Annotated in this window: 39 protein-coding genes; 24 read left to right on the plus strand and 15 right to left on the minus strand. The window is 46.6% G+C overall.

Features of this window, described 5'->3' with window-relative positions; translation table 11 throughout:
• Positions 1 to 377: 377 nt before the first annotated feature.
• Complete coding sequence (locus NDI48_30070; protein ID MEP0835413.1) at positions 378 to 1391, minus strand: hypothetical protein; 1014 nt, start codon at positions 1389 to 1391, stop codon at positions 378 to 380.
• Between the two features lie 338 nt (positions 1392 to 1729).
• Between NDI48_30070 and NDI48_30075 the strand changes: the two genes are divergently transcribed.
• A complete protein-coding gene (locus NDI48_30075; protein MEP0835414.1) occupies positions 1730 to 2344 on the plus strand; it encodes a helix-turn-helix transcriptional regulator in 615 nt (204 codons plus the stop codon).
• A 123-nt stretch (positions 2345 to 2467) separates the two neighbouring features.
• On the opposite strand, the gene NDI48_30080 is transcribed toward NDI48_30075, so the two are convergent.
• Positions 2468 to 2950, minus strand: coding sequence for a ubiquinone biosynthesis protein COQ4 (locus tag NDI48_30080; GenBank protein MEP0835415.1), 483 nt, complete (start codon positions 2948 to 2950; stop codon positions 2468 to 2470).
• Positions 2951 to 3256: 306 nt separating this feature from the next.
• Entirely contained in the window at positions 3257 to 4309 is a 1053-nt protein-coding gene (locus NDI48_30085; protein ID MEP0835416.1) for a hypothetical protein, read from the minus strand.
• Between the two features lie 447 nt (positions 4310 to 4756).
• Here NDI48_30085 and NDI48_30090 point away from each other — a divergent pair, with 447 nt between their 5' ends.
• From NDI48_30090 to NDI48_30105, 4 genes are all read left to right on the plus strand, one after another.
• Positions 4757 to 5407 (plus strand): helix-turn-helix transcriptional regulator, encoded by a 651-nt coding sequence (locus NDI48_30090; protein ID MEP0835417.1) that lies wholly within the window; start codon positions 4757 to 4759, stop codon positions 5405 to 5407.
• A gap of 185 nt (positions 5408 to 5592) precedes the next feature.
• A complete protein-coding gene (cofG, locus tag NDI48_30095; protein ID MEP0835418.1) occupies positions 5593 to 6621 on the plus strand; it encodes a 7,8-didemethyl-8-hydroxy-5-deazariboflavin synthase subunit CofG in 1029 nt (342 codons plus the stop codon).
• Positions 6622 to 6754: 133 nt separating this feature from the next.
• A complete protein-coding gene (locus tag NDI48_30100; GenBank protein ID MEP0835419.1) occupies positions 6755 to 7996 on the plus strand; it encodes an ATP-binding protein in 1242 nt (413 codons plus the stop codon).
• Between the two features lie 263 nt (positions 7997 to 8259).
• Positions 8260 to 10305 carry a tetratricopeptide repeat protein gene (locus tag NDI48_30105; protein ID MEP0835420.1) on the plus strand — a complete coding sequence of 682 codons (2046 nt, stop codon included), beginning with the start codon at positions 8260 to 8262 and terminating at the stop codon, positions 10303 to 10305.
• 145 nt (positions 10306 to 10450) lie between these two features.
• Here the strand turns inward: NDI48_30105 and NDI48_30110 are convergent, their stop codons facing one another.
• Positions 10451 to 10639: a hypothetical protein gene (locus NDI48_30110; protein MEP0835421.1), complete on the minus strand. Its 189-nt coding sequence runs from the start codon at positions 10637 to 10639 to the stop codon at positions 10451 to 10453.
• Between the two features lie 49 nt (positions 10640 to 10688).
• Here NDI48_30110 and gpmI point away from each other — a divergent pair, with 49 nt between their 5' ends.
• From gpmI to NDI48_30125, 3 genes are all read left to right on the plus strand, one after another.
• Positions 10689 to 12287 carry a 2,3-bisphosphoglycerate-independent phosphoglycerate mutase gene (gene gpmI / locus NDI48_30115; GenBank protein ID MEP0835422.1) on the plus strand — a complete coding sequence of 533 codons (1599 nt, stop codon included), beginning with the start codon at positions 10689 to 10691 and terminating at the stop codon, positions 12285 to 12287.
• A gap of 48 nt (positions 12288 to 12335) precedes the next feature.
• Positions 12336 to 12569 (plus strand): preprotein translocase subunit SecG, encoded by a 234-nt coding sequence (gene secG / locus NDI48_30120; GenBank protein MEP0835423.1) that lies wholly within the window; start codon positions 12336 to 12338, stop codon positions 12567 to 12569.
• Between the two features lie 161 nt (positions 12570 to 12730).
• On the plus strand, positions 12731 to 13627 hold the full coding sequence (locus NDI48_30125; protein MEP0835424.1) for a peptidase: 897 nt from the start codon (positions 12731 to 12733) through the stop codon (positions 13625 to 13627).
• Between the two features lie 5 nt (positions 13628 to 13632).
• On the opposite strand, the gene NDI48_30130 is transcribed toward NDI48_30125, so the two are convergent.
• Positions 13633 to 13914 carry a hypothetical protein gene (locus NDI48_30130; protein MEP0835425.1) on the minus strand — a complete coding sequence of 94 codons (282 nt, stop codon included), beginning with the start codon at positions 13912 to 13914 and terminating at the stop codon, positions 13633 to 13635.
• A 296-nt stretch (positions 13915 to 14210) separates the two neighbouring features.
• On the opposite strand from NDI48_30130, the gene NDI48_30135 reads away from it, so the two are divergent.
• Both NDI48_30135 and NDI48_30140 read left to right on the plus strand, forming a co-directional pair.
• Positions 14211 to 14513 carry a hypothetical protein gene (locus NDI48_30135; protein MEP0835426.1) on the plus strand — a complete coding sequence of 101 codons (303 nt, stop codon included), beginning with the start codon at positions 14211 to 14213 and terminating at the stop codon, positions 14511 to 14513.
• 3 nt (positions 14514 to 14516) lie between these two features.
• A complete protein-coding gene (locus tag NDI48_30140; protein ID MEP0835427.1) occupies positions 14517 to 19103 on the plus strand; it encodes a caspase family protein in 4587 nt (1528 codons plus the stop codon).
• Between the two features lie 26 nt (positions 19104 to 19129).
• Here NDI48_30140 and NDI48_30145 read toward each other — a convergent pair whose 3' ends face one another.
• Both NDI48_30145 and NDI48_30150 read right to left on the minus strand, forming a co-directional pair.
• A complete protein-coding gene (locus NDI48_30145) occupies positions 19130 to 20017 on the minus strand; it encodes a metal ABC transporter permease (GenBank protein MEP0835428.1) in 888 nt (295 codons plus the stop codon).
• 56 nt (positions 20018 to 20073) lie between these two features.
• The gene (locus NDI48_30150) at positions 20074 to 20853 is read right to left on the minus strand and encodes a metal ABC transporter ATP-binding protein (protein MEP0835429.1); all 780 of its coding nucleotides are present in this window, start codon (positions 20851 to 20853) and stop codon (positions 20074 to 20076) included.
• A 318-nt stretch (positions 20854 to 21171) separates the two neighbouring features.
• Here NDI48_30150 and NDI48_30155 point away from each other — a divergent pair, with 318 nt between their 5' ends.
• The 5 genes from NDI48_30155 (at position 21172) to NDI48_30175 (ending at position 26817) form a co-directional block, all read left to right on the plus strand.
• Positions 21172 to 22260: a metal ABC transporter substrate-binding protein gene (locus tag NDI48_30155; GenBank protein ID MEP0835430.1), complete on the plus strand. Its 1089-nt coding sequence runs from the start codon at positions 21172 to 21174 to the stop codon at positions 22258 to 22260.
• Positions 22261 to 22364: 104 nt separating this feature from the next.
• Positions 22365 to 23051 carry a deoxyribose-phosphate aldolase gene (gene deoC, locus NDI48_30160; GenBank protein ID MEP0835431.1) on the plus strand — a complete coding sequence of 229 codons (687 nt, stop codon included), beginning with the start codon at positions 22365 to 22367 and terminating at the stop codon, positions 23049 to 23051.
• A 99-nt stretch (positions 23052 to 23150) separates the two neighbouring features.
• Entirely contained in the window at positions 23151 to 24110 is a 960-nt protein-coding gene (gene recO / locus NDI48_30165; GenBank protein MEP0835432.1) for a DNA repair protein RecO, read from the plus strand.
• 63 nt (positions 24111 to 24173) lie between these two features.
• Positions 24174 to 25634 (plus strand): MFS transporter, encoded by a 1461-nt coding sequence (locus tag NDI48_30170; protein ID MEP0835433.1) that lies wholly within the window; start codon positions 24174 to 24176, stop codon positions 25632 to 25634.
• A 25-nt stretch (positions 25635 to 25659) separates the two neighbouring features.
• On the plus strand, positions 25660 to 26817 hold the full coding sequence (locus NDI48_30175; GenBank protein ID MEP0835434.1) for a glycosyltransferase family 4 protein: 1158 nt from the start codon (positions 25660 to 25662) through the stop codon (positions 26815 to 26817).
• 158 nt (positions 26818 to 26975) lie between these two features.
• Here NDI48_30175 and raiA read toward each other — a convergent pair whose 3' ends face one another.
• Positions 26976 to 27626 carry a ribosome-associated translation inhibitor RaiA gene (gene raiA, locus NDI48_30180; GenBank protein ID MEP0835435.1) on the minus strand — a complete coding sequence of 217 codons (651 nt, stop codon included), beginning with the start codon at positions 27624 to 27626 and terminating at the stop codon, positions 26976 to 26978.
• A 558-nt stretch (positions 27627 to 28184) separates the two neighbouring features.
• Between raiA and lipB the strand changes: the two genes are divergently transcribed.
• On the plus strand, positions 28185 to 28898 hold the full coding sequence (gene lipB / locus NDI48_30185; GenBank protein ID MEP0835436.1) for a lipoyl(octanoyl) transferase LipB: 714 nt from the start codon (positions 28185 to 28187) through the stop codon (positions 28896 to 28898).
• Between the two features lie 56 nt (positions 28899 to 28954).
• On the opposite strand, the gene NDI48_30190 is transcribed toward lipB, so the two are convergent.
• On the minus strand, positions 28955 to 29968 hold the full coding sequence (locus NDI48_30190; protein ID MEP0835437.1) for an adenylate/guanylate cyclase domain-containing protein: 1014 nt from the start codon (positions 29966 to 29968) through the stop codon (positions 28955 to 28957).
• Between the two features lie 140 nt (positions 29969 to 30108).
• Complete coding sequence (locus NDI48_30195) at positions 30109 to 30729, minus strand: DUF3120 domain-containing protein (protein ID MEP0835438.1); 621 nt, start codon at positions 30727 to 30729, stop codon at positions 30109 to 30111.
• A 781-nt stretch (positions 30730 to 31510) separates the two neighbouring features.
• On the opposite strand from NDI48_30195, the gene NDI48_30200 reads away from it, so the two are divergent.
• The 6 genes from NDI48_30200 to tkt all read left to right on the plus strand — a co-directional run bounded on the left by NDI48_30200 (position 31511) and on the right by tkt (position 38633).
• The gene (locus tag NDI48_30200) at positions 31511 to 32470 is read left to right on the plus strand and encodes an undecaprenyl-diphosphate phosphatase (protein MEP0835439.1); all 960 of its coding nucleotides are present in this window, start codon (positions 31511 to 31513) and stop codon (positions 32468 to 32470) included.
• A gap of 88 nt (positions 32471 to 32558) precedes the next feature.
• Positions 32559 to 33896: a TIGR03279 family radical SAM protein gene (locus NDI48_30205; GenBank protein MEP0835440.1), complete on the plus strand. Its 1338-nt coding sequence runs from the start codon at positions 32559 to 32561 to the stop codon at positions 33894 to 33896.
• Between the two features lie 413 nt (positions 33897 to 34309).
• The gene (locus NDI48_30210) at positions 34310 to 34537 is read left to right on the plus strand and encodes a hypothetical protein (GenBank protein ID MEP0835441.1); all 228 of its coding nucleotides are present in this window, start codon (positions 34310 to 34312) and stop codon (positions 34535 to 34537) included.
• A gap of 292 nt (positions 34538 to 34829) precedes the next feature.
• Positions 34830 to 35078, plus strand: a complete 249-nt coding sequence (gene acpP / locus NDI48_30215) for an acyl carrier protein (GenBank protein MEP0835442.1) — start codon at positions 34830 to 34832, stop codon at positions 35076 to 35078.
• A gap of 67 nt (positions 35079 to 35145) precedes the next feature.
• Positions 35146 to 36402, plus strand: a complete 1257-nt coding sequence (gene fabF / locus NDI48_30220; GenBank protein MEP0835443.1) for a beta-ketoacyl-ACP synthase II — start codon at positions 35146 to 35148, stop codon at positions 36400 to 36402.
• A gap of 218 nt (positions 36403 to 36620) precedes the next feature.
• A complete protein-coding gene (tkt, locus tag NDI48_30225; protein ID MEP0835444.1) occupies positions 36621 to 38633 on the plus strand; it encodes a transketolase in 2013 nt (670 codons plus the stop codon).
• 124 nt (positions 38634 to 38757) lie between these two features.
• Here the strand turns inward: tkt and NDI48_30230 are convergent, their stop codons facing one another.
• Together NDI48_30230 and NDI48_30235 are read right to left on the minus strand one after the other, a co-directional pair.
• Complete coding sequence (locus tag NDI48_30230) at positions 38758 to 39804, minus strand: hypothetical protein (protein MEP0835445.1); 1047 nt, start codon at positions 39802 to 39804, stop codon at positions 38758 to 38760.
• A 538-nt stretch (positions 39805 to 40342) separates the two neighbouring features.
• Complete coding sequence (locus tag NDI48_30235) at positions 40343 to 41326, minus strand: RNA polymerase sigma factor, RpoD/SigA family (protein ID MEP0835446.1); 984 nt, start codon at positions 41324 to 41326, stop codon at positions 40343 to 40345.
• Between the two features lie 1673 nt (positions 41327 to 42999).
• Between NDI48_30235 and NDI48_30240 the strand changes: the two genes are divergently transcribed.
• A complete protein-coding gene (locus tag NDI48_30240; protein ID MEP0835447.1) occupies positions 43000 to 43857 on the plus strand; it encodes a pentapeptide repeat-containing protein in 858 nt (285 codons plus the stop codon).
• Between the two features lie 27 nt (positions 43858 to 43884).
• On the opposite strand, the gene NDI48_30245 is transcribed toward NDI48_30240, so the two are convergent.
• Complete coding sequence (locus NDI48_30245) at positions 43885 to 44070, minus strand: hypothetical protein (GenBank protein MEP0835448.1); 186 nt, start codon at positions 44068 to 44070, stop codon at positions 43885 to 43887.
• Between NDI48_30245 and NDI48_30250 the strand changes: the two genes are divergently transcribed.
• Positions 44069 to 45886 carry a serine/threonine protein kinase gene (locus NDI48_30250; protein ID MEP0835449.1) on the plus strand — a complete coding sequence of 606 codons (1818 nt, stop codon included), beginning with the start codon at positions 44069 to 44071 and terminating at the stop codon, positions 45884 to 45886. The genes NDI48_30245 and NDI48_30250 overlap by 2 nt on opposite strands.
• Positions 45887 to 46301: 415 nt before the next feature.
• Here NDI48_30250 and NDI48_30255 read toward each other — a convergent pair whose 3' ends face one another.
• Both NDI48_30255 and NDI48_30260 read right to left on the minus strand, forming a co-directional pair.
• Complete coding sequence (locus NDI48_30255) at positions 46302 to 48014, minus strand: DUF87 domain-containing protein (protein MEP0835450.1); 1713 nt, start codon at positions 48012 to 48014, stop codon at positions 46302 to 46304.
• A gap of 166 nt (positions 48015 to 48180) precedes the next feature.
• Positions 48181 to 49743 (minus strand): reverse transcriptase domain-containing protein, encoded by a 1563-nt coding sequence (locus NDI48_30260; protein MEP0835451.1) that lies wholly within the window; start codon positions 49741 to 49743, stop codon positions 48181 to 48183.
• Positions 49744 to 49754: the final 11 nt, after the last annotated feature.

Here is a 49754-nt window from a genome sequence, read left to right on the forward strand (position 1 = left end):
CCACACGTTCGCAGATTCGCGACGCTGTAATGTGGTTGTCATGTTTTTATGATGGCTTAATAATTTTTCAAGGTTCAGCGGGCGCTTTTGTGTTCGCCCATACTTAACTTAACGCATTTGTTTCGGTTTGTAAAGGTATTTTGAGTAAAAACTCTCATAATTATTAACTTTGATATTCCAAGTCGGCTGCAACCCTTTTCCTGAAAGGCTTATAAGCTGTAACGCTGTTAAATTTCACTGGGCGGACGGGCAAGATGCCGCTCCCACGCCTCGTTTCCAAAATAGGGTCATGCAAAACTGAATGGCTGTCAGCTTAAACCCAATCATGTAGCGATGAGATGGGTATCGCCCTTGGCTTCAACATCTGAATGAAGGGGCTAAAAATCAAGCTGGGACAGAGCTTGTTCCATGTCTAAGTCCAAAAACTGGTTGACGGGTTTGTAAATCCAGTAGCTCGGTGATAGTGAATCTGAGCCGATTCTTTCAAACCCCAAAGCCATTGCTAAGCTCTCATAGCTGTATACGGGATGGAGAATCATCACATATAAATCGCACAGGTTGGGAAAATCAACCTGCATTTGTCTTAAGGTTTCTTGCGTATCCTTTAAGAATCGACACACATTGTCTCTCGTTTGGTAGGGAGTATCGATCTTCCAGCTCCGGACAAAGACAGCAGAGCAATCTGGATCGGGAGGGATAGCGATTTGCAGTGGATCGCTCTCGGAATTAGAACCTAAATGCAGGGTTTTGCTCGGAGGGAGAAAGAAATTTTTCTCACAATCTTCAGCGGTAGGATACAAAAGGTAAAATCCTACCGGTTTATAGTTATCACAACGGCGCAGTACCCGCATACCTTTGGGGTATTCCTTGACCCAACGGCGCAAGACATTAACAATCTTGAGTTTGACAGCAGCGGTGTCGCTGTTTAGCCAGCCATAGAGGTTAGAGAGAACTTCTGCAACGAAGACAGCATCGCTGTGGTGGAAGGCATCCACCTTTACGGGTTGAGGAGATGGCGGCGGCTTGAGTTGATATAGGATTTGAATACAAAGACTATTGCCATCAAATTTTTTCTCGATTAATCCGCGATCGCGCAGTTTATCCAGCATCATTCCCGCCGCGCGATCGCTTCCCTGCTCTTGGTCACAATAGAACAGTGTGGCAGCTTCCTGAAGGGTACAAGAGACAAAACCATCGGGTAGTGACAATTCTGTAAGTGGCAATTTCAGGTGTTCTCCCAGCTTTCGCTGCTGCTTGACTATGAGATAAGCCCACAATCGGAGATAGCATCTAGCCTGACGCGCCGTTAGGGTAATCTGTTCGCAAATCCTGGAGATGTATTTTTGCTGCTGTTCAATCGGAAAACACTGATTGATATTTTCTGGCCCCATAGCCTCCGGGTTGCTGCGCTTTCAGTCCCTAAAATGCTACTACGAAATTCAGTTATCTAAGCCTTAAGTAACCTAAATGATAGATGGCCTCATCTATTTTGTGACTCTCGCTACTAATCAGCGATGCGAATCTTGTAAAAGATCGGCTCAAAACTTCCCCTAACTTCAGCTAACTTCACCCCACTTCACCTTACAGCACCGACTTCAGATTGTTTGATGCATCTACAACAGGCTCATGGCAGATACACCGATGCAAAAAGCAGAATGACAGTAATACTCAACTGATAAGTCTTGCGGCAACTTAACTTTTTTGTTGACAATCCTCAAGGATATTCACGATGGTCATTCTCAGTGGTGAACTCAAGAGCAATATCGAAACAGCCGAAACATCAAAGCATTCAGGAAAAAATTTTAAAGAGATTCACTCTAAAAATTCTCAACAAGCTTCTTGGTTGCAAGTCATTATCGAAGGCTTGGTTGATGGTGTTTTGGTTCTAACTCAGCAAGGAGAGTGGGTTTACGCGAATGAGTGCGGACGTCAAATTTGCCACCAAATTTCCCCAGAGCAATCACAACAGAATTTTGTCCCACCAGCCATCTGGCATGTGTGCGAATTGTTGCTCGATCACCTCGATCCGTTTGCCGAGAAAGAAATAGTTATTAATAATGAAATCAAACTGACGAATTCAGCTAATTTTCGGATTCGAGTTCGCTGGTTAGTCTTAGAAGAAAGTGCTTGCCCTTACTTGTTGGTGACAATCGAAGACCAACATCAGGCTAGAAAAATGCAAGCCATGGCGGATGCCCAAAAATATCGATTAACTCGTCGTGAAGCAGAAGTTTGGTCACTGCATCAATCTAAGCTTTCTTACAAAGAGATTGCCGACCAGTTGTACATTACACTCAATACTGTCAAAAAGCACATCAAGAATATTTACGCTAAACAACAATGATTCCTGGAAAGTTAGGATTAAGCCATCGTTAAATCTGTCATTTTTCGTTCAATTTATCGGTCGCTTAACTTTCTCTATGGGGCATTGCAGCACAAAACTTTTTTGACTGTTCGTGACGCCTGTTTAATCCTTATTAAGGGGTATAATATTGAGTCGTTTACGAACTTCAACCAGTGGAGTATGCCAGTCGGATTGAATATCCCAATCAATTAAAGATTTGGCTTGCCGACTCATCTTGAAGACTTGTCTAATTTCTTGGAAATTGCACATACCGCTTAGCCATCCCACTAACACAACTATCGCACTCGTTGGACGAAACACTTGAGCACGGGTAAAGATCTGAAGCATAAATTCATCACGGGGTGAGGAGGTGAAGCCTGTAAGAACATGCCAAATATCGTGGGTTCGCTGAATCAAATCTCCACTATTCAGCGGATTCAAACGGTTATGATCGAGGAAATTTGCGACTTCACGACCTAAGGTTCCATGAGGTAACTGACGTAATTCTTCTAATTTTTCTGAGGTGATTGTAAACTCTCGCTCAGGATAAATTTGAGGATTAACCGTCTGAGCAAGCTTCAAGATAATTTTTAACCAAAATGGCATGATAAAATTCTCCTTTCTTAGAGTTGTCTTTAATATGCCTGTAGATTAAAAAAATTTTTTGATGGGCGATAGTACCCCAGAGGGTACTCTTCCCCACAAAAACTGTAGGTAGAAACAAAGATATCACAGGATAGATCAGGTACTTCATAGAGTCTGATCTGTCATTTCCCCTATTACTTTCTCTGGGAGCATCCCATTTGTACAAATATCTTTTTTGTCTCAGTACTATCCCCCTTGTCCCCCTCGTCCCTTCTCAAAACTGTTTTTGCAACTTTGGGATGCCCACTTTCTCCTTTCAAGGGATGCTTAAAATTCCGGAGAAGGGTAGCAAAATTCAAGCTTTGAAACGATTTCTGCCATGTCTAAGGCTAAAAACTGATCGACTGCCATGTACAACCAGTAGACAGCTATCTTCGGATCGATACCAATTTTTTGAAACCCTAAAGCCTGTACCAGTGCTTCATATCTAGGATGAATTAGGAGCGCGTAGAAATCACAAAGATTGGGAAAATCAGCTTGCATTCGCACTAAGGTATGCTGCACATCTTCTAAAAAACGATGCACATTTTGCCAATTCTTATAGGGTGCATCAATCATCCAGCTACGCACCATAATTGAGGTACAGTCATCCTTGCCAGGGATAGCTATTTTAACAGGGTCGATATCCGAGGCGGAACTCAAATGAAGACTTTTTCCAGGAGGTAGAGAAAATTTTTCCTCAGATTCCGGCGCGACAGGATAAAGCACGTAAAATCCAACGGGATGAGAGGTGTCACAACGACGCAGCACGCGCATCCCAGTGGGATATTGTACTGCCCAAGAGCGTAGTAACTTTTTAATCTTGTGAGGTACAGTTGCCGTCGTGTTGTTCATCCAGTTGTAGTTGTGAGCGAGAAAACTCGCCACGGGAACGGCGTCAGTTCGAGGGTTAAACTCATCGAGTACGAACTCTACGGGGTGTGCTGACTCAAAGGATTCGTGCAGGTTCGGCACACAGCGAATCTGCAAACAAATTGTATTGCCATCAAAATCTTTCTGAATTAATCCAAGGGCAGCGAGGATATCAATCATCATTCCCGCCGCGCGATCGCTGCCTCGGTCTTTGTTAGCATAAAACAATTCTGCTGCTTCGCGATGGGTGCAAGCAACAAAACCTTCTGGAAGTTGTAATTGAGTCAACGGTTGTCTCAAAACAGAGCCTAATTCTTGTTGCTGCTTGAGTAGTAGATAAGTCCACAACCGCACAAAACATTCAGCTCGACGACGTGTTAAACCGACTCGCCGGGGATTTAGGAGCATTGAAATGTAATTGCGCTGTTGCTCAATCGGAAACCACTGATCGATCAATTCTGGATTCATATCCCGTAGGTTGTTGAACGAATAGAGCCTTTGGTCGAGTCAATTCGTGTTCCGTAGCTATAGTACTTATCGTTGTTTCTTGATTTTTTATGCAATCCATCTCGTCTAAAAACACATTCAGCGTTCTAGAACGAAACTTAATCATCCCTGAAACAGTCACTACGGATACTCATTGCCTCCAATTACCGGAGCAATCTAGATCAACACCCTGAAATCGCATGATTTCGTATTGTATTAGCAAAAGCCTGAAATCGCCGAAAAACTTCACCCTACTTCAGGTTAATTCAGCTTTCCTCTATCTCTACAACAGAATTCGCTAAGTTTGGGAAATCTCCGACTCAATCCTTGTAGCTACACCCAACCGAAACGCAAAATGACCTTAACCCTCAACTGAGAAGAGTCTCCCATCGCTTGACTCCTCAGCTGTGACTTTGAAGGAGATTCACGATGTCCATGTTGGCAGCTAAACTGAACCGTCACCTTAAAACTGTTGAAAGACTGAATTCTTCTGACATACAGCTCAAAGCGTCTCATGCTGAACATTCAAAACACCCTAATTTGCTGCAAGCCATTATTGAAGGCTTTATGGATGGTGTCTTAATTTTGACTGAAAAAGGAGAATTGATTCACGCGAATCAGCGTGCGCGTCGCCTTTGCCTGCAATTTTCCTCAGAGCAATTACAACCCAATTTAGTCCCTCTACCTATTTGGCGAATTTGCGAATCCTTGATCGATAGCCGCGAACTATTTCCCGAACAAACCATGATTATTGAGGCGGAACTAGACACAAAGAATGCAGAGGTTTTGCGCGTTAGGGTTCGATGGCTACAGTTCGAGCAAGGTGATACTCCTAACTTGTTAGTAACCCTTGAAAATAGGAGTCAGTCTACTAACACTACAGCGTTTACGGAGGCACAACAATATAATTTGACTCCCCGTGAATCAGAAGTTTGGTCACTCCGTCGCGCCAACTACTCTTACAAAGAAATCGCCACCAAATTGTATATTACGACCAACACCGTCAAGAAACACCTGAAAAATGTTTACGCCAAACAACAAATGAGTGATTGGAGTGAGAAAGAACGAGACGTCAGTTAGTTTTAGCTAACCTCAATTCCAGCTTTCAGCTTTTCTGCTGAGCAACGGGAGGATTTCTCAACCCAGCGCGGGGAGTCCTCTACTATTGCATTCACGAAGTGAGTCTTGGAGAATTTTACACAAAAACCGGGATGTTGTTGGATACGTCACACTTCTAAATAAATGACTGTGTGATGATCGAACCCATGCCAATTTTCCACTCCCGAACCGTTACTTACAGTCCTGCTTACACTCTTGTTCCGACTTACGAGTGCTTTAATCGCTGTACTTACTGCAATTTTCGCACCGACTCAGGGCAAAGCCCTTGGTTGAACCTTTCTGAGGCACAAAGTAAGCTGAGACAGCTTCAAACTCAGGGTGTGTGTGAAATTCTGCTACTCAGTGGCGAGGTACATCCCCGATCATCACGTCGAGCTGAATGGTTCAAACGAATTTATGATTTAGGTGAACTCGCCCTGTCATTGGGATTTTTGCCCCATACCAATGCCGGCCCCCTGAGTTTTGAGGAAATGAAAGCCCTCAAACAGGTGAATGTGTCGATGGGGTTAATGCTGGAACAGTTAACGCCCAAGTTACTGCAAACTGTTCATCGTCATGCTCCCAGTAAGATACCAGGGGTGCGTTTGCAACAGTTGGAATGGGCAGGAGAATTGCGGATTCCGTTTACAACGGGGTTACTGTTGGGGATTGGGGAGACTCAAGAAGATTGGTGGGAGACGTTGGAGGCGATCGCACGGCTTCACTATACTTATGGTCATATCCAAGAAGTTATCCTGCAACCCCATAGTCCTGGAAGTCAGCAGAGTTGGGATGCTCCTGCTTTTGATCCCGACCAATTACCAGAGGTTATTGCCAAAGCGCGTGAAATTTTGCCAGCGGATATTACGATTCAAATTCCGCCGAATTTAGTCGGCGACACCGTAGGGGCGATTCATGAATCGCCCCTACAGGTATGTTTGGAGGCGGGTGCGAGGGATTTGGGGGGAATTGGGCCAAAAGATGAGGTGAATCCTGATTATCCTCATCCTAGTGCTCAGGAACTTAGGGAAATTTTAGAGCCTGCTGGGTGGGAGTTGGTGCCGAGATTGCCGATTTATCCTCAATATGACAGTTGGTTGTCACCGAATTTGAGATCGCTGGTTGAGGGGTGGCGGACTGGTGCATTGCCTGAAACTGTAGGGGAGATTCATGAATCGCCCCTACGCGAGATTTAAACTCTAGGTTAGAATCGCGCTCAATGGCAAAATTTTCGATTTATGGCTTCCAATCCCGACTTACTCGATAACCTCTAACCTCTACAACGCCTTTGACCCGTGTCGACCTTTACCCGCAGGTGACCCGAACTATGTGGATTGTCGCGACGTGCGGGGAGATGAGGATGTTGTGGAGGATTTGGGGAAGCGGATGCGGCGTTCTGAGCGAGTGACGTGTCAGCTATACTCCGGTCATCGAGGCGCGGGAAAATCCACCGAACTGCTCAGGTTAAAGCAATATCTGGAACAGCAGAAGTTCTATGTGGTCTATTTTGCCGCCGATGAAGAGGATATTCAATCTGAGGATGCTCAATATACCGATATTCTTTTAGCCTGTACCCGCCATCTGCTGGATGAATTAAACAAAAGTGCAAATCCAGCACCATTGTTGAATTGGGTGAAAAAACGCTGCCAAGAGTTGAAAGATTTGGCACTGATGGAGATATCGTTTGAGGGGATGAGTGTCGAGGGACAAATCGCCCAGTTTGCCAAGTTGACTGCGAATTTAAGAGCAGAACCCACGATGCGGCAACAGATTCGAGAGAAGGTGAATCCTCATACGGTTAGCTTGATTGATGTTTTAAATGAGTTTCTCAATGAGGCGAAGCAGCATTTGCCCAATGGTTGTAATCAACTGGCGGTGATTGTAGATAACTTAGATCGGATTGTGCCAGTGTTTCAGGAGACTGGACGCACGAACCATGAGGAGATTTTTCTCGATCGCAGCGAACAACTCAAAGCTTTAGATTGCCATCTGATTTACACGGTTCCTATCTCAATGGTGTACTCGAACCGTGCTACGGATATCCGAGATATCTATAGCGATACTCAAGTTTTGCCCATGATTATGGTGCGGACTCCGGATGGGACAGTCTACCAACCGGGACTTGAGAAAATCAAAGAAATTATTGGTAGGCGAGTCAGGCAATTTGCGCCTAAGTTATCTCTGGATACAGAAATCTTTGATAGTCGGGATACCTTAGAGCAACTGTGTCTGATGAGTGGGGGTCATGTGCGGAATCTGCTATTGTTGACGCAAGATGCGATCGCACGCACGGACGAGTTACCGATTTCCGCCAAAGCAGTACGCACAGCGATTACTAGAGCGAGGGATACTTATCGCCGCACGGTTGGGAACGAGCAATGGTGTTTATTAGCTGAAATCTCTCGCTCTAAGCGGATTGTTAATGATGATGACTATCGGAGTTTATTATTTAATCGCTGTCTTTTAGAATATCGTTATTGGAATCAAGAGGGTGAGTTGGATCGCTGGTGTGACGTTCACCCGCTCATTCGAGGGATTCAGGAATTTAAGGAAGCGGTAGCTCAACTTTAGCTCGTTAATATTGACTTACCCGCTTAACGCCAGGGATTCAAATCCCTGGCTAATAGCATATCAGTCCTCTTCAGAGGACTGATATGCTAACTGTACAAGGGTTTTACTCAGATCTTGCAGCAAGTCGCTTTGACCCCACCCCAACCCTCCCCTTATTAAGGGGAGGGAGCTAAGTTCCCCCCTTACCAACCGGAGCTTTAGTGAGGAGGGCTAGGGGGGTGATGCAAGATGTGAGTTTTAGTCCATTGAAATGGACTTGAGCTATGAGCCGTGGATTTAAATCCACGGCGGACTTCCTTCCTTACAGGAATTGGCGGTCAGAAATTCAAGGAATTTGTATAACCTCAGAAGCAATGGATTGGGACGAGGAAATCCCTGATGACCCAGAAGAAGAATATCTTGCCTTAGTCTGCGCTCTCAAGCGGAAAAAAGGCTTTGGTTTGTTTTTCGTTCGCTGCTCCCAGAAGGAAGGGAAGCAGATAATCGAGAGAATGAAGCAGGATATTCCTCAGAAAACCATTGAGGTTTTACGATTCATTGAGCCGATTGATAATTTATACAATCGAGTTACCAAGCTCGCCAATAGAGATAAGATAGATATTCTCTTTATCCAAGGCATTGAATACTCGTTGTATGAGTACGAACTTAAGACATTTGGAGAAATTACTGAACTTTACTATAATAATTTTACCAGCGTTCCTCGGATTTTAAGTCATTTAAATCAACAGCGAGAACGGTTTCGAGACGATTTTGATATTTGCTTTGTTTTCCTGTTGTGTCCATTTGCGCTTAAGTATTTTATTCAACGCGCTCCAGATTTTTTTGATTGGAAATCTGGGGTTTTTGATTTTCCGACTCATCCAGAGATTGTAAAGGAAGAAACAAAACGCCTCCTGCTGGAAGGAGATTATGAGGAGTACCTAAAACTGACTCCTCAAGAACGGGTTAAAAAAATTATAGAAATTCAAGGTTTGCTGGCAGAAGACTATCAGACCTACAGTTATAGAGTTTATTTACTGGGTGAACTAGGTAATTTGTTGGTTACAGCGAAAGAATATGAAGGTGCGATCGCATCTTACGACCAAGCCCTCAAAATTCAACCCGACGACCACCAAGCCTGGATTATCCGGGGCATTGTGCTTTTTGATTTAGGACGACTAGAAGAGGCGATAACTTCTTGCGACCAAGCCCTCAAAATTCAACCCGACGACCACCAAGCCTGGATTATCCGGGGCATGGCGCTGAGTAATTTAGGTCGCTTAGAAGAGGTGATCGCTTCTTACGACCAAGCCCTCAAAATCAAACCCGACGACCACCAAGCATGGAACAACCGGGGCTATGCGCTGGGGAAATTAGGACGCTTAGAAGAAGCAATAGCATCTTACGACCAAGCCCTCAAATTTAAACCCGACTACCACCAAGTCTGGAACAACCGGGGCTATGCGCTGATTAATTTAGGACGCTTAGAAGAAGCAATAGTATCTTACGACCAAGCCCTCAAATTTAAACCTGACTACCACGAAGTCTGGAACCTTCGGGGCATGGTGCTGAGTAATTTAGGACGACTAGAAGAAGCAATAGCATCTTACGACCAAGCCCTCAAATTTAAACCCGACTACCACTATGCCTGGAACTTCCGGGGGATTGCGCTGAAGAATTTAGGACGATTAGAAGAAGCAATAGCATCTTACAACCAAGCCCTCAAAATCAAACCCGATTATCACGAAGCCTGGTACAACCGGGGCATTGTGCTGGGGAATTTAGGACGATTAAAAGAGGCGATAGCTTCATTCGACCAAGCCCTCAAAATCAAACCCGATTATCACGAAGCCTGGAACAACCGAGGCTATGCGCTGGGGAATTTAGGACGACTAGAAGAGGCGATAGCGTCATTCGACCAAGCCCTCAAAATCAAACCCGATTACCACGAAGTCTGGAACCTTCGGGGCATGGTGCTGAGTAAATTAGGATGCTTAGAAGAGGCGATAGCGTCATTCGACCAAGCCCTCAAATTTAAACCCGACTACCACTATGCCTGGAACTTCCGGGGGATTGCGCTGAAGAATTTAGGACGATTAGAAGAAGCGATCGCCTCTTACGACCAAGCCTTAAAAATTAAACCCGACTCCCCCAACGCTTTCTATAACAAAGCTTGCAGTTATGCTTTGCAAGGCAATATCGAGCAGGCAATTGAAAACCTGCAACAGGCAATTAATCTAAGTCCTGATGAATATCGACAGATGGCAAAAACTGACTCGGATTTTGACAGCATTCGAGAAGACGAACGCTTTCAAATGTTAATTCAATAACTGCTACCGAGCAATTAGCACCATACCCTAGAAATACGATGTATATATCGTGCCTCTACAAGTTCTCAGGAAAACACAATCCTATCCACTCCCCCTTTGTTAAAGAACTCTAACCGAAGCTCCGCCATTGTGTCCCCGATAGGACTTACGCACTCAGCCAGTTTGACAACGGTAGAATGGGGTTCCCAGCTTCTTGAGCAACGCTCAAAACAACCAGATTTCGTTGCAGTGCATAAGTCCTACCCTCTTCCCAAAAGCAGAGTGTAAACTCCCCATAAAGGCTGAAGCCCCAAATCCGAACGAAAAGGCAAGATTCAGGCGTTGAGTCACTCATCAATGCTATGATCGCGGAGAAATTCATGCATGAACAAAGGGTAATACATATGACGCAAGCACCTGTCTCCCCTGTGGTGCTAGTCATCTTGGACGGCTGGGGCTACCGTGAAGCAACGGATGGAAATGCCATTGCCGCCGCCAAGACACCCGTGATGGATAGCCTCTGGGCAGCTTACCCCCATACTCTAATTCGCACTTCCGGGAAGGCTGTAGGGCTACCAGAGGGTCAAATGGGTAACTCAGAAGTGGGTCACCTCAATATTGGCGCTGGACGCGTGGTTCCGCAAGAATTAGTTCGTATCTCTGATGCCGTAGAAGATGGTACGTTGAGAGACAATAAGGCGCTACTGCAAGTCTGCCAGGACGTTAAAAATCGAGGCAGTAAGCTTCACCTGGTAGGTTTGTGTTCGGACGGTGGGGTGCATTCTCACATAGACCATCTGCTCGGATTGCTGGATTTCGCTAAATCCCAAGAACTGTCTAATGTCTGTATCCACGCCATTACCGATGGCCGTGATACCCAGCCGATGGACGGGGTTAAGGCGATTCAAAAAATTGAAGATCACATTCAAAAAATCGGTGTTGGACGCATCGTCACAATCAGCGGTCGCTACTACGCCATGGATCGAGACCGACGCTGGGATCGCGTTCAGCTAGCTTATCAGGCCATAACCCAGGATGGCATGGGAGATGGTCGCTCAGCGATTGAGGTGTTAAAAGCTTCCTATAACTCAAATCTCACAGATGAGTTTGTCCTGCCCACCCGAATTGACACGGGGGCTGTGGAAGCAGGAGACGGGATCATTTTCTTTAACTTCCGCCCCGACCGTGCGCGGCAACTCACACAAGCATTAGTTGATCCCAACTTTAAAGGATTTGAGCGAGAGCAAATCCACTCCCTCGCTTTCGCTACCTTTACCCAGTACGACCCGTCATTCCCTGTACTGGTCGCGTTTGAGCCTCAAAACTTGAACAATATTCTGGGGGGAGTGATTGCTCAGCACGGTTTACGTCAATTTCGCACGGCTGAAACCGAGAAATATGCCCACGTTACTTACTTTTTTAATGGTGGTTTAGAACTGCCGTTTGAGGGTGAGGACAGGGAACTGGTACAAAGTCCCATGGTGCCAACTTATGACCGGGCACCGGCGATGTCAGCCGCAGAAGTCACAGATGTGGCGGTAAGAGCGATTGAAAAACGCATCTACTCTCTGGTTGTGATCAACTATGCCAATACTGACATGGTCGGGCATACCGGGAATATTGAAGCCTCCGTGCAAGCGGTGGAGACGGTAGACCGATGCCTGGGACGCCTAATCGAAAGCATTAACAAAGCGGGTGGTACAGCCTTGATTACCGCAGACCACGGCAATGCTGAGTATATGCGCGATGAGGCAGGCAATCCTTGGACGGCTCACACAACCAACCCCGTGCCCTTTATCCTAGTGGAAGGGGAAGGATTAAAAATCCCCGGATATGGCACAGAAGTTGCCTTAAGCAGCGACGGGCGTTTGGCAGATCTTGCGCCGACAATCCTGGAAATTTTAAAATTACCCCAGCCGCCAGAGATGACAGGCCACTCTCTGCTACAACCCATTGAATTAGAAGTCCGGCCCAATCGAACACCCGTGCGTGTTTCTCTTTAGTCATTCGTTGCGACTAACAACCAACCACTAACAACCAACCACTTAACTATGTCGATTGTTCAAGTCATACAAGCTATCTGGGCCGTATCTGCCTTGGGTGTAATTGTTTTGGTATTGCTCCATAGTCCCAAGGGCGATGGAATTGGGGGCATCGGGGGTCAAGCCCAACTGTTTACGAGTACCAAGAGTGCAGAGACAGCCCTAAACCGGATTACCTGGGTATTTTCTGTGATTTTTATTGGTTTGACCGTGGTTTTAAGCGCGGGTTGGTTGGGCAAGTGATGATCACTGCGCTACGTGTCATTTTGACATGTTTCCTGTGCAGGGAATGTCTCATGAGTCACATCTTTTTACAACCGCAGATAGAGGCGGATTAACCCAGATCATCTCAAAATTTCACGGATTTAAAATATCTGCGGTTATCAATTGAAAAGATGAGACGAATGACTAGACAAAGGTTAAGGCGTCACCGGGTTAGTGCCTGGAGACGCCTTCTACTATTAGGAGTGGCGATCGCTACAAGTCTATGGCTCATCTTGTCTCAGTTACAGCCGCTGAAGGCTCAAGGTATCGCGAGCCGTAGCGGCGAAGCGACAGGGGTTAAGCCAGGAAACCAAGAGTATCTATTAAAAACTGCGGAGTTATCTTCAGCTTCAGCTTCCCTACCCACTCCTCAGGTTCACCCGTTGCCAACACCTCTAGCACAATGGCAAGACGTGACAGACGCAGGTGATTACTTCGCTGAAATAAAACTAACTCCGGTAGGCTATCTGGTTTGGTCACATTTCCCTGTGACAATTTACGTCGAACGACCGAAAGAGCCGAATGAATCATCCGCGAGTAACCAGCGTTTCCAGAAGTGGGTTGATGCCGTATTGCAGGCTGTACGGGAATGGAATATCTATTTGCCTTTGCAGGTAGTCACCCAGCGAGAAGGCGCGGATATCTTGATTTTGCGCGAGCGCCCTCCTGTGCAAGCCTCCTTGGATCGCGAAACAGGAAAATTCAACATCCCTCGCGCTCGTTCTGCTCAAACCCGCTACGAATTTTATCTCCGTCAAACCGACAAGGCACCGCAGGAGATATTATCACAACGCTTAACCATCCAGCTAAGTCCCCACCAAACCGATCACTATACCCTAGCAACGGCACGTCACGAACTCGGTCATGCTTTGGGACTCTGGGGGCATAGTGCTTTAGAAACCGACATCATGTACTTTTCCCAAGTCCGCCATTCGCCTCCGATTTCGGTCAGGGATATTAATACCCTGAAACGGATTTATCAACAACCAACCCGTGTAGGATGGCCTTTGGCGACTCAGACTCGTGGTGAAGAATGAGAGGTTTAAGCTTGATAAATTTTGCTCTCAATCTGGGATAATTTCTCATCGATTTCAAAATGGTTGCACTGCTCCCATTTATCTGCGATCGCCAAAATTTGTCCCATCAAAGAGTAGGCATCCTGTGAGCAAGACAGTTCTATAATGCCCCAATCGCCATCCTCAATAGCGGTATCTTCCAGAACGGCGAGACTTTGTTCGAGTTCCGTTCTGGCATCTTTGAGTAATTGACCTAACCGTTTGGCATTTCGTTTTTGAGCTTTGGCTTGTTGACGTGTAAGTAACATAGTGATTCTTTTAACCTCTACTGCTGATATTTCAACAATAGAAATTCCACCTCATCCGGATGAAGTACAATATGTAACTTTGTCAAGTGTCTCGTTGATTTTGCTGAGTTTAGGCTGATTTGTCGCGGTTGCGGTGGTTTGGGTTAGGACAATCTGCCAAGTGGTTTTTTCGGGTCAGGCGCGAGCGCACACCCTTATCTTTAGCCTGACTTCCAGTTCAGATAGTTGTCTCATCGTTTATATTTGATGAGATTGAGTAAGTAAGACTCTAACTGGAATTTGGGAAAAAGGAATACATGATGGAGACGATTCCATTTTTAGTGACCCTGCCTGAAGAAGATGAGCAGGAGGTAAAAGGCATTTTTTCCGGTGACACAGAAATAGTGGTGCGGGATTTGCCGACAGAGCAACTTCGAGAAAACTTGAAGAAGGTCTGCCAGGGAGTTACTACTATACTCAAAGATGTCAAGCAGGTCGGAGGCTTTCAGCTCAAGCAAGTCACAATTCAGGTTGAAGTGACTGCTGAAGGCGGTATAGAGCTTGTTGGGACAGCTAAGCTGGGAGGCAAAGGGGCAATCACGCTAACGTTCTCGGAGTAATCGATGAAAAAACGGCGGGCGCTGCTGATTGGGGTTCCTGAGTATCAAAATAAATCCATCCCAGATTTACCAGTTGTACGGCGAGATGTGGCAAGCCTTGAACTGGTTTTGAAAAGATCTGGATTTGATGTGCGCTCACAAGGTATTGAGGACAAGTTTGATAGTGGGCGCAGCATGATCTGGGATAGTCTCCTACAGATATGCCAGAACGCAAAATCTGGAGAGATATTGCTCCTTTATTTTTCAGGGCATGGAGTGCATTACCAAGGTAAGGATTACCTTGTCCCCTCGGATGCAATTTTGGAACGACCTGGAGCATTCGCTCAATTTCTTGTTCCTTGCGATCTTTTGGATGACGTAGTTGACAAGTCAAAGGCGGAAACTATTGTCTTTTTCATTGATGCTTGTCGTGAGGGTCTTGATTTAGGAGTGAAGGGTCTTTCTCTAGTGAAGTGGGCTGATAGCCTGCAAAAGAAAGCTATGCAGCGTAATTTCCTCCGGGTATTTTCTTGCGGTCGCGGTCAGTTTAGCCGCTTCACAAAGGGTGAACAAGGATTCAGTCTCTTTACCCAGGCTTTAGTAGATATTCTCGATCCAGAGCATCCAGCCCATGAGCTTGGCGACATCTTGAGAGCAGCTCAAGCCAGACTTGATGAGTTGGTGGAGGAACATGACATAAAGCACCGACAGCAAATTTGTTACTTAACCGAGGATAGGGTAGACGCTTTACTGGCACAGGACATTCTCTCGCGAGTTATCCTCAAGGACACGCCTCTGGTAATAGCTGCAAGTCAGGCTGAAGAGCGTTGGCGTGTAGAAGTCTTGCACTCGCCTCTGTGGAGTGAGGAAAATACTGACACCGATGGCGCAATCGCTGAGCTTAAACAGCAGGTATATAGAATAGTCACTGCTTGTTGGCAACAATGGAGCCTTGCCCATGAAAAGTTTCAGCAAGATCCCTGGCGGGATGAATTATACCCAATCCGAATTTTAAAGGCTCTTGAGTTGCTGGTGCTTCAGTCCGATCCACCTACTGAGCTTACTCCAGTTGAAAAAGCCCTAATTATTGCTGCTCCATTTGTTTGTGAAGCAGTACTGGCTAATGCCTTAGTGCAGGCGGTTGAATTCAAACTCGACCCCTTGTCTTTGGATGAAAATAATCCAGCAATTGGTTTCCAAATTGCTTTAGGGAAAGTGCATCGACTCCACCAACGATTAGTTACGAAAGCTCAGCAATTTACAAAACAGGGATGTGTGACAGAATGTGAGGCAGTGAAATCATGGTTGCTATATCGTTGCTTGCTTCGTACACCTGAAATCTGGCAGTTCCAGTTAGCAGGAGGTTATCTTTCTGTCAATTTTGCCAACGCGTTGGAAGAGGCAATTAGAAGTAAGTTTGGTTTTGGGACGACAACTTTGTCACCACCGATTCCCCTAGAAATTCTAACGGATTTGGGGCGCTCTCTTCTTGCAGAACCTGAAAGTATTGACCGTTATGCTGCTAAGCAGCCGGTTGGATTTCTTAAAACACAGGTTGTCCGAGTAAAGATGCTTGGCTACCTCTTGAAACTAGCTGGATTGCTAGCTATAGATGTGCGAACACTCTCAGATGTGTTAGTGGATAATATAGGTCTTGCTGACCGCCTGACAGATGAAGCAAATCGACTAACTCCTGAAGAGGTATGCACTAAGATATCTGAATCTCTCTGGCTTAGAGCTGGAGCTGGCTATACACTTAGTGTGACCTGCCGTCATCCAGCACTAGATTTTGCACTACGCGAACATGTCGAGTACGCTAGCACAGTTCTTAACCATGTTCTTCGGAATAGGGATGAGAAACCTCACGCTTTGGAAGCGCTTTCGGGTTTACCATTACGCCTAACCACTGATGGTATTAAGCCAGAGAAAGGGAAAAATAGAGCTCCACTTTATAAAACACCCCATGTATATTTTCAACTAGCTCACGATGAAATTCGCGATTTGCTCATGGGAGAACAGCTCTATGGCGATCCTGCCCTAGCTATCCGAGAACTATATCAAAATGCACTAGATGCCTGCCGCTATCGAGAAGCGCGGCATAAATATCTAAAACAGAAGTCCCTTGATGAATATCTGGATCATTCATGGGAGGGACATATCATCTTCACTCAGGGAATTGATGATGATGGGCGCTCCTATATTGAGTGCAAGGACAATGGAATTGGTATGGGATCTCAGCAGTTAACTCAGTGCTTCGCCCGTGCGGGTCGTCGCTTCTCCGATTTGCCGGAATTCATTAAAGAACAGGCTGAATGGCTGCAATGTTACCCACCTATCCGGCTGTACCCAAACAGTCAGTTTGGAATTGGTGTGTTCAGCTACTTTATGCTAGCTGAGGAGTTACTTGTGGAGACTTGTCAGCTTGAAAGCGATGGTCGGCCTGGAAAACGCTTGCGCGTCCACGTACCTGGTAGTAGTGGTCTTTTCCGAATACAAGAGTCGGGGTTGGGAACTGATTCAGGGACGCGGGTACGTCTTTACTTGAACAAAACTCACCTTAAAGGTAAAGGTCAGCTAATCTCTTGTATTGAAATACTGCGGAAGCTGTTGTGGGTAGCGGAGTTCCGAACTGAAGTCCAGCAGTTTGGCAGGTTAGAAGTATGGGAACCTGGACAACTGCGGCATCCTGATTATCCTCAGAGTTCCTGTCTCAAGGCAGCAGACACTGATATCTGGTGGGTGCCAGAGAAGAGTGAGTATTGGTATAAAGATAGTGGATGTATTTTGTCAGATGGACTTTGGACTGAGGAGTCTCAGCCCGGTTTTGTAGCAAACTTGCGCGGGAAACGCCGTCCCAAACTAACGGTGGATCGCAAAAATATTGTGCAGTGGGATCGTACCTGGGTCAGTGAGGCACTAAAGCAGAATTCAGAACCTTTACTAAACTGGCCTCATTTGGATCTTGAATGGCTGTGGAAGCTGGCACAAAAACATCCGCAAGTTGCTGAAAATGTAGTAGCAATGCTTTCGCAAAGGAAAGCAAATGTGAAATTAGGAATATGGGGTTACAGTGATGAAGTGCCAATTTCAGAGTTGGGATGCTTTGAACATGATCGAAATCTACACTTCTTTAGACATGGATTAGGATTAGAGTTCCGGTTCCTCACCTACTACTTTCCTTGGTGGATACTTACTTATCGGGTCATTGCATGGGAACGTTGCGGATTAGTAAAGGTTTCAACGACATTCTTGGAAAGTCTACCCGCATCAATGAAGTTAGAATTGTGTCCGGTACCGCGAGCTGGTGATGGTATTGCTCTCTCCCAAGATCTACATGGCTCGCTAATTCATTCTCTTCAGGATAATGTCCCGCCTGCTCATATAGTTTTGGCTACCGAACGACTAAATGAACCTATAGCCTCAACAGTCAAACGACTTCAGCGATTTGTACCTTTGGGGTTGAAAATGCCGAGGGTAGTTCTAGAATCTCTTAATGAGAAAAGTGCCGACGAAGAAGATTTGATTGCACTGTCAAGGAGAATAACGGAAAAGGATAAGTATCCTTGGATTGAGCAGCGAATATCTGCTGCCCATATTGTTCTAACGTCTGCACGGCTAGGCGAATCTGTGCCTGACATCATTAGACGACTCCGGAAATTTTTACCTTTAGGGTTAGAAGTAACACAGGTTAATTTGGAGACATTGGACAAAGTTCCTGTAAATCAGGAAGATATCATTGCTCTTTCAAAAGAACTAGACGGAGAAGAAGCTTTATCTAGTGATCGGATATCTCCCGTTCAGATAGTTTTTGCTGCTAATCGGCTGAATGAGCCTATAGTTGAAACTCTTAAACGGCTAGAAAAATTTATACCCTTAGGTCTAGAATTACCTAAAGTACATTTAGAAACATTAGGTAACTTTCAGCCGAATCAGAAGGATTTGATTTCTCTTTCGGAAAAAATGGATGGAAAAAGGGCTTGGACTGAAGACCGGATACCTGTCGCTCATATAGTTCGATTGGCTGGGCAGCTAAATGAGCCTGTAGCTGATACTCTACAACGACTTCAGAAATTTTTACCCTTAGGACTAAAGTTGCCACAGGTAAATCTGAACTTTTTAGAAAATTTCACGATAGACCGTGAGGATGTAATCATCTTCTCAGAAGAGTTAGGCTCAGAGTATTCAAAGATCAGAAGTACATGGCTTGAAGATCGGCTGACTCCTGCCCACTTAATCACAACTGCTGTCAAGTTAAATAAAACTGTAGTTAATTCCTTGGAACGCTTTAAACGATTTGTACCTTTGGGGTTAGAGGTTCCAGAGATAGACTTACAGTCTCTAGAAGCTCTCATTTCAGATAAGAAGAACTTGATTTCACTCTCGAAAAACCTAAGTGAAAAGCCAGATAGTCCAAATGACATACTACAAGGTACCATTCACCCTACTCGCATAATTCTGGCTGCATTGGCTTTGGATGAGCCAGTAACAGAAACGCTAGAGCGATTTCGTCGTTTTGCACCAGTACTAGAGCTGACTTTACCCGAAGGAGAGCCAGAATCTTGGAAATTTTGTAATGACGAGAGTGAGCGCAGTGTTAACGGGGAACAGTAAAAATTTTAGGCGATCGCACTCCACCCTCAACGCCACAATCCCTTAATTTCCCGCCAAATGGGTGACTTCCCAGACTTAGAAACCGGATGAGTTAAAACTCCCTGACTGGGACTAAATAAAAACGCCAGCATAAAAAATCCGAAGGCAACTAAAACAATCGCTGGCCCAGAAGGTAAATTGAAAAAATAACTCAAATACATCCCGCTAATACTAGCAACAACCCCAATTGCCGAACCCAACATCATCATCTGGTGCAATCGACTGACTAATAAATAAGCCGTTGCTCCCGGAGTAATCAGCATGGCTAGGACTAGGATGACACCCACAGCTTTGAGACTGGCAACAATCGTCAAAGCAATCAAAATCATTAAACCAAAATTCAGTAAATTGATAGGTAAACCAGCCGCTTGGGCACCGATAGGGTCAAAGGTATAAAACATCAATTCTTTATACAAAAGTGCAACAATCGCTAAAACAATGACTGTAATAATTGCTGTATTAATAACCTCTTGAGACGAAACACTGAGGATATTCCCAAACAGAAAGTGATTCAGGTCAATTTTATTATCTTTCTGAACAACAGTAATTAAAGTGATACCCAAGGCAAAAAAGGCAGAAAAAACAATGCCCATTGCCGCATCTTCTTTAATTTGCGATCGCGTCCTAATCCAAGTAATCACCATCGTGCTGACAACACCCGCGATAAACGCTCCCACAAAAATATCGGCACCCACAATAAACGCGATCGCAAGTCCCGGCAACACCGAATGACTAATCGCATCTCCCAGCAACGCCAACCGCTGCACCATCAAATAGCTGCCAACCGAAGCGCACACAATACCAACCAAAACGGCGACTATTAGCGATCGCTGCATGAATCCATATTGCAGCGGTTCAATTAGAGTTTCGAGCATAAACAGTTATTTGATTCGCTGTTGAGTTCAAGAGTGAAGAGAGTATTGAATCAACCTTAAGCCGCTGCATTCTCCGAAAAGAACACCACCTGCCCCCCATAAGCACGCTGCAAATTCTCCGAACTCAGCACCTCTTGACGCGAACCACTAGCAATTAACTCTCGATTCAACAAAATCAAATCATCAAAATTAGTAATCGCTTGCCCTAAATCATGATTAACAACTACCAAGGTTTTGCCAGCGTCAGCAAGTTCGTGAAATATATCAAAAATCACAGCTTCGGTTTTCTTATCAATCCCCACTAACGGCTCATCAAAGCAGAAAATCTCCGCTTCTTCCGTTAACGCCCGTGCCAAGAAGACACGCTGTTGCTGTCCTCCCGATAGCTGTCCAATGGGGCGAGATCGAAACTCACTCATCCCCACCCGTGCCAAAGCCTCTGCCGCCAAACGCCTGGATACTGTGGAAAAGCGGCGAAACCATCCCGTCTTCCGTACTCGCCCCATCATCACCACATCCCACACGGTTGCGGGGTAAGTCCAATCAATTTGCGATCGCTGCGGCACATACGCGACTTTTTCCAACTGCTCCATCAAGGGTTGCCCCTGATACATCGCTGTCCCGCTTGTTGCGGGAATTAAGCCCAACATGGCTTTGATTAGGGTACTTTTACCCGCACCATTAGGCCCAATAACTCCCGTCAGCTTACCAGGCTGGATGTCACAATTGATATTTTTTAGCGCCTCTACCATACGGTACTGCACACCAAGTTGCTGTATGGTTACAGTTTTGAGCTGTGACCTACAATTATCTCCGCATTCATAGTCTCTAAGCATCGAATCGACCTTCCGGAAAGTGGCAGTTGTCATGGTGGAGCCTTCCTGGGAGCGAAATATGAAACAATTGTGAAAATATCGTAACGTGAAAAATGAAAAGAATATGAAAATAAATGTATCAACGCTATGAACGTGAACCCTCACTCTGAAGGAAGAAAGCAGACATTCTTGAAGAAGGCAGAAGGCAGCGGAGTTCATACGAGGAAGCAGAAGGCAAAAGGTTTTGTTTACAAGGGGATTCAAACCCCTCCTGAACAGGAGTCAGTGAAGATTGTTCACTCTTGGCTTGATAGCCTTACTCCTTGCAGTCGTGGGTTCATGTCGAAGGGATTCATAAAAGCCTTCTGCTTCTGTCCTCTGCCTTTTTTTGTGAACTCCTCACCACTACGCCCTTCGAGCTATCCTCCCCTAGTCAGTAGCAACGCTTCACGCCAACGCTATGGGTGGTTAGCCGTTACAGGTCTTATGCTTGGCTTTTTAATCAGTGGATGTAACTCCACTAAGAGCAAGCCAATCGGTTCTGAGCAATCCGATCAGCCTCAAGTCGTTTCTACCAGCACGATTATCACAGACTGGACGGAGCAAGTGGGGGGAGACGAGATTCAACTGAAGGGTATCCTAAAACCAGGTGCAGACCCCCATGTTTATGAACCTGTGCCCATGGATAGTCAGGTGTTGGAAGAGGCCGATCTAATTCTCTACAACGGCTACAATCTGGAGCCAGGGCTGATTAAGCTGATGAATTCTGCGGGGGTGAAGGCGAAGAAGTTGGCGGTTGGGGAAGTCGTTCAGCCGTTAGATTTTAACTACAACGGGAAACGAGCGCCTGATCCTCATGTTTGGGGTGATGCCAAAAATGCGATCGCGATGGTGAATGCAATTCGCGATCAGTTAATCGAACTTTCACCCGAAGATAAACAGAAGTTTACCCAGAATGCAGCACAACTTACGGCTCAATTGCAGCAGATTGATGTTTGGATCACTCAGCAAATTCAAACCATTCCAGAAAAGCAGCGCAAACTTGTAACCACACATGATGCGTTTCAATACTATGCTCGTGCCTACAGTATACCCGTTGCAGGTACCCTAATTGGCATCAGTACCGAAGAACAACCCAGCGCCCAAACTGTGAAACGGTTGTCCGATTCTGTAAAAGCGGTGGGCGTACCCGCCATTTTTGCCGAAACCACCATTAACCCAGCTCTGATTAAAACCGTCGCCCAGGAAGCTGGGGTAAAACTCGCGTCACAAGAACTCTACTCTGACTCTATTGGCGCACCAGGGGGGGAGGGGGATAGCTACGTCAAAATGATGGTGGCGAATACTCGCACCATTGTAGAAGCGCTGGGCGGTCAGTACAGAGCTTTCGAGGCTGTCCAAAAGCCAAAAACAACTTCTAAGCGATGAGCTTGCCCTCAAACGCTGTTTTTCCAAAAATTAAACTCTTTGATTTTTCTCAATATCATAAGATCTTAATAAAAGTGAACAAATAGCGGCTGGAAGCTAAACCAATGGCTGTCAACTACTCAGATATAGATATTGCACCGTTAATTGATCACGCCCTGCTCAATCCAGCAGCAACACCCGAACAAGTGGAAAAGTGTTGCGGCGAGGCAGACCGATTTAACTTCGCCACGGTGTGTATCTACCCAGTTTATGTGAAGCAAGCCACTGAGTTGCTTCGCGGCAAGACACCGAAAGTCTGTACAGTCATTGGTTTTCCCACAGGGGCAACAACACCAGCCGCCAAGCTTTATGAAGCACAAGAGGCCGTGGAAAATGGAGCAACGGAACTCGACGTGGTGATTCACATTGGTGGCTTGAAGGCGGGAAAAACGAACGAAATCTACCGAGAAATTGCCCAAATTTGTGAGACAACGGGTCAAACCGTAAAAGCGATATTAGAAACTGCCCTCTTGACAGATGCTCAGAAGCGCCTCGCTGCGGAAATATGTATGGACGCAGGAGTGCAATTTCTGAAAACGAGTACTGGCTGGAATGGAGGTGCAACCGTGGCGGATATCCGACTTTTGAAAAAAGTGACACAAGGACAAATTGGCATTAAGGCAGCAGGAGGTATACGGACACTAGAGCAAGCTTTTGAGTTAGTTCAAGCAGGAGCGACGCGTCTGGGTACATCTCGCGGGCCTGATTTACTCCGACAGCGCGATACGCTGGAAAAGGACGATGGAGAATAGGTGAGCGCGTTAACAGGTTGGCAAGGAAAGCCAATTGAACCTTCAAGCTTCAACCTTTAAGCTTCAACCTTCAAGCTTCAACCCTCTGACCCAGGAGCGATGAGCCGAACCTACAAAGCCACTGGTATTATTCTTAAATGTATGCCGCTTGGGGAAGCGGACAAACTGGTCACGATTTTGACGCGGGAGTTGGGTCTGATCCGAGCGGTCGCACCAGGCGCTCGCAAGCAGAACTCGAAATTGGGTGGCAGAAGTGGTTTGTTTGTCGTCAATGATCTGTTGTTGGCGAAGGGGCGATCGCTCGATAAAATTACTCAGGCAGAAACCCTGGAGTCTTACCCAGGATTGAGTAAAACTTTAGGAAAACTGGCCGCCAGTCAATACTTGGCAGAAGTCGTTCTCTGTCATGCTTTAAGTGAGCAGCCACAGGAGGAACTGTACGAGCTACTTAACGAACATTTGCGGCGTCTGGAGTGTTTGCCGCATACCAGCGATCGCCAAGCGCTCCTATTGAGCGCCGATCCTAATTCAGAGGCATCCTCGGTACTGGCTCACTTATCACACGGAGTTTTTCATCTGCTGGCGTTGGCAGGCATCGCGCCCCAAGTTCGAGTTTGTTGTGTTACCCAAGACTTCCTCCAACCGGATTTTACCGACCCGGATTGGCGAGTTGGTTTTAGTGTTGACGCCGGTGGTACAGTCAGCTTAGCGGCCAAGGCATTGGAGGGTGAGCGATTTAAGCGTTCCGTGCTAGTCAGGAAAGTTGAGCCTCAAGCCCAGGGGGACGACTCGATGGATGTCCCGACTACACCGCCTCCTAGAGTGAATATGAAACTAGATGCGATCGAGTTAACGCTGCTTCAACAGCTAGCGGAGGCGGATTTACCACAACTGACGGCGATTTTACCAGAGTCACTGACAAACCTGTTGCATCCGGAATCCATCAATGAGGCTTGGGTAAAAGTAGAGCGAGTTTTACGAGAGTATGTCCAATATCACTATGGTCGAGCGATTCGCTCAGCGGCGTTAGTTGATGCCCTCTCTATTCCCGATTTTTGAGATTCACTCATTCATAAAAAAGTCTAGTCCATATGAATTTTATTCATCACCTAAACAAGAAGAATGCAATTATCTGACCCAGAACGATTAACAAAACTATCCTGTAATGAAACGTCTGACCCTATGGCTGAGCCCAGCTCCTCTGGAGACGAAGAGCAAAAACCTAGTCAGGTAGAGGGTTTGTTACCAGCTCCTGGTGATACCCTGCTTGAGCCATTAACACGGGGATTTGCGCCGGTTCTCAAGAATCGTAACTTCTTGACACTCTGGAGCGGTCAGGTCTTCTCTCAGATGGCAGACAAGGTTTATTTAGTACTCATGATTGCCTTGATTGCCAATCGCTTTCAAGACGAGAATCAACCGATTAGCGGCTGGGTATCCGCGATTATGGTGGCGTTCACGATTCCCGCCGTGCTATTTGGTTCATTAGCGGGTGTTTTTGTAGACCGATGGTCTAAAAAAGCCGTGCTGGTGGCTAGTAATATTGTGCGAGGTGTGCTGGTTCTAACCTTGCCCTTATTATTGTGGGTGACTCAAGGGTGGGCACCATTTTACAATTTGCCGATCGGCTTCTGCATTTTGTTGGGAATTACGTTCCTGGTTTCTACGTTGACGCAGTTTTTTTCACCCGCAGAGCAGGCCGTGATACCGCTGATTGTGGAACGTGGAGATTTGCTCTCGGCTAACTCTTTATATACGACAACGATGATGGCGTCGTTGATTGTTGGCTTTGCCGTGGGCGAACCCCTGTTAGGACTGGCTGATACGCTGGTGCGTAGTGTCAGTACGAATTGGGACTTTGGCAAAGAACTGCTTGTGGGAGGTTCTTATGCGATCGCCGGTTTACTCCTACTGCTGTTGAAAACCGGCGAAAAGAAAAAGGTGTATGAGGGAGAACCCCCTCATGTGTTTGCGGATATTTTGGACGGTTTGCTCTATGTGAGACACCACCGACGTGTCCGCAATGCCTTAATTCAACTGGTGATTTTATTTTCGGTGTTTGCGGCTTTGTCCGTTCTCGCTGTTCGTCTGGCGGAAATGCTACCCGGATTGAAAGCGTCCCAGTTTGGTTTTTTGCTAGCGGGTGGAGGTGTCGGGATGGCTGGCGGTGCAGCAATTTTGGGGCACTGGGGTCAGCGCTTCTCTCACAACCAACTGAGTCTGTATGGTTCTATGGGGATGGCCGGTTCGCTGGTGGGTATAGCTTTATTCACCCATAGTCTCTGGTTAACTCTTTTAATGACCATTCTGTTGGGAAGTTTCGCAGCTTTGGTCGGCATCCCCATGCAGACCACAATCCAGGCAGAAACGCCGAAAGAAATGCGAGGCAAGGTGTTTGGGCTACAAAATAACGCGGTCAATATTGCTCTGAGCTTGCCCTTAGCTTTAGCCGGTGTGGCAGAAACCATCCTGGGGCTAAAGACAGTATTTTTCAGTTTAGCGGCACTAGTGGTCGCCGGTGGGGTCTTAAACTGGTATATTTCCGGTACAGGATTAACGATGTCAAACAAAGCTGACAAATAGAGACTCGATACCCCACTCAATCTGAATGCATATCGCCTGGATTGGAAAAAAATCACCCTTTTGTGGCAATGTCACTTACGGTCGAGAAGTCACCAACTCGCTCCTAGACCGAGGCCACCAAGTCAGTTTCCTTCACTTCGCCCAAGAAGAACCAGAGGAAGCAGACGATCAAAATCCCTTCGGTTGCCAGGAAGTTTCGCTTCCTTGCCTGTACAAATCTCAGGTGTACACGATTCCATCGCCCAAAGCGAGCAAGCTATTGACGCGATCGCTTAAGCAGTTGCGCCCGGATATCGTCCATGCTTCCCTGACTTTGTCCCCTTTAGATTTCGTACTCCCGGAAATCTGCGAGGAACTCAATATCCCCTTAGTCGCAACGTTCCATCCGCCGTTTGATGGGAAGCGACGAAACTTAAAATCAGGAACGCAACTGTTCACCTATCAACTCTATGCGCCTTTTCTAGCCAACTATCACCGGGTCATTGTCTTCTCTCAGCTCCAGCGGAATTTTCTAGTGCGATTAGGAGTTCCGCCGGAAAAGCTTGCCGTAATTCCCAATGGGGTTGATATCCAGAAATATGCTCCTGGTTCGTCGAATTTTAAGTTACAACTCAATGCCCAACGCTTGTTTGTTTACCAGGGTCGAATTGCCACTGAAAAAAATGTGGAAGCCATGTTGAAAGCGTGGAAGCGCTCAAACTTGGGTGACTCTTGTAAGCTGGCTATTGTGGGCAATGGCCCCCTGAGTGCCTCATTGATGCCCTTTTATGGAGAAGAATACGGCATCATTTGGGTAGGATTTGTAGCGGATGAGCAGCGACGAATTGATATCCTGAGAGCCGCTGATGTGTTTATTTTGCCGTCCCTTTTAGAAGGACTATCCTTATCTTTACTGGAGGCCATGGCTTGCGGCGTCGCTTGTGTGGCAACTGATGCGGGAGCGGATGGCGAAGTGTTGGAGGATGGTGCTGGCGTCGTTCTCACAACTCATCGGGTCACATCCCAACTGTGTACTCTTTTGCCTCTATTTCGAGACCATCGGGAGTGGACAACTCTATTGGGACAAAACGCCCGAAAGAGGGTTCTAGAACGTTATACGCTCAGTGGCAATATTACCCAGCTCGAAAAGCTCTATGCTGAGGTTCTCCAAGGGCAGCCTGTACAGCTAAGTCGTCGTGCGTAGAACGGCTATAACTGAAGATATTGACGCTTCACCTTGCCATCATCCGCAAAGAAAGCCAGTCTCTACCCCTTTACAGGAATTTCGACTGACTGTCTATTGATGGGAGACCAAACGAGTAGCAACGACAAGAAACTCAGTTGGGGGTTAAGACAGAGCGGTTAGATCGTACTTGACTTTTCGCCTGTAGATTCAGCCCGTTGGGCTGTCTTGCCGTTTTTGGAATGGGTATGACCATTGCCATTGCGGGGTTGGATGACTCCATAACCGCCATGGTTACGTTCGTAGATCACGTTGATTTCACCTGTTTTGGCATTCCGGAACATATAAAAGTCGTGATCAACTAATTGCAACTGTTCCAGGGCTTCCTCCATCGTCATGGCGGGCATGGCGAAATACTTCATTCGCACCACTTCACCTGGCAGTGCTGGAGTGCGATCACCAATTAAATCATCGGCTACAGGCACTTGTTCAACAACAATGCCTGTTTTGGGTTGATCGTGAGTTTTCTTATGTTGTAGTTTTTCTTTGTATTTCCGCAGTTGGCGCTGAATCTTATCCGCGACCAAATCGATGCTGGCATATAGGTCTTCACTGCCCTCTTGAGCGCGAATGACCGTTCCGTTAGCATAAATAGTCACTTCAGCAGTCTGCTTAGAATTGATCCGGGGATTGCGAGCCACAGATAGATGTACATCTACCTCAGTTGTCATGTTTTGAAAATGATTAACCGCCTTTTCAATTTTTTGATGTACATACTCACGAATTGCATCGGTGATTTCGATGTTTTTGCCCTGGATTACAAGCTTCATACCGACTACTCCATCCTGTACTGTTTGAGTCGCAAAAAGCAGCAGGGGCTGCAACAAATGTATGAAGAGTGTTAGCGCTTGCTTTACTCTCGCGTCTAGTCAGGACATTGCCCCGGCTGAAGTCTGAAAAAGATGCGCTAAGCACTGCTGTGCTTGCTAACGCTGACGCTAACGCAATCCGAGTTCATACTTGTTTTTGGGTCTTGAGTCCCCCACCCATCGTTGGTGGAAACGCCAGTTGTTAAGAGTTGAAATCTTCTCCCAACAACTCTGAAAGCTACTGTTTCTACTTCATACTTTATCCTTCAGCCTTCAATTGCTACTCTTGGATGATACTCTCACGGTAGCACTTTGTATTCTAGTGAACATAGCCCTTTGACTTCTCTTCAGATTCCTTTGCATTCTTTGACAATTGTCCAAGAGTTAAAGGTTTAATGCCTGAAAGCTATAGTTTGTCAAGGGTTTAAAGGTGAAGATTGAAGGTCGAAGCTTGAGAAGATCACTTTATAACTTGCTCGTCTTGCTAAGCTGAAACCTGCAACCGACCAATAGTAGGATTTGACTGTGCGGCGTCGATGTTTGTTAAATAATCAAGGGTTAGTGCCTTATGCCATCGCTTGGGATTGGCAGCGATCGCTGTTTGCCCAACGGGTTAAAGACCCGACACTGGATGATGTTCTTCTGTTGTTAGAGCATCCGCCCGTTTACACTCTGGGTCAGGGTTCAAGTCTTGAGTTTCTCAAATTTGACCCCAATAAATCCAGCGCCCAGCTTTATCGAGTGGAACGTGGCGGTGAAGTAACCTACCACTGTCCGGGTCAGTTAGTCGGCTACCCAATTCTGAATCTACGGCATTACCAACAGGACTTACACTGGTATTTGCGACAGTTGGAGGAGGTCTTAATTCAGGTCTTGGGTGACTTGGGACTCAACGGCGCTCGCATTCCAGGTATGACCGGTGTTTGGCTAGAGGGACGTAAAGTTGCCGCGATCGGCATCAAAGTGTCACGCTGGATTACGATGCACGGCTTTGCTTTAAACGTGTGCCCCGAACTCATCGGCTTTGAGCGCATTGTGCCCTGTGGCATCGCTGAGAAACCCGTCGGTAGCCTTGCCCAGTTTCTCCCTGGTATTCGTGTTGAGGAGGTGCGTCAGTTAGTTGCCGCCCAGTTTGCCGCTGTGTTTGACGTTGAGTTCATCGAGGTTAATCAGACTCAGATCTTGCCGTCAGTCTTTTTAAACCCACCCGAACCCTCTCCTCATCCTCACTAAAGCTCCGGTCGCTCCGGTTAGCAAGGGGAAGGATAACAGGAATTGAAAACTCCACCTTAACAAGTCTGTGGCCCTAGATCGTTGAGCTGCAAGAAATGATCTAAATCCCCATAGGTTCCAGCATAGGTAGTTGTGGGAGAGTCATATCCCTTGAGATGAACCGTATGCTGCTTGAAGTCAAGCGACTGCTGTCCTATAGCTGAAAGGTAACCGTATGTGTCTTCTCCCAAAGCAATATCTAAGCCGAGTTGCTTGGTAGACGATTCTAGACGAAAGGCAGCATTGACTGTATCGCCAATCGCGGTATAGTCGGGGCGATCGCCACTACCGGTGTTCCCCACCATGGCATAGCCTGTATTGAGTCCCGTCCCAATTCGCAACGGGAAGGGCAAAGGGTATTGCTGACTCAGCGCCGAAGTCATTTTATGCAGAGAACTCACTGCCCACATAATATTCAGGGCTTCTTGAGAGCTAACTCCATGAGCATGGCTAACCCCTTGAGAGCTATGAAACCAAATCGCCATGACCGCATCACCAATATATTTATCCACCCAACTGCCAGATCTGCGGATAATATCTCCGGACTGACGAAACCAAGTGCCAATCACGGCTGAGAGGATTTTTTCATCCAGTTGGCGAGTCAGAACGGTAAAGTCGCGGATGTCGATGACCATCACCGAAATCAGGCGACGCACATGCAAGGTCGAAGTCAGGGTTTCTTTATCCGGCACCTGGATGACATCCGCATGACGGTCGCTGGCTGGGCAATGAAATTCCATTTCCGTCTGACCAAACATCAGGCGGTCGCCATTGCGTAACGTCACCGGAATACTGACTCGTCGTCCATTGACAAAGGAGCCATTACGGCTGCCTAAATCGATCAGATAAAAGTCACCGGTTTCCGTACACTGCAACATCGCGTGGTTTCGGGAAATCCAGCGATCGGAGAGCACAAAGTTATTATCATCACTGCGACCAACTGTCCAGCAATTGCTACCGACTAACGGCAGATAGCGATTACCGGTGTCGGTCGGGAGAAGCAAATAGGGAGTGGATCGCAGAGTCACCACAGGCACAGCAGCAAAAATGGGTTTAAAACAAATGTTATTTTAGTAGATGCATTCTTGAGCCATCCTAGTGATTCCGGAAAAATAACCTGCTAACTAGACCTGACCTGAAGAATTATGCTTACGTTAATCATTAGTAGCATTCAGGCCATAGAAGCTGCCACCCAAAACAACGTATCTACCAAAATTGTACTCAAGACGGCTCCACTAAAAGCCCACCAATGCAACTGCCTTTTGGCTAATGACCAAATCCCAACACTGAAAAGTGTAGCTACTAGAGCCACGGCTAAAGTTATGCCCCAAGGGGTTTGCACTTGCGCGATCGCACTTTGAAAAATGGGTGTCGCTAAGGCTGGGTCAACTCGCATCACCTGACGCCAGTAAGGAATTAAATCCGTCAGATAAAAATATACATCGGTCAGCACGGTACCAAAAAGGGAACCCAGGTAAAACAAATTGCCCACTTTCCCCCAACCTCGCTGCAAACTCCACAAGGCAAAAGGCAAACCAATTGCCTCTACAGGCAGGTGGATGAAGGGTTCCCATCGTAGCCACCCCCAATAAATTGATCCGGCTAGCCAACTCCAGCTAAATCCCAGCAATAAGTCCCCCCACACTTGGGTTTCCTTTCGCTGGAAAAGGGCGATCCCTAACCACACCCAACCCACTGTCATCAATAAACTGACAAGCGGCAACTGTCTTACCAGAGGTGCTTGAACGAAGACTGGCACGCTCACCAAAAAAGCCGCCGCCGCAAATACCATCCAAGCTGACGCTCGCGGACTCGCTAACGCTTCGCTAGGGCGATTACCAATTTTTAATAAGGCTTCCGGAGGGACAGGAAGTTTATCAGCCTGACTGAGGTAGTCTGAGGCAGAAGATGAGAACCAAGTATTGTTAAACAAGACGATGTTAATATTCTTTACTTATCTTTACATCTCTCAAGATATCACATGAGATTAATAATCCCCCCTGGGGGGATATTAGTTCTAATCTTAATCTAGTTTTGAGGAGCTGACCAGTTCCAGGAGAGCGCGCTCACAGAAAACTAGAAAAACTGACGTGGAATTCCGGATGCTGTTGATGACTTCGGTAAGCTACATCAGAAAGGTCAGTTGACGATTTACGGAAACTAACAAAAGGTTAGGGAATGCTAAGCTAGTGCCGCTAGTTGTCGGGTTCATCTCAGCCTAGGTGTTTTCCTAGATAGTGAAAGCAGGGCTACTAAGCTTCCTGCTAACCCCGCCATACTTGGATATTTGTCTGGTATCAATTGGTATTTGGGTGGCAATTCTGAGGGCAATTGCTACAAAGCTGTTAAAGAAGGTTTAATAACTGTCCAAGGCTAGTAATCAAGGGTTAATTTACTAAACTTAACGAATGTGAATGACTAATGAGCTGGGGGCGCGACTCAATTTAGGTAAATACAGGAAGACAGGATCGGAGCGTAACGTCAGTTTTTTGAGCAATTTAGCCATTAGTGATTGGCGAAGGCTTTAATAGTGTCTGGTAATTAATGATGTGGGAATTTTAGGAGTCGAGTGGATGGCGACAATTTTTTTAGCGGCTGATGGCGCTGGCTGGCAAGAACTAAGTGCGGGATTGGCTCTCATGCTACCGGGTGGAGCAAAATTGCTTCTAGGACAGGCAAACCCAGCAGGTGAGGGGAATTTGTTAGTGGGACTGTTTCAAGCTTTTATTCTAGGGATTGTCCAAGGGTTAACAGAATTCTTGCCCATCAGTAGTACTGCTCATCTGGAAGTTTTTACTAAAGCGCTGGACTGGAAAATGGTAGCGGGAAAGCCATTTCTCGCCACGATTCAATTTGGCAGTGTTGTGGCCGTCTTAATCTATTTTTGGAAAGATCTCACCCTGATTTTTTCGGGAGGATTAAAAGCTATCCGTGAAAAAGATTGGCAGCGAGAGGAGTGGAAAATCATTGTTGGGATAGCTGTAGGGACATTGCCAATTTTGGTGGGTGGACTTCTCCTCAAGAATGCTCTCAATGACGAACAATCGTCCATTAATAGCATGACGACCATTGCGATTGTTTCAATTGTGATGGCACTCTTGCTGGGATTAGCCGAGCAGATCGGCAAGCGCAAGCGGAATTTTGAGAACTTGCAGATTCAAGATGGCATCCTAATGGGGTTAGGTCAAATGCTAGCTTTAGTTCCTGGTGTTTCTCGTTCTGGCTCGACTATAACCACTGGGCTGTTTCTAGGGCTGGAACGGCAAACAGCCGCTCGATTTTCTTTTCTTTTGGGAATGCCAGCCCTTGGCATTGCTACGCTTTACCAATTTTTTAACGAAGCGTTGGGCAAGATTGACATAGCACTGGTGATTGTAGGGACATTATCAGCATTTGTGTTTTCTTATCTGTCCATCGCTTGGCTGTTGGGTTTCTTGCAGCGACAAAGTACCTGGGTATTTGTCTGGTATCGTTTGGCATTTGGGGCGGCAATTTTGAGTGCGATCGCGACAGGGGTGTTAAGAAATACATAAAGTCCTTAAAAACTATAATTACAGTTCAAGTCTGCCCAGAAGCTTACAATGGTCATGGGTGTAGCCTTAAGATTGCTATCAAGCAGACATGAGTGAATCTTCTATTCGTCCTGCCATAATTACCAAAGTTCTCCCTGATTCGATTGCCGCTGAGGTAGGATTTGAAGCTGGGGATGCGATCGTGGCAATCAACGGCACACATCCCCGCGACTTGATCGACTATCAGTTCTTATGTGCGGATGAAGTACTTGAATTACAAGTCCTGGATAGGGCAGGTAAGACTCATTTAGTCGAAATTGAGAAAGACTACGACGAAGATTTAGGACTGGAATTTGAGACAGCGTTGTTTGATGGCTTGATTCAGTGCAATAACCACTGTCCTTTTTGTTTTATTGACCAACAACCACCGGGTAAGCGGCAGAGTTTGTACCTCAAAGACGACGACTACCGTCTCAGCTTTCTCTATGGTTCGTACCTAACCCTAACCAATCTCACGCAAAAAGAGTGGGACAGAATCGAGCAAATGCGCGTGTCCCCCCTCTATGTGTCCGTTCATGCCACTGAGCCGGATATTCGCATCCGCTTGCTCAAAAACCAGCGTGCAGGGCAGATTTTAGAGCAGTTGAAGTGGTTTCAGGAGCGACGGTTGCAAATTCATGCTCAGGTTGTCGTTTGTCCAGGAATTAACGATGGCGTCCACTTGGAACGTACTCTGTTAGATTTGGCGCAATTCCACAAGGGAGCAGTGCCTACTGTGGCTTCTGCGGCGGTGGTACCTGTAGGGCTAACACGCTTTCGACCCACAGAAGACGATCTCAAACCGATCAGCCGCGAGAAAGCAGAGGAAGTAATACACCAAGTTCAGGCACTTCAGGAAAAATTCCGCCAGCAGTTGGGGACGACATTCGCTTGGTTAGCCGATGAATGGTTTCTGATTGCGCGACAGGAATTGCCGCCAGAATCCCATTATGAAGACTACCCTCAAATCGGTAACGGTGTCGGTTCAATTCGACAGTTTCTCAAGCAGTTTCAGGACATCGCCTCTGTGCAGCTACCCTTAAAACTGGAGACACCCCACAGCTATACCTGGGTAGTCGGTAATGCCGTTGAACAAGCCTTTGAGCCACTGGTGCAGATGTTAAATGCTGTGGAAGGATTGGACGTTACATTGGCACCACTGCACAGTGATTACTGGGGACAGGAGATTACGGTGACGGGTTTGTTAACTGGACAAGATTTGCTTGAGGGGTTGAAGGGAAAAGATTTAGGCGATGGGATTCTCTTACCGTCTTTGATGCTGAAGCAGGGGGATACCCGATTTTTAGATGATATGACGGTTGAAGAACTCACCCATCATCTGGGGATTCCGATCCGGCCTATCAATGGTATTGAAGAACTGATTGAATCAGTTATCAGTGAGCAGTGAGCAGTGAGCAGGTTGTTACGCTCACAGATGGACATTTATGACCGCACCTGGAACTGACCCTCTTCTCTTGGCCTGGGAGACTCTCACCGGAAGAGGATGACGACAAACAACGAAACACTATTCATAGATGGCTGACCCAATGACCCGAATGGGTGAAGCTCTTGAGGGGAAAAGTTTGTTTAGCTATATGTAGCCCTCTTGTCTCGATAGTACACCAACGGGCACTCCAGATTATAGATAGGGGCATTCACTGTTGCCAGAGTTTTCATTGGTTGGTTTGCCTGATCAGAACCCTGACTTCCGTGGCACGGCTATCCGCCTCGACGGACGTCAGGTCGAACGATTCAACCGAAGGCGAGCCATAGATGTTTGATGAATATCTGAAGTTGCTCAAGGCGTGACCGATCAAGCAAATGATTAGTATTTGTGAAATTGTCGAACAGGCTCTTGCAACGGGCCACCTAACAGTAGAAGCCGAAAATCAACTACGACTGCTATTACAAACAACCAAGTATGGATTGGAAGAGCTTAACGCTTTTATGACCTTGCAGGAATCCGCAAGAGTTGGCCTGGTTAGACAAGAGTCTCGTCAGTTGAGGGACTCTCTTGACCTGTGTGGTTCGAGTTCTTCGAGCCTTTAGCGATCACACCATCGGCAAGAATCCACAGTTTTACTAGATTATGTTGATTTAGCCAAGTTTGAACCTAAAATTCTCACATCCGGCTCAAAACACCTGCTATCTATCTCCCTCTGGCCTGATCTCCTTAAGACCGCCATCTAGGGTGTGAATATCGAACCGACATCTTAGGTGCCACTTGCAGAAGCGACTATAAGAGATCTGTAATCGTCCCTCTTTCCGATAAGATTAAAAAATGCTTAGAACCAGTTAATACGGTTTGAACCATTCAAGCGTCTAGGTTGAGGAACATTTTATGAGCCAAGAAATTTTCGATAGAGTTAAGAAAATTGTCATCGAACAACTGGAAGTCGAGCCAGAGACGGTGACACCTCAAGCCAACTTTGCCACCGACCTAAATGCCGACTCTTTGGATACCGTTGAACTGGTAATGGCTTTAGAAGAAGAGTTCGATATTGAAATCCCCGACGAAGCGGCCGAACAAATCGCAACCGTTCAAGCGGCAGTAGACTACATCAGCAAAAAAGTCGAAGCTCCCGCTTAAGCTAAGCAACCGTTTGTAGTAAGGAAGTTCTGCGTTCTGGGTAAGTAAGCCCTGTTTTACTGGCATCATGACAAACACTGAATTAAAACGCGTCGTTGTTACAGGTCTCGGCGCGATCACACCAATAGGCAACACTCTAACTGAGTACTGGGAAGGGTTGCTGAGTGGACGCAACGGAATTGGACCGATTACCTTGTTTGATCCATCCCGACATGATTGCCGGATTGCCGGTGAGGTGAAGGGCTTTGACCCTCATTTATATATGGAGCGTAAAGAAGCAAAGCGGATGGATCGCTTTGCTCAATTTGGCGTGTCCGCAAGCAAGCAGGCCTTAGCCGATGCACAGTTTGTAATTAATGACCTGAACGCAGAACAGGTGGGTGTCATTATTGGGACTGGAATAGGGGGTCTGAAAGTATTAGAAGACCAGCAGGAAATCTACCTCACTCGCGGCCCGGACCGGTGTAGTCCATTTATGATTCCGATGATGATTGCCAATATGGCAGCGGGTCTAACGGCCATTCATACGGGTGCAAAAGGACCAAATAACTGTACGGTTACCGCTTGTGCGGCGGGGTCTAATGCCATAGGGGATGCGTTTCGCTTGGTGCAGCGCGGCTATGCTCAGGCCATGATTTGTGGAGGCACTGAAGCTGCAGTCACGCCTCTATCGTTAGCCGGTTTTGCAGCATGTAAAGCGCTTTCCAGTCGCAACGATGACCCAGCTCAGGCTTGTCGTCCCTTTGATCGCGATCGCGACGGTTTTGTCATGGGGGAAGGGGCAGGACTTCTCATTCTGGAAGAACTCGAACACGCCCTCAGCCGTGGAGCCAAAATTTATGCCGAAATCATTGGTTACGGCATGACCTGCGATGCGTATCACATCACCTCCCCGGTTCCGGGTGGAGAAGGTGCCTCCAGAGCTATTCAACTGGCGCTGAAAGATGCAGGCATTACGCCAGATCAGGTGAGTTACATCAACGCTCACGGTACCAGTACGCCCGCCAACGACTCAACGGAAACGGCAGCAATTAAAACAGCTTTAGGTAAGTCGGCTTATCAGGTGGCTGTTAGCTCCACCAAATCAATGACTGGTCATCTTTTGGGTGGCTCTGGTGGCATTGAAGCGGTAGCAACGGTCATGGCGGTGGCTAATGACCAAATTCCACCAACCATTAATTTGGAAAACCCAGATCCAGCCTGTGACCTCGATTACGTGCCGCACACGAGCCGCACTCAACTGGTAGAAGTGGCACTTTCAAATTCTTTTGGGTTTGGCGGTCACAATGTCACGCTAGCATTCAAGAAATACAGACCAGAGTAATGGCGATTAGAGATTAGGAACCCGATCAATTTCGGCATTTGCAAATTGCCGACAAAAATCGGTATGGTATAAATACCTAGTCCCTTTCTGCCTTGCCCATCGATCCCCGTAATGGGATGATGGGGGTATAGCCTTGGGGCGACCGAGAGCCATTGAGTTTTAGCTCACACATATCTTGCCTTAAACCGTACATCCCTAAAGTCATTTAAAGAAAAATTATGGCCGTTGCAACCCAATCTCTCGAAACACTGTGCATTAATGCCATCCGCTTTCTCGCGATTGATGCTGTACAGAAAGCGAATTCTGGTCATCCAGGGCTGCCCATGGGTGCGGCTCCTATGTCATTCGTGCTTTGGGACCGCTTTATGCGGTTTAACCCGAAGAACCCTAAGTGGTTTAATCGCGATCGCTTCGTCTTGTCTGCGGGTCACGGCTGTATGTTACAGTACGCCCTACTGCATCTGACGGGCTACGATAGCGTGACGCTGGACGACATCAAACAGTTCCGGCAGTGGGGATCCAAAACCCCCGGTCACCCGGAAAACTTCGAGACACCCGGTGTAGAAGTCACCACAGGCCCATTGGGACAAGGAATTGCCAATGGGGTCGGTTTAGCAATGGCAGAAGCCCATTTGGCGGCCAAGTTCAACAAGCCCGATGCCAAGATTGTTGACCACTATACCTATGTGATTCTGGGTGATGGTTGCAACATGGAAGGGGTTTCTGGTGAAGCCTGTTCCTTGGCAGGACATTTGGGATTAGGCAAGTTAATTGCTCTGTACGACGACAACCACATTTCCATCGATGGTTCTACTGACGTCTCTTTTACCGAAGATGTAGGGAAGCGGTTTGAAGCTTACGGTTGGCACGTCCAGCATGTAGAAGACGGGAACAGTGACCTGGACGCGATTGCCAAAGCGATCGAAGCCGCCAAAGCTGTCACCGACAAGCCTTCCTTGATTAAGGTAACCACCATCATTGGATATGGCTCCCCCAACAAATCCAATACCGCCGACGTTCACGGGGCGGCTCTGGGTAAGGATGAAGTCAAGGCCACTCGCGAGAACTTGGGTTGGGAATACCCTGAGTTCGAGGTGCCAGAAGACGCCCTCAAGCACTTCCGGAAGGCGGTAGAACGCGGTGCCAACTTAGAAACCGAATGGAACCAAGCCTTAGCTGATTACAAAGCGAAGTATCCCGAAGATGCGGCTGAGTTTGAGCGATTTGCAAGCAACAAACTCCCCGAAGGTTGGGAGAAAGCGCTCCCCACCTACACACCAGAAGACAAAGCTCTCGCGACTCGCAAGACTTCGGAAATGACGCTGAATGCTCTGGCTCCTGTGCTGCCAGAACTCATCGGCGGTTCCGCTGACTTAACCCACTCCAACTACACCTTGCTTAAAGGATTTGGTGACTTCCAAAAAGGGCAGTACGCCAACCGTAACCTGCGCTTTGGGGTGCGGGAGCATGGCATGGGTTCGATTTGTAACGGGATTGCGTTGCACAGTTCTGGATTGATTCCCTACTGTGCCACATTCCTCGTATTTGCTGACTACATGCGGGCGGCGATTCGCCTTTCTGCCTTGTCGCAAGCGGGAGTCATCTACGTCATGACTCACGACTCCATTGCGTTGGGCGAAGATGGCCCGACCCACCAACCCGTTGAAACGATTGCTTCGCTGCGAGCTATCCCTAACCTGTTGGTGATTCGTCCGGCTGACGGCAACGAAACCTCTGGTGCTTACAAAGTGGCTATTCAAGCTGCTAGTGAAAACCGCCCAACTCTAATGGCATTCTCGCGGCAGAACTTACCGCAATTAGCAGGAAGCGGTATTGATCATGTGGCCAAGGGGGCTTACATCCTCTCCGATAGCCAAGGGACACCCGATATTATTCTCATCGGTACCGGTGGCGAAACCTACCTCTGTGTTGACGCGGCTGAGAAGCTACGCGCTGAAGGTAAGAATGTCCGCGTCGTCTCAATGCCTTGTTGGGAACTCTTTGACGAACAGGATGAAGCTTACCGCGAATCCGTATTGCCTAAAGCTGTCACCAAGCGCTTAGCTGTGGAAGCTGCTTCTAGCTTTGGCTGGTGCCGTTACCTGGGTAATGAAGGTGCGATGATTAGCATTGACCGCTTCGGTGTTTCTGCTCCTGGTAACGTTGCCCTGGAGAAGTTTGGCTACACCGTCGATAACGTGGTTGCCAAGGCTAAGGAACTCTTAGGGTAAGTGATACTCATGTAAGCTCTATTTTCAGAGTTAAAACGTTAACAAGGCTCCCTAGGGTAGAGAGCCTTGTTTTTTTATCGTTGTTATAGGTTGTTATAGATTGATGTGGATTTTGCCAGAAGATTTATTGATTCCAAGCCTTTGCTTGATAGTTGCTCAGGCAGGTGCTCAGGATTTGCTTGTCGTTATCGCCAACTTGATTAATCGGTAGATAGCCGTCGAGTCCTACGGAGTGAGGATACGTTAGCGAATCGTAGGTGTTTTCAAGGTTAATCTGACCCCCCACGGCTGCCATTTGTGTGGTTTGTTCGCGGGCGATAGAGTGAGAAAAGGCTGTTTGATTGTAGGGATTAACAACCGTCAAATTCATTTGTTTAGAATTTAGCGTGCCGTAAAAACAGGCATACTCAGAACTTGGCATGTACATGGCACCGACGACTTTGCCTTGTCGTGCTTCAAATACCACATATTCTTGACCAATCTGCCCTGGTTGTGAGGTCTGACCATACAGATAGGTTCCATCGGGCATCGCAGAAGTCGGGTTGGGAACTTGGGCAATAGGTGGCTTGCGAAATTCCTGCGCCTTACGGTTCCACTTAACTGACGGCTTTGCCACAGGCTGAGAATCAACCGCTTGTTCTTGGGGTTGAGACTTGGCTACCACGACTGGAGATGGAACCTCTGAAGCTTCGACGGTTGCTTCTTGCTCTTGTGACTGAGGTCTTGTCGTCGCCGTGGACGAAACGGCTGGGGAATCAACCGTGGGATTTTGCAACTTTTGCGACTTAGGTACAACCGCAGCCAGGGTCGAGGGGTCTGCTGAGGATGAGGACTCAACGGCTGGTTCTTGGGGTTGAGGCTCTACTGTCAGCGCGGAGGGAAGGGCTGAGGAGTCAACGGCTGGTTCTTGGGGTTGAGGCTCTATTGTCAGCGCGGAGGGAAGGACTGAGGAGTCAACGGCTGGTTCTTGAGGTTGAGCTTGGAGTGTCTCCAAAGTGGATGGAGCCGTTATGATGTTAACCGCTTGCGCTTTGTGCGGAGATGCTGTAGTCTTGAGCGTTGCGACACTCACCGCCAATCCAGTTGTTAGAAGTAACCCAGCTACTGGCAATTCCCAACCCTTGAGTAGCTGACGTTGCGACGAAAAAAACCCCATTACTTGGTTAATCACCGTGGTTACCTCCTTGGAAACAAACTTGGAAACACCCTGGAAGAGAATCACTCTTGATGAAGCCGCCTACCCCGTAGAAGCCAGAATTCTCCAGAACTGTTGAACTTGAGCTACAACTAGGTGGTATTGACTAGCATCTCTATAGATATTTATAAGCCTTAAAGATGCTGGTTTTTGGGCCTCCTCTGACCGGTTTATCAACCGTCACATCTGACCGTTGTTTTTGACCCCTATACCTGGCAATTAATTAGACATGAACACAAAACCAGATCCTTTCTATTACAATAGCCAATAAGTAAGGGTCATGCTTCCCTCAAATGGATGAACTTTTTTTCACCCGCTAGGCGGGTTTTAGGGGATGGCTAGGGACTGGGCACAAAGAAACAAGGGGATGAGCAGAGGAATTAAGAAGAGTAATGAGTATCTTCAACGACATTCATTAAGATTTATCAAATCTTTATAATTTTTGGCAAAAAAGAGATGGTAGCCAGAGATGGCTACCACCTTGGCTGAGGCTTAGAGATTGGTCTCATCTCTTCTAGCTGGCGATATACTCCCGGAAGTTGGCGTGGCGACGCCGTAACTGTGCTAGAGCTTGGTGTTCTAACTGACGTACCCGCTCACGGCTCAGGTTGAGTCGTTGACCGACCTTCGCCAGAGATAGCTCGTTGCCATCCTCTAAGCCAAAGCGCAGTGCTAGGACTTCTCGTTGCTGAGGGGTGAGTTCGGCTAGGAGGTCATCCAAATCTTGGCGCAGCGACTCCTGAGTGGTGTAATTCACAGGGGTTTGACCATCATCCTCTAGAAGGTCAGATAGCTCAGTGTCCTGATTATCTCCCACGCGAACGTCGAGAGAGACCGGTTGACGCGCGATACTCAAGTATTCGCGAATCTGAGCGGGTTCTAAATCTAACTCTTGACCAATCTCGGCTGGTGTGGCATTGCGGCCAAACTTCTGAGAGAGTTCCCGTTGGACTTTTTTGATTTTGTTGAGCTTTTCGGTAATGTGGATCGGCAACCGAATCGCACGAGCTTGCTGAGCTATAGCGCGGGTAATTGCCTGACGAATCCACCAGTAAGCGTAGGTAGAAAATTTGTAGCCTTTGGTGGGATCAAATTTCTCGACACCTCGCTCTAAGCCCAAGGTTCCTTCCTGGATTAAGTCCAGAAATTCCATATTACGCTTTTGGTACTTTTTCGCGATCGCCACAACCAGACGCAAGTTCGCTTCAATCATCTTGCGCTTGGCCCATGTTCCCTGGCTTACAATTTTATTTAGTGTGGCTTCATCCTGTTTAACGTGTATCGTCCACTCTTTGGTCGTCGGCTCGCGCTGCAACTTTTCAGCCAAAGCTGCCTTTGCGTCCATGAGCGACATCATTTGCTGAACCTGCTTTCCATAGACAATTTCTTGCTCATGGGTTAGCAGAGGCACGCGACCAATCTCATGCAGATAAGTCCGCACCATATCTGCTGAGAACGTGGGCTTGGTCGTTTTTGTTTTCGTGTTAGCAGTAGGCATATCTCTGGAAATAACTCCCTAAACAATCAGTAAATTGATCGCGGGTTCTCACCTCAAAAGCTTGTGCGATCTCTCACCCTGAGGATAGTTACGCGAATGGGTAGACTACATCTGATAAAAGATGTATGTGACCACCTGTGTTTTCTAGCGAGAGCAGGAGATCTAACCGTGAATATGAGTTGAAGCTGGCTACTGAGGACAGTCTCTCTTTTTCAGTTCTGCGGCGTTCCCCAGCATCTTGCTGCTCATGGCTGGGATATCAAAGCGGAAACTCGGAGTCATTATGAGTTTGCTTTAACCCTATAGTATTACAAGTTTAGACGGTGGTAAAGGGGAAAAGGTTCAACATTTCTTTACTAAAATCGGGGTGCCAAACATCTATCCATACTCCTAATGACTTCACTGGGATGAGCCAGTCTTCCTCACATCCTTCTTCATTCCATAATCTCCCAGAAAGCTGTGAACCGATAGACACTCCCAATAGAGATAACCGAACTGCACCAGGTCGTAATGTCCATAAACTTCTAGCATAACTGAACTGCGCCCTGTTTGGCCAAGCGCGGGAAATAATGTTGCCCTGACGTGAAGGGCTACCGTTCTCCGGGTTGGCTGTGTTTGGCAGGACTTACCTTTAAGATTCCCTATAAGCCAGAAAAAAATAACATTTTAGACGAAAACAAACATAATTCATCTAGGAAGCTTACTCCACCAGATTGTCAACCGTTTCGTCTGTCAACCTAGGGGCTAGCCATCGCTTAATCTAGCAATACTACACCAAATCCACCGGATGGGCTTCACCCACCGAAAATTTAGCCACCACTCAGAGGTTGAAAGTCGAGTGCGGGATTGGCTGAACAATTCCACCCACTGCGGCTGTATAAGGTTCCCCTAATCGCTCCCTTAAGCCGGATTAGATATTTGTAGAGGCAAAATCAATTAGAGCTTATGATAGTCTACCCGCCTAGGCCATGGACTCAAACTAGCCGTCATACTTAGAGTATTTCAGCGTATTTCGCTATATTCTTCTTAAAAGACTTTAGAAAATTCACAGAGTATAGCCTGATAGGGAAGGAATAAAACCCCAACCCTTTTAAGTAACTGATTCATGTTGCTAGATTCAATAAAATGTTGATCAACTATTAAACTAATTTTCCAGGCATAAAGGTACTTAATGGAAGTTTGTGAAGTCATAGATTGACATAAAAAAATAAGTTAAGCCTATTTATCCAAGGGTGAACTAAATGAATGACATTGACGCGAATAGATAATTGCTAGCTACTTTTGCATGAGCCTAAGGGCCTTACTGTGATAGTCATCTAACTGCAAAAGTGGCTGGTAAAATTCCTACACTAGTCAGAAAATTAGAGTTCCACGAACGTGCTATATGGGTGATTTAAACTTTATATCGCCCATCCAGCAAGAGTTTATCATGACTTATATTAAGCTAAGTGATATTAATCCAATATTTTTGTGAAGGTAAGATTACTTGATATAGAGCCAAAGGATAGAGAAGTATATTTTTTCTATAAGCTTCCACACAAAAATAAACTTTTAGTTAAAAAAATACTCTGACAATACGTCTAATAAACGGTAACTTAGGAGAAAAGCTAAATCCAGTAGCTGAAAATTGTGATTAGTTCAAATTAATTCATATTCGTTGGAATATATAGGCTATGAATATTAGAAAACTTCTTCGGCTTTACGATCAGGGCGATAGAGATTTTGAAGGGATTGACCTCTGCGGGGCAGACTTGAGGGGAGTCATTTTAATGGGAGTTAATCTTAAAGGGGCTAACCTGAGAGGTGCTGATTTGACTAGAGCCTTTTTAATTAAGTCAGACCTCAGTGGTGCTCAGATGAACTGGGCCAATTTAAGTTTTGCCAAAATCAGTGAAGCCAAACTAATAGAAACAGAGCTAACCAGAGCAAACCTCAGCGGAGCTTTTATGGTAAAGTCGCTCCTACCAGGAGCCAAACTGAGTGGCGCAGATCTGGTGGGTGCCAATCTTAGAGGTGCCAACTTATGGGGAGCAAACCTCTGCGGAGCACAGTTAGAAAGAGCCAATCTGCGAGATACCAATCTTATGGGTGTCAACTTCAAATGGGCTAATTTATCCGAGGCAAGACTGATTGGCTCAAGGTTATATGGCTCTTCTTTGAATTTTGCCAACATGAGCAGAGCTTGGTTAAAAGGATTAGATTTGGGTGGCTTTAATTTAGAGGGCGTTAACTTCAAAAGAGCGAAATTAGCGGGTGCGACGCTAGAAGGCGCTAACTTGACAGGGGCTAATTTAACTGACGCACAACTGAATCGGGTGAATCTACAGGGGGCAGACTTAACCGGAGCCAACCTAGAGAGAGCCTCTCTCGAAGATGCTAATCTAACCTGGGCAATTTTGAAAAGAGCTGAGTTGAGTGGGGCAAATATGAGCGGAACAAAGCTGTATGGGGTTGATTTCAGTGATGTCCGCTATAGTGTCGCTATGGAATCGGAATTGAGCAATCGCGCTTTGTACTCTGCTGCTGTTTGAAAATTCCTGAGTCGCACTGGTTCAAGGCTACTGAGTGCGATCGCTTCTTGAGGCGCTACCCTTTGGGTAATCGCCTCCTAGTGTCGTTGTGGTGAAGGCGTGAGGGGCGATCGCTTTGTAGTGAGGCAATATCACATTTTTTGAGACAACATCCAACATCACATTTTTGAAGAGGGCAAAATAAAAACAGACCTCCTGATTGCCTTCCAGCATGAGCTATTGCCTCAATCCCAACTGCCTGAGTCCCCAAAATCCGGATGATGCCAAATATTGTCAACGGTGTCAGACTCGACTACTGCTTAATGAGCGCTACCGTCCCTTAGATCCAATTGGTCGAGGTGGCTTTGGCAGAACCTTCAAGGCTAGAGATGAATACAAGCCTTCAAAACCCAACTGTGTAATTAAACAATTTCACGGGAAAGGCTTTGGAGATGCGGCGAAAGCAGAAGAGTTATTTCATCGAGAAGCGGAATTACAGGAGATGTTGGGCAAGCATCCCCAGATTCCTGAATTATTGGCACTTTGTCCGCAGGATAACTATCTGTATTTGGTACAAGAATTTATTGATGGACGCAACCTGAATCAGGAACTCAAAGAGGAGGGCACTTTCAGTGAAGAGAAGGTTTGGCAATTACTTGAGGATTTGCTGCCTGTGTTGCAGTTTGTCCACGGCAATCAGGTGATTCACCGAGACATTAAACCTGAAAATATCATTCGCCACAGTGTGGATAAAAAACTTTTCTTAGTAGATTTTGGCATTGCTAAACTTGCTACTGAAGCCATCTTAGCCAAAACTGCGACAGCAATTGGTAGTGAGGGGTATACTGCCCCGGAGCAACACGACGGCAAACCCCGATTTGCCAGCGATCTCTACAGTTTAGGGGCAACCTGCTATCACCTGCTAACTTATGCTGACCCCTCTAGGCTATTGTATAGCTGGGTCGATTGGCAGAAGGAGCTCAAGGAGAAGCTAGAGAATAGAGATATCAGTAATGAACTGATTGATGTACTAACCAAGCTACTGCAACCAGATCTCAGCCAGCGCTACCAATCAGCAGAGGAAGTCCTCCGAGACTTAAACCTTCCGACTCAAGCAACTGCTGAGTCATCGATAGTTTTTCCTGTATCCACATCAAAGCCGCGCACTCAGTCTTGGAAATGTATAAATACCCTCACTGGACACAGATGGTATGTTATATCTGTTGCCATTAGCCCTGATGGACAAATACTTGCCAGTGGCGCTACTGACCACAACATCAAAATTTGGAATCTGCACACTAGAGAGTTACTCCATACCCTTAAGCACTCAGGCGATGTGAATTCCCTTGCCTTCACCCCTAGTGGTGAGATTCTGGTTAGTACCAGTTGGGATAAGACAATCAAGACTTGGAATCACCGCACAGGCCAGCTACGCAATACTCTCTCTGTGCATTCAAGCTCAGTTAATTCCATCGCTATAAGTTCTGATGGTCAGACTGTGGCTAGTGGTAGTGGTGATAAGACAATCAAACTGTGGCGTCGCCCTGGAGAACTACTTTACAATCTTACTGAGCATTCAGGGTCAGTTTTCTCGCTCACCATCAGCCCTGATAGTCAGACTTTGGCTAGTGGTAGCAAAGACAAGACAATCAAACTGTGGAATCTCGACACTGGAAAATTGCTCCGCACACTGAGTGAGCATTCAGAGTCAGTTTTCTCTCTCGCCATCAGCCCTGATGGCCAGACTCTTGCCAGTGGCAGTAAAGATAAAACAATCAAACTATGGAATCTGTCTACAGGAGAACTGCTCAATACTCTCTGTGAGCATTCAGATTCGGTTCGTTCCGTTACCTTCAGTCCTGATGGCCAGACTCTTGCCAGTGGTAGTGATGACAGCACCATTAAGATTTGGCATCTTAGCACCGGAGAATTACTCACTACTCTCACTGAACATTCACAATGCGTTAACTCGGTTACTTTCAGTCCTGATGGTCAGACTCTTGCCAGTGGTAGTGATGACAGCACCATTAAGATTTGGCAGTGTGATTAATTTATTTGGGGGCTAACCTCAAGGAGTTACTTATGAAATGACAAGAAGTTTGCGAGAATAAATACTTACAAAATTTATCCTTTTCCAAAATGTGCGATCGCTACCTCAGATAATGTTAAAGTCGCTGACGTAGTTTGGGCTTCAGATGAACGCCTCAACATCATCGAAGATGAAGATGTCGCTTCAATTGCTCCTGAGATTTGTGTTGAAATCAAATCTGCCAGCAATACCTTAGAGGAAATGCAGACAAAGAAAGATTTATATTTTGAAGCAAAAGCAGAAGAAGTTTGGGTGTGTGATAAAAATGGAAACGTGACCTTTTTTAACAAACAAGGAAAATTAGATAAATCTTTGCTAGTGCCTGACTTCCCCACGCAAATTAGACGGAGACATCAGTCAGTTAACTAAAACAGCATTAAAACCCCAAATCTGCTTTAGCCACTTCCGCCGCCGCGAATAATTCTTCATCCGGCATTTCGTCCCAGGATGTATCCCCAACCTCGGCGTAAAACGTTTGGTCATAGGGACGAGTCCGCACCACCACCGGCATCGGCACCGCGTGACCTAAAATCAACGCTTGTTGCTTAGAATCCAGCTTCGCCAACACCGATCGCAAACTTTGCCCCCCAGATACCCCGGTAAAAATCGCCTCAATATCTTTGTCATCATTCAGCAAGGCGGTAATCCGAGTCCCAATCTGGGACATCACTTCGTTATCAATCCCAGACGGACGCTGATCGACTACCAGTAATGTCACAAAGTACTTCCGCATCTCACGGGCAATAATCCCAAAGATGGTTTGGCGAACCGTAGCGGGATCGAGGAAACGGTGCGCTTCTTCGATGGTGATGACGAGGGGACGGGGGCGATCGCTAGGATTTTTCGTCTGCAAAAACGTCTCTGCCTTCTTCACATAACTGGCGTGAATGCGACGGCTAATCACATTGGTTGCCAACATATAGGACAACATATTGGACTGAGAACCAAACTCAATCACCACATGCTTACCCGCCTCCAACGATTGCAAAATCTGACCCACATAATTATGAGGGCAAGCGCTACGCATATACTTCAACTCATCCAGACGCAGCAGTTTGCGCTGCAATGCCATGATGGAAGACTTGTTCCCTCGCTTCTCATCACAGAACATCTGGATGTCTTCATTCGTCATATTCAGTAATTGCGTAATCCAGGATTTGCCAAACTCGTTGCGGAGGATAATGGCATTCTCCAGACTCGCCTCGGAAAGGTTTAACTCGCCGCGCACCAGCATGATATCTTCAACTTCAATCTGGTCATAGCTGAGATACAGTTCCTGAGTGCCACGCACCCCTCGACGTTTGGTTGATTCGGGATCGAGGGTGTAAATTTGGACTTGTCCGGGAAATAGCTGCCGCAATCCTTTAACGGTACTGAATTGCTTACCCTCGGAAACCGCTTCCCAACCATATTCCGAGTGCATATCAAAAATCAGGTTCACCGCGGCTTGCTTGCGGATAATCCCCGATAGCAGTAATCGGGTGAGGAAGGATTTACCCGTACCGGATTTGCCAAAAACGCCGTTACTGCGTTCCACGAAGCGATCTAAATCAATGCATATTGGTACCTCCATGTCAAGAGGATTGCCGATCGCAAAGTTGCGCCGAGTGGGGTCATCTTCCCAACCGAAGACGGCACGGAAATCGCGCTCGCTGGCATCATACACTTGAGAGAAGTGGCTGGGGATTGTCTTAACGGGTAACAATTCCATCCCCTCGCTACTGTTGGCTTGAAAAGAACCTAAAGAACTGTCTCCATTCAGGGCAACTCCTCTGGGCTGATGGCTCAGGTCTTGGGGCGTAAACATCAGCATCGGTGTGAGGTTAACTGTACCAAAGGTGCCACTACCGGCTAGGACTTCTCGTAAAAAGTCGTCGTCGGGACTGGGGGGGTTAGCCAGAATTCGTTGACTGGATGTACCCAGCGTGACATCGGTGAGCATACAGAAAAAGCGCGATCGCATCCCCTGTACCACTAAAAATTTCCCCACTCGCATATCTTCCACCCAGATATCGGGGTGCAATCGCACTTCTAGTCCTGCGGAGAGAGAGCCTTGAATGACTGAGCCTAATGGCTTATCTAAATCCATATCATTTTGTTTGAGAATATAACTTTCTGGCTGGGATTGTGTCGGCTGCTGTTCTTTACGTTCTGTTGCCCTATTAAACTCAGCGAGACTGTCACCAGTCTCGCTGGTCTTCAAAACCGTGCATGAAAGTTTCCCTTCACACGGCTCCTCAATGATTTGGTGTTTGTCATACACACCTCATTACCCATTTCCCTTCAACCATTTCTAGCTTTCTGGGGGGCTTAGGCTCGGCACTGTTGCAGCCGGATTTGTTGCCTGGGACATCTACAAGGTCGTTTAGATTTGGATTGGTGTTATTTGAGTATGCTCTAGCAATCTCTTTGGCACGTTTAAACCTTTCGGTTATTTCCATTTCTTCAGCTTTAGCTTTCGCTATATCTGTAGCTGTCTTTATATCGTGGCAATGTCTGTGAAGGAGTTGCCAGTTATCGTATTTATCCTTTCCACCTTTCGATTTCGGGATTTTATGGTCAATCTCCATCACATCTTCCTCGCGGAATTGTAAGTTGCACCAGGCGCATTTCCCTGTCTGTTTTTTCAAGAGCATTGCTACCCTCGTTGGCATTTCAGGGTTTTCGCCTTTTCTTTTGCTCCAATAAACTAGGTTTCCGTCGTATGGAGACGCTTCGCCTTTAACTTTCACATGCCGGACTATAGGAGTTTTGGCATGGTCAAGTAACCGGAGGGGGTTATTTCCTTCCCTGGTCGCGAAGACCCAGTTATCCCCGCCGATGGTTATCCAATAGCGCTTAACCACATCCCCCATATTCTTTTGGGGGTGGGGACGTTTTGCCCAAGCTCGAAGCTTAAGATACATGAGGTTATCTAATTCTGCGTAAGTTACCTTGCTTACCACACTTGAGTAGTAATTAGCCCAACCCCTAATAATTGGATTGAGATGTTTAATGAGCGCCGATTGGGGCGCTGCCTTGTGGCGGCTAATTACATCCGCAATTTTGTCGTAATGTACCTTGACCTTTTCTTGGCTTGGGGTGATGATGGTTTTAAAGCCAAGTGGTTGTTTCTGTGTATTTCTACCTGAGTGGTATTTACCCACAGAAAATTGGCGTATATTGAATCCGAGGAAGTTAAATCCCGGCTTCTCGTTTTTTACCGTATTAAGGGTGTGAGCCAATCTGGTCTTACTAGGCTTCAATTCCAGACTCATGTCATTTAACCAATCAGAAATGATTTCCTGACATCTTTGGACTACGGTTATGTCTCCGTGGAGAATCATGAAATCGTCGGCATATCGGATTAGATTAGGGCTAAAGAAGTTTTCCCCTTTCTTGTGAAACCATGTTTCCCTTGATTTTGGAACCATATAGGGAAATTCTAGTTTTATCCGTTCTTCCATTCCGTGGAGGGCTATGTTTGCAAGTAATGGCGATATCACGCCACCTTGTGGTGTACCCTCAGATGTGGGAAACAGCTCTTTGTCATCCATCACCCCCGCTTTTAACCAAGACCTGACTTGCCGTCTTAGGGTGGGGAATGTATTCAATTTTGTGAGCAGTTTCTCCTGGTCGATGCGGTCGAAGCATTTGGCAATATCTGCGTCAAGCACGTATTTTGGTGTAACGTTAATTGCCTTGAAAATTGCTTGCATTGCATCATGACATGAGCGATTAAACTCAGCGAGACTGTCACCAGTCCCGCTGGTCTTCAAAACCGTGCGTGAAAGTTTCCCTTCACACGGCTCCTCAATGATTTGGTGCTTGTCATGCATACCTCATTACC

Origin of the sequence: Microcoleus sp. AS-A8 (assembly GCA_039962225.1) — a bacterium.
Classification (GTDB): domain Bacteria; phylum Cyanobacteriota; class Cyanobacteriia; order Cyanobacteriales; family Coleofasciculaceae; genus Allocoleopsis.

Excerpts from the sequence above, each read along its gene's own strand:
- NDI48_30070 (MEP0835413.1), bottom strand. The coding sequence starts at position 1,391 with ATGGGGCCAGAAAATATCAATCAGTGTTTTCCGATTGAACAGCAGCAA.
- NDI48_30075 (MEP0835414.1), top strand. The coding sequence starts at position 1,730 with ATGGTCATTCTCAGTGGTGAACTCAAGAGCAATATCGAAACAGCCGAA.
- NDI48_30080 (MEP0835415.1), bottom strand. The coding sequence starts at position 2,950 with ATGCCATTTTGGTTAAAAATTATCTTGAAGCTTGCTCAGACGGTTAAT.
- NDI48_30085 (MEP0835416.1), bottom strand. The coding sequence starts at position 4,309 with ATGAATCCAGAATTGATCGATCAGTGGTTTCCGATTGAGCAACAGCGC.
- NDI48_30090 (MEP0835417.1), top strand. The coding sequence starts at position 4,757 with ATGTCCATGTTGGCAGCTAAACTGAACCGTCACCTTAAAACTGTTGAA.
- cofG (MEP0835418.1), top strand. The coding sequence starts at position 5,593 with ATGCCAATTTTCCACTCCCGAACCGTTACTTACAGTCCTGCTTACACT.
- NDI48_30105 (MEP0835420.1), top strand. The coding sequence starts at position 8,260 with ATGAGCCGTGGATTTAAATCCACGGCGGACTTCCTTCCTTACAGGAAT.
- NDI48_30110 (MEP0835421.1), bottom strand. The coding sequence starts at position 10,639 with ATGAGTGACTCAACGCCTGAATCTTGCCTTTTCGTTCGGATTTGGGGC.
- gpmI (MEP0835422.1), top strand. The coding sequence starts at position 10,689 with ATGACGCAAGCACCTGTCTCCCCTGTGGTGCTAGTCATCTTGGACGGC.
- secG (MEP0835423.1), top strand. The coding sequence starts at position 12,336 with ATGTCGATTGTTCAAGTCATACAAGCTATCTGGGCCGTATCTGCCTTG.
- NDI48_30125 (MEP0835424.1), top strand. The coding sequence starts at position 12,731 with ATGACTAGACAAAGGTTAAGGCGTCACCGGGTTAGTGCCTGGAGACGC.
- NDI48_30130 (MEP0835425.1), bottom strand. The coding sequence starts at position 13,914 with ATGTTACTTACACGTCAACAAGCCAAAGCTCAAAAACGAAATGCCAAA.
- NDI48_30135 (MEP0835426.1), top strand. The coding sequence starts at position 14,211 with ATGATGGAGACGATTCCATTTTTAGTGACCCTGCCTGAAGAAGATGAG.
- NDI48_30140 (MEP0835427.1), top strand. The coding sequence starts at position 14,517 with ATGAAAAAACGGCGGGCGCTGCTGATTGGGGTTCCTGAGTATCAAAAT.
- NDI48_30145 (MEP0835428.1), bottom strand. The coding sequence starts at position 20,017 with ATGCTCGAAACTCTAATTGAACCGCTGCAATATGGATTCATGCAGCGA.
- NDI48_30150 (MEP0835429.1), bottom strand. The coding sequence starts at position 20,853 with ATGCTTAGAGACTATGAATGCGGAGATAATTGTAGGTCACAGCTCAAA.
- NDI48_30155 (MEP0835430.1), top strand. The coding sequence starts at position 21,172 with ATGTCGAAGGGATTCATAAAAGCCTTCTGCTTCTGTCCTCTGCCTTTT.
- deoC (MEP0835431.1), top strand. The coding sequence starts at position 22,365 with ATGGCTGTCAACTACTCAGATATAGATATTGCACCGTTAATTGATCAC.
- recO (MEP0835432.1), top strand. The coding sequence starts at position 23,151 with ATGAGCCGAACCTACAAAGCCACTGGTATTATTCTTAAATGTATGCCG.
- NDI48_30170 (MEP0835433.1), top strand. The coding sequence starts at position 24,174 with ATGCAATTATCTGACCCAGAACGATTAACAAAACTATCCTGTAATGAA.
- NDI48_30175 (MEP0835434.1), top strand. The coding sequence starts at position 25,660 with ATGCATATCGCCTGGATTGGAAAAAAATCACCCTTTTGTGGCAATGTC.
- raiA (MEP0835435.1), bottom strand. The coding sequence starts at position 27,626 with ATGAAGCTTGTAATCCAGGGCAAAAACATCGAAATCACCGATGCAATT.
- NDI48_30195 (MEP0835438.1), bottom strand. The coding sequence starts at position 30,729 with ATGGTATTTGCGGCGGCGGCTTTTTTGGTGAGCGTGCCAGTCTTCGTT.
- NDI48_30200 (MEP0835439.1), top strand. The coding sequence starts at position 31,511 with ATGGCGACAATTTTTTTAGCGGCTGATGGCGCTGGCTGGCAAGAACTA.
- NDI48_30205 (MEP0835440.1), top strand. The coding sequence starts at position 32,559 with ATGAGTGAATCTTCTATTCGTCCTGCCATAATTACCAAAGTTCTCCCT.
- NDI48_30210 (MEP0835441.1), top strand. The coding sequence starts at position 34,310 with ATGATTAGTATTTGTGAAATTGTCGAACAGGCTCTTGCAACGGGCCAC.
- acpP (MEP0835442.1), top strand. The coding sequence starts at position 34,830 with ATGAGCCAAGAAATTTTCGATAGAGTTAAGAAAATTGTCATCGAACAA.
- fabF (MEP0835443.1), top strand. The coding sequence starts at position 35,146 with ATGACAAACACTGAATTAAAACGCGTCGTTGTTACAGGTCTCGGCGCG.
- tkt (MEP0835444.1), top strand. The coding sequence starts at position 36,621 with ATGGCCGTTGCAACCCAATCTCTCGAAACACTGTGCATTAATGCCATC.
- NDI48_30235 (MEP0835446.1), bottom strand. The coding sequence starts at position 41,326 with ATGCCTACTGCTAACACGAAAACAAAAACGACCAAGCCCACGTTCTCA.
- NDI48_30240 (MEP0835447.1), top strand. The coding sequence starts at position 43,000 with ATGAATATTAGAAAACTTCTTCGGCTTTACGATCAGGGCGATAGAGAT.
- NDI48_30250 (MEP0835449.1), top strand. The coding sequence starts at position 44,069 with ATGAGCTATTGCCTCAATCCCAACTGCCTGAGTCCCCAAAATCCGGAT.
- NDI48_30245 (MEP0835448.1), bottom strand. The coding sequence starts at position 44,070 with ATGCTGGAAGGCAATCAGGAGGTCTGTTTTTATTTTGCCCTCTTCAAA.
- NDI48_30255 (MEP0835450.1), bottom strand. The coding sequence starts at position 48,014 with ATGGATTTAGATAAGCCATTAGGCTCAGTCATTCAAGGCTCTCTCTCC.
- NDI48_30260 (MEP0835451.1), bottom strand. The coding sequence starts at position 49,743 with ATGCATGACAAGCACCAAATCATTGAGGAGCCGTGTGAAGGGAAACTT.